Source organism: Streptomyces sp. NPDC088923, from assembly GCF_044749745.1.
GTDB lineage: Bacteria > Actinomycetota > Actinomycetes > Streptomycetales > Streptomycetaceae > Streptomyces.
This window is the reverse complement of the sequence record NZ_JBIVIO010000007.1, coordinates 229,578-284,601: the sequence shown is the minus strand read 5'-3', so window position 1 is coordinate 284,601 and position 55,024 is coordinate 229,578. Positions and strand designations below refer to the sequence as shown.

The following is a 55,024-nucleotide window of genomic DNA, read 5'->3' as shown; positions in this document are numbered from 1 at the left end:
GGGAACCACCCGCCCGCGCCCAAGGCCCCCACGCCGCCCCGGAGGTACGCCCCATGCGCCCCGCCCGTATCCGCCCCGCGCTCCTCGCCGCCGCGCTCTGCCTGCTGCCGCTCACCGCCTGCGGGAGCGACACCGGCCGGGAAGCGCCCGCGCGGCCGGGCCCCGCGCGCCAGTCCAGCGGCTCACCGGCCGCCCGTACCGTCGACGAGGCCGCCGAGTTCACCGCACTGGAGCGCAGGTACGGGGCCCACCTCGGTGTCCACGCGGTGGACACCGGCAGCGGGCGCGAGGTCGCCTGGCACGCGGACACCCGCTTCTCGTACAACTCGACCTTCAAGGCGCTCCTCGCCGGGGCCGTCCTCAAGAAGCACGGCCTCGCCGGGATGGACCACGTGCTGCGCTACGAGAAGAAGGACCTCGTCGCCAACTCGCCCGTCACCGAGAAGCACGCGGGCACCGGGCTGAGCCGCGACGCGCTGTGCGAGGCCGCGATCCGCTACAGCGACAACACCGCCGCCAACGTCCTCCTCGCCGATCTCGGCGGCCCGCGCGCGCTCGGCGCCCTCGTGCGGACGGCGACCGGCGACCGCGTCACCCGCATGGAGCGCGTCGAACCGCTCCTGAGCCGCTGGACACCCGGGGAGACCCACGACACGACGACGCCGCGCCGGCTCACCGCCGATCTGCGCGCCTACGTGCTCGGCGACGTCCTCGCCGCACCCGAACGCGAGCGCCTGGCCGGCTGGTTGCGTGCCAACACGACCGGGGACGCGACGATCCGCGCGGGCGTGCCGAAGGGCTGGACGGTGGAGGACAAGACCGGGACGGGGAGCTACCACGGCGCGCGCGGCGACATCGCGGTGATCCGCCCGCCGGGGCGCGCCCCGCTCGTCCTCACGCTGCTCAGCTACCGCGACGAGCGCGGAGCCGAGGCCGACGACCGGCTCCTCGCCGAGGCCACCCGGGTCGTCGTCAGCGCCCTCGGCTGACACGCCGTCCGGCGCGGCCCAGGCGCACCGGGCCCGGCCACCGCGAGAGCTAGCATGCCGGGCAGCCGACCGTCAGGAAGAGCGTATGAGCCTCGACTTCCCCCTCGACCGCACCGCCGCCCCGGTCCCCGGTGCCGAGCGTCGCGCGATCCTCGCCGACCCCGGCTTCGGCCGCTGGTTCACCGACCACATGGCCGTGGCCGCGTGGGACGCGGAGCGCGGCTGGCACGACAGCGGTGTCCGCCCGCTCGCCCCGTTCACGCTCCACCCGGGCGCCGCCGTCTTCCACTACGGGCAGGAGATCTTCGAGGGGCTCAAGGCGTACCGGCACGCGGACGGCGGCGTGCGGCTCTTCAGGCCGGGCGACAACGCCCGCCGCTTCGCCCGCTCCGCCCGCCGCCTCGCCCTCCCCGAGCTTCCCGAGTCCGCCTTCGTGCGGGCGGTGGAGGAACTGGTACGGGCCGACGCGGCATGGGTGCCGGAGGCGGACGGGGGCCCGGCCGACCACCGGGGCGACGGCGGCGGGTCCGCTCCTTCGGCCTCCAACTCCCCGGTCCTCGCCGACTCGGCCTCCGGCTCCGGCTCCGGCTCCGGCTCCGGCTCCGGCGAGCAGAGCCTCTACCTGCGCCCCTTCCTCATCGCCACCGAGTCCTTCCTCGGCGTCCGCCCCTCCGCCCAGGCGCTCTTCCGGGTCATCGCGAGCCCCGCCGGACCGTACTTCCCCTCCGGCGTCACCGGCGTCACCCTCTGGATCACCGAGACCTACTCGCGCGCGGCCGTGGGCGGCACGGGCGCCGCCAAGTGCGGCGGCAACTACGCGGGGAGCCTCGCCGCGCAGATCGAGGCGCGCGAGAACGGCTGCGAGCAGGTGCTCTACCTCGACAGCGCGGGCCACCGCACGATCGAGGAGTCCGGCACGATGAACCTGTGCCTCGTGACGCGCGACGGGGAACTCCTCACCCCGGCCCTCGGCACGATCCTCGAAGGCGTCACGCGCGACACCGTCCTCGCGCTGGCACCCGGACTCGGCCTCAGGCCCGTCGAACGGACCATCTCCCTCGCGGAGTTGCGCGCGGGCGCGGAGGACGGCACCGTGACCGAGGTCTTCGCCGCGGGGACGGCGGCCGTCCTCACCCCCGTCACCGGCTTCAAGGGCGCGGGCTACGCCTTCACGGTCGGCGACGGTGCCCCGGGCCCGACGACGCTCGCCCTGCGCCGCACGGTCCTCGACCTCCAGTACGGCAGGACCGAGGACCGGCACGGGTGGCTCCACCGCGTGTGCTGAAGTGCGTTGCTCTCAAGCGAGGTTGACGAGCCGGATGTACTTCGTCCAGTCCCACAGCGCGCCGGGATCGGTGTGGTCGGTGCCGGGCACCTCGACGTGCCCGAGGATGTGCTCCCTGTCCTTCGTGATGCCGTAGCGGTCGCACACGGAGGCGGTGAGCGCGGCCGACGCCTCGAACATGGCGTTGGTGAAGTACTCGGGCCTGTCGACCCAGCCCTCGTGCTCGATGCCGATGCTGCGCGTGTTGTAGTCCCAGTTCCCGGCGTGCCAGGCGACGTCCTTCTCGCGCACGCACTGCGCGATGTGGCCGTCCGCCGAGCGCACCACGTAGTGGGCGGTGACCTGCTTGGCCGGGTTCTGGAAGATGGCGAGGGTGTCCGCGAAGTACTCCTGCGTCACGTGGATCACCACGTACTCGACCGGGTACTGCGAAGGCCGTTTCGCGACCGTGTAGTTGGAGGTGCTCGCGGGCACCCACTCGGCGCCCGGGTAGTCGACCGCGGCCGGTTTCGCGGCGGCGGCCGGGGGACCGGTGAGCAGCGCGGCGGGCACGACGGCGAGCGCGGTGCCCTTGAGGAGGGTGCGGCGGCTGGGCACAGATCTGGCGCGTTCCACGGTGGTTCCGCCTCCTGGTGGGGGGTGGGCCCCGCCCGGTCGGACGGGGTTCGGCTACGGGCACGGTACGGCGTGGCGCCGCCGCGCGGAAGGAGGCCAACTCCCGTACGGGGCAAGCGGGGTGACGCGCGTCCAGCTCGGCGTTCGCCCGGCCGCCTCAGCCCGCGGTGAGCGCCACCGGGTCGTCGAGCACCGCCCGCACCACCGAGTGCGCCGCGCCGAGGAGCGGGCCCTCGCGGCCGAGTCGCGAGACCGTCACCGGACGGTTCGCCGTCGCCGTGCGCCGGGTCAGCTCGCGGCGCAGCGGCGGCAGCAGCCACTGGGCGAGCGGCGAGAGCGAGCCGCCGAGCACGACGCCCTCCGGGTCGAGGAGGTTCACCGCGCCCGAGAGCGCGATCCCGAGCGCGCTTCCCGCGCCGCGCAGGGCCTTGAGCACCGCCTTGTCGCCCTCGGCCGCGCGCTGCGCGAGCAGCCCGACCGACTCCTGTCCCGGAGCGAGGCCCGCCGCGCGCCACACGGCCTCCTGCCCCGCGTACTGCTCCAGGCAGCCGCGCCCCCCGCACGGGCACGCCGGCCCCTCGGGACGCACCGGCACATGCCCCAGCTCGCCCGCGAACCCCCTTGTCCCGCGCAGCAGTTCACCGCCGAGCACGACGGCGGCGCCGATCCCGATCGCGGCCGAGACGTGCACGAAGTTCTCGTGCTCGCCCTCGCCGGTCCACAGCTCGGCGAGCGCGCCGAAGTTTGCCTCGTTGTCGACCGTCACCGCCAGCCCTTGGGGCAGCAGCGGGCCGAGGTCGGTGTCGGTCCAGCCGAGGTTGGGCGCGCGCACCACGAAGGGGCGGTCGCGCTCGACGAGCCCGGGCACGGCGACCGCGAGCCCGGCGGGCCGCAGCCCGAGGCCCGCGGCGGCCCCCCGCACCTCTTCGACGAGCCCACCGAGTTCGGCGAGCACGGGCTTCGCGGCGCGGTCCCGGTTGTCCACGGGCCGCACGACCCGCGCCCGCACCGCCCCGCCGAGGTCCACCGCGCACACGGACAGGTGGTCGACCCCGATCTCCGCCCCGAGCCCCGCGGGTCCCCGCGCGCTCACCGCGAGCGCGGACCCGGGCCGCCCCACCCGCCCCGGCCGCTCGGGCCCCAGCTCATCGAGGAACCCGGCCCGGATCAGCTCGTCCACGAGTGTCGAGACCGCGGCCCTGGTCAGTCCGATCCGCGCCGCGACAGCCGCCCGCGACAAGGGTCCGTGCGCGGCCACGGTGTGCAGAACCCGCGCGAGATTCCGCCGGCGCATCCCTTGCTGCGTATCCGGCAACGCGGCGGTCATCGCGACTCCTCCCATGGTCCAGCCTCTTCGGGGGTACCTCCCGGCCGAAGGCTGGGGGTGTTCGAGGAGCGGGGGCCGGGGCGGAGCCCTGAAACGGCCCCGCGCCGGGACCTCACTTCTCGGCCGGCCCCCCGTCCAGGAGGTTCACCGCGTCGGAGAGTACCCCGGAGATCCGCGCCAGCGTCTCGCGGTCCTTCGCCACCGGCTCCAGGAGCGGTCCGCGTGCCGTGTCCCAGCGCCGGGCCACGGCCGCCGGGTCCTCGCCCGTCAGGAGCCCCGCCGCCTGCGCCGCGGCGCCGAGCGCGACGAGTTCCTTCGCCTCGGGCACCCGCACGGGACGCCCCGAGAGCCGCAGCACGGTCTCCTGCCAGGCCCGCCCGCGCGCCCCGCCGCCGATGAGCAGCAGCGGCTCGTTCTCGTCCCCCTCGCCGTCGAGTACGAGGCCGAGCGCGTCCAGGAGCGAGTAGACGGCGCCGTCGTACGCGGCCTGGAGGAGCTGGCCGCCGCTCGTGTCGTGGCGCAGCCCGGTGAGCAGCCCGGAGGCGCCCGGCAGGTTCGGGGTGCGCTCGCCGTCGAGGTACGGCAGGAAGCTCAGCGCCCCGCCGGGTTCGACGGCCTCGCGGTCGAGGCCGAGGAGGGCGGCGACCCGGTCCACGGCGAGCGTGCAGTTGAGCGTGCAGGCGAGCGGCAGCCAGTCGCCGTGCGCGGCGGCGAAGCCGGCGACCGTACCGCTCGGGTCGGCGGGTCGGCGCGGCGAGAGGGCGTACACCGTGCCCGAGGTGCCGAGGCTCAGCACCGGCGTCCCGGGGCGCAGCCCGAGCCCGAGCGCGGCGGCGGCGTTGTCCCCGGTCCCGGCGGCGACGAGGGTGCCGCGCGCGAAGGGCAGCGCGTCGCCCCGTACCGTCCCCGCGACCTCACCGGGTCCCACGACGCGCGGCAGCTTCGCCGCGTCGAGCCCCACGAGGCCGAGGATCTCCTCGTCGTACGCCTCGGGGCCCGCCGCCCACCAGCCGGTACCCGAGACGTCGCCCCGGTCCGTCGTGCCCTGGCCCGTCAGCCGCTCGGTGAGGTAGTCGTGCGGCAGCCGCACGGCCGCAGCGGCCTTCGCCGCCTCCGGCTCGTGCTCGGCGAGCCAGGCCCACTTCGTGACGGTGAACGAGGACCCTGGCACGCTCCCGGTCCGCTCCGCCCACCACCCGGGGCCGCCCTGCCGCTCGATGAGCGAGCGTGCCTGCGGAGCCGAGCGCACGTCGTTCCACAGCAGCGCGGGCCGCACCGGCTCCCCGGCCGCGTCGAGCGTCACGAGCCCGTGCTGCTGACCGCCCACCGAGACGGCCGCCGCCTGCCGCGCGTACGGCCCGCACTGCTCCAGGGCGCTCAGCAGCGCCTCCCACCACTGCCGGGGGTCCGACTCGCGGCCCGCCCCCGTCGTCACCGTGTGCGGCGCCTGCCCGCTTGCCACGATCCGCCCCGTCGCCACGTCCACGACCAGCGCCTTCGTGGACTGCGTCGAGGTGTCGATCCCCACCACGTACGGCCCTTCGGCCTGCTCCCCGGCTGTCATCCTCGTCCTCCCATCGCGCCGCCGCCCGCGTCCCGGAGCGGCGTCCTGCCCGGCTGATCACACCACCGTGTCGTACTCCGTCCGGCGGGGCGAGACACCCGCCCGGAGGGGCCGAATCGGCACCCGCTCTTCACAGCCGGGCTCCGGGAGTCTAATTTGTTAAGCGCCATGACGAAATAGGCCACGGCGCGCACGACACGATGGCGAGGGAGCCGCATGAACTACCAGCCCACCCCCGAGGACAAGTTCAGCTTCGGTCTGTGGACCGTCGGCTGGCAGGGCCGGGACCCCTTCGGAGATGCCACCCGCCCCGCGCTCGACCCGGTCGAGTCCGTGCGCCGACTGGCCGAGCTGGGCGCGTGGGGTGTCACCTTCCACGACGACGACCTCATCCCCTTCGGCTCCACGGACGCCGAGCGCGAGCGGATCGTCAAGCGCTTCCGCGAGGCGCTCGACACGCACGGCCTCGTCGTGCCGATGGCGACGACGAACCTCTTCACGCACCCCGTCTTCAAGGACGGCGGCTTCACCTCCAACGACCGCGACGTCCGCCGCTACGCGCTGCGCAAGGTCATCCGCAACATCGACCTCGCCGCCGAGCTGGGCGCCGAGACGTACGTCGCCTGGGGCGGCCGCGAGGGCGCCGAGTCCGGCGGCGCCAAGGACATCCGCCTCGCGCTCGACCGCATGAAGGAGGCGTTCGACCTCCTCGGCGAGTACGTCACCGAGCAGGGCTACGGCCTCCGCTTCGCCATCGAGCCCAAGCCCAACGAGCCGCGCGGCGACATCCTGCTCCCCACCGTCGGCCACGCCCTCGCCTTCATCGAGCGCCTGGAGCGCCCGGAGCTGTACGGCGTCAACCCGGAGGTCGGCCACGAGCAGATGGCCGGGCTGAACTTCGCCCACGGCATCGCCCAGGCCCTCTGGTCGGGCAAGCTCTTCCACCTCGACCTCAACGGCCAGAACGGCATCAAGTACGACCAAGACCTCCGCTTCGGCGCCGGCGACCTGCGCAACGCCTTCTGGCTCGTCGACCTCCTGGAGACCGCCGGGTACGCGGGCCCGCGCCACTTCGACTTCAAGCCGCCGCGGACCGAGGACTTCGACGGCGTGTGGGCCTCGGCCGCCGGCTGCATGCGCAACTACCTCATCCTCAAGGAGCGCGCCGCGGCCTTCCGCGCCGACCCGAAGGTCCAGGAGGCACTGAAGGCCGCGCGCCTCGACCAGCTCGCGCTGCCCACCGCCGAGGACGGCCTCGCCTCGCTGCTCGGCGACAAGAGCGCGTACGAGGACTTCGACGTGGAGGCCGCCGCCGAGCGCGGCATGGCCTTCGAGGCGCTCGACCAGCTCGCGACGGACCACCTGCTGGGCGTTCGCGGCTGAGCGGGTCCGCTCCGCCGCCGGGGCCGCGCGGGGGTATGAGCCCTCTCGGCCTCGCGGCAGGCCCGGACAGAGCCGTGGGCCCCGCCTGCCGGAAGGAAGGCGGGGCCCACGGCCTGCTCGGAACCGCTCAGCAGTGGTTGGGCACGTTGCCCTTGTCGTTGCCCTTCAGGTAGACGGCGCTCACGTAGCCGATTCCGCCGCTGTTGAGCTGGAGGCGAACCCAGTTGCGGTTGCTGATGCCGTGGTCGTTGACGAGGTCGCCCTCCAGCCAGCAAAGGCCCGTGTAGCTGTAGTTGGCGTTGACGTAGCTGACCACCCGCTCGCCCTTGGCGGGACCGGCGTGGACGTTGCCGTGGGTCCAGGCGACGACGGTGGTGGCGGCGAAGGCGGGGCTCGCGGCCATGACGCCGGCCCCGGCGAGGGCGAGGCTCGCCCCGCCCATCGCGAGGGCGCGCTTCATCTTCGTACCGAGCATGCGGGTTCTCCCGTTGGGTGACGACAGCCGGGGGCACGGGCGTGCCCTCCGGTCCCGGCACGGCGTACTGCCCCGTGCCGCGCCGGTTGCGACGCGTCCCACGCTCTCGGACGCGGGCCGCTCTGCCAATCGCTGAAGCGAATGAAAGGCCGAGGCCGTGTTCCCGGCGCTCGTTCGACCGCGGGCAGGGGCCGGGGGGTGTGCTCCGTGGCGACAGTGGCGAAAGGTTTACGGCCGCGAATCGCGGGAGCGCGGGGGAGCGGGGCGGGGACCCCAGGAGGCGCTTCGAGAGGTCTGGCGCGGGTGTGCCGCAGGCGACCCCGAGAAAGATCAGGGTTGCCCCGGTGGCCGATCGGGTCTCCACTGGAACCGTGGGAACGGCAGAGCCGTTCTTGACGACAGGTGACCGGGACGGGGCCGCGAGACCGTGGCCCGGCCGGACGAGCACCGGGGGAGACGAGAGACATGTCCACAAACGCGAAGGTGGCGGCCGGCGGCGCCGTCGTCGGCCTCATCCTGCTCATCTGGCTGCCTTGGTGGGCCGCCCTGCTGATCATCCTCGGCGTCCCCGCCGTCGCCTACCTCACCCTCGACCCGAGCCAGCGCCGCAGGCTGCGCAGGGCGAGCCGCAAGCAACTGGGCCGCTGAAGGGCCGGGCCTCCGGAGGGCGAGTGTCGGAGCCACCGCCTACGGTGCCCGCATGACGCAGGAGAGCGAGTACGTCCGCGGCGACGCCATCCAGTACGTACGCGGCGACGCCACGGCCCCGCGCGGCGAGGGGCCGCGGATCATCGCGCACGTCTGCAACGACCGCGGCGGCTGGGGCAAGGGCTTCGTCCTCGCCCTCACCCGCCGCTGGCCCGAGCCGGAGCGCGCCTACCGCGCGTGGCACCGCGAGCGCGCGTCCCGCGACTTCGCCCTCGGCGCCCTCCAGCTGGTCCGGGTCGAGCATGCCGTGTGGGTCGCCAACATGATCGGACAGCACGGAACCGGCCGTGGCGGCAAGGGCGTCCCGGTCCGGTACGAGGCGATCGGCGAGGCGCTCGACCGCCTCGCCCCCGAGGCCCTGCGCCTCGGCGCCTCGATCCACATGCCCCGCATCGGCTGCGGACTGGCCGGGGGCCGCTGGGACCGGGTGGAACCGCTGATACGGGCGCGGCTGACGGAACGGGGGGTGCCGGTGACGGTCTACGACATCGGGTGAGAGGCAGGCGGTGCGGCCGGGCCCCGGTCTCAGGAACGCGCTGCCAGCGCTTCGAGCCCGGCCAGGAGGGCCGGGAGCCGGGGGCCGCGCTCGACTGGGACGACCTCTCCCGGCACCGCGTCCAGCAGGACGAAGGCCATGTCGTCGGTACGGGCCACGAGCGACCAGCCCGGGCCGTCGACCCGCAGCAGACGTGCTTCGTCGCTCGCGAACGCGGAACGGATGCGCCCCAGCGGCGGAGGCGTGTCGAGATAGGCGCGGGCCTCGGCGAGTGCCGCGCGGACCGAAACGGCGGTGGGCTCGGAGCCCGGAGCCGTGAAGGAACCCTCGGGGCTCGCGGAACCGTCGGGGCTCGCGGAACCGTCGCCCGCCTCCGCCGCCTCGGCCTCCTCCGCCGTGAACTCCCCGCGCCACGTGGCCCACTGGCGGGAGATCTCGTCGGCGCCCAGCCGCCGTTGGGCCGGGCCCCAGCCCGACGAGGACGGCGGGCGCAGGGCCTCGGGGGCCTCCGGGTCCCCCGAGAGGTCCGGGTCGTGCGGCGCGGGCACGCCGGGGGCGGCGACCGCGAGCGCCAGGGGCCAGCCCGGCAGGGTCGCCACGATCGCGCGCGGAACCGGCGTCAGCTCGTACTCCATCCCGCAGTCCCACGAGGCGATCGCGACGGCGACCAGCGAGACGTCGTCGACCACGACCGTCCACCGCGCCCCCGCCCCGTCCTGCCCGAGGACGAGTCCGTAGCCCTGGACGAGGGGCGGCAGCCCCAGCCGGCCGCATGCCTCCGGGTAGTCGTCGCCGAGGGCCCCGGGGAACTGGGCCGGGGTGAGCAGCGCGGCGGTGAGGACGAGCAGCGCGTCCTCCTCACCACCCGCGAGCCCTTCGCCCTCGCCCGCCGCGGCCACGTCCGGCCGCCCCGGCTCCTCACCCGTCGCCCGCGCGGTCTCCGGCACCTCCCTCACCACGGTCCCGTTCCCCGTGTCCTCCGGCTCGCTCACGTCCGCCTCCCGATCGCCGCCCGAGCGTCCCGTCCCGTGCGGAGGCAGGACGACGGGGGCCCGCCTCGTGCGGGCTGGCGCACCTTAACCAGTCGGTAACCACGGCGTCGAGAGGCCGCACAAGCCCGTCCCGAAGCCTTCACCCGGCATGCGAGTCGCAGGCGAGCGGGGGAGCGAGCAGGGACGGTACGGGGCGGGGCGACGGTCGCCGGTCAGGGTGAGGCGCCCCGATCACCGGTCAGGGTGAGCGCGCCTCCCCGGTCAGAGTGAGGCGTCCCGTCACGGGTCAGGGCGAGGCGTACCGGCAGCCCGTCAGGTCACGGGCCGCTCCGGCTTCCGTACCGCCACCGCGAGAAAGCGCGTGTCCTCGTCCACGTACGACACGAGCCGCCAGCCCGTGGCGTCCAGCAGCGGGACGAGACGCGCCCTGGTCCGTACATCGTCCTCGCTCAGCTCCCTTCCGTGGCGCGCCGCGAGGGCCGCGCGCCCGAGCGGGTGGAAGAGGGCGAGCCGCCCGGCGGGCCGGGTCACCCGCGCGAGTTCCCGCAGGCCGGTCTCCGGGCCCGGCAGGTGCGAGACGAGCCCCGCCCCGAACACCGCGTCGCAGGCCCCCTCCCGCAGCGGCAGCCGCGCCACGTCCGCCAGGACGAGTGTGCCGTGCCGCGCCCGGCCCTTCGCGTCCGCCTCGCGCAGCATCTGAGGCGTCAGGTCCACGCCGAGCACGGCGCCCGCGATCCCGACGCGTTCCCGCAGCGGCGCGAGCGCCCTGCCCGTGCCGCAGCCCGCGTCGAGCACCACATCACCCGGGCGCAGTCCGAGGACCGCCGTGGCCGCGTCGTAGCGCGGTTGATCGCCGGGGAACCTGTCCTCCCAGCCCGCCGCGCGCGATCCGAAGAACTCCCGTACCTCCTGCTGGGTCTTCTCGTTCATGCCGTCCATCCTGCCCGCGGGGACGCGGAACGGGGGAGGGGCCCGGGAATCGGGTCCCTCCCCCGTGGCGTACGGGATGTGGCTCAGGCAGCGGCCGAGGCCACCGAGCCGGCCCTGACGCGCCTTTCGGCGGGCGCGAGCATCCGCTGCGCCAACTCACCGAAGAGCAGGCCGAAACCGGTCCACAACGTGAGCTGGATACCGATCGAGGCCACGCGGAACTGCCACAGCAGCGTGGCGGGGAAGTCGTGTCCGACCTCGTTGACGGACGGCAGGAACGCGTAGGCGAGGCCGATCACGACGGCGAAGCCGGCGAGCGCGACGACCGTCGCCCACCAGTTGCCGAGCGTCGGCGCGAGCCGCTTGCCGATGATCACGGTCGCGAGCGCGAGCAGCACGCTGAGCAGCATCATCAGCCCGTACAGCGCCGTGCGCTTGCCGATCGTGTCGGGGTTCCCGACGGCCGGGGGGTTCGCCGGGTACTTGAGGAAGGGGACGATATAGACGGCGAAGAGGCCGCCCGCCGCCATGAGCGCGGCGGTCGCGCGCGGGCTGAAACGGCCCACACGGCCGAGCGCGAAGCAGTAGGCGAGGGCCACGATGCCGCCGAAGGCGACCCCGTAGGCGAGGACACCGGTCGCGAGCCCGGCGGTGGACTGGAGGCCGCGGCTGACGACCTCGACCTCGTGCTCGTGGCCGCCTCCCCCGTGGGAGTGCGCCTCCTCCAGAGCGATCGCCGAGTCCACCCGGGGCTCCCCGAGCAGGTAGGCGACGACGAAGGCGAGGACCCCGGCGGCGAGACCGGCGAGCATCCCGCGCACGAGGAGTTTCCTGACGATGGCGGAGTTCATGAGAGTACGAATCCGCCCGTCAGTGGCAGGGGAAACCGAGCAGGTGCCGGCCGTCGTGCACCCACTCGTGGACGCCCGTGCCGGAGAACAGCGAGGTGGCGCCTTGCTCGGCGCCGACGAAGTAGAGCGCGATGAGCATGAGGAGACCGACGAAGACCGCCCACGGCAGCACCGTGCGGATCGGCAGCCGAAGCGGGGTCTCGGAAGCGGAGGAAGAGCCCGAAACGGGCGGGGCGGCGGACTGCGCCATGGCAAGCCTCCTGGGGAACTCGCGTCCCGGTCGATGGAGCTTCGAATACGCATGACGGGTCTGACTCGCCGGGTCCGCGTACGGGGCCAGGCATACAGTGGCGCGACCGTTCCGGGCTCTCACCGGATTCCGTCATGTCGCTTGTAAGGTCATCGGGACGATATCGCTCACCCGTCCGAACGCCAAGTGCGCCTGCTGGACGTGGGACATGACAAACGGTGAAAGCGGGCCGGTATGACGATCCGAGTGATCCTTGTCTCGGCGGCGGAGAGCGAGGCGAGCCGTTCCGCCGCCTTCGACGACGGCACACCGCTCACGGACCGGGGCCGCGCGGCCGCCGCCGAACTGCGGGCGAGCGGTGTGCCGATGCGGGCGGAGAACGTACGGGTACGGGCTCGCCGCGCGCCCTCGCCGCGCTGCCGAGAGACATCCGCCCTCCTCGGCCACCCCGGGGCCGTCCCCGAACCCGCCCTCGCCGGGCAGGAGCCGGGAAGCTGGCGCGGCCGTCCGCTCGACGCGGTGGCCGCGGCGGAGCCCACCGCCCTCGCCGCCTGGCTCTCCGACCCGGCGGCACGCCCCGGCGGTGACGGCGAACCGCTCACCGACCTGGTGCGGCGCGTCGGCGCGCACCTCGACCACCTCGCGGAAACGGTGACGGGGCCGCTGCCCCTGTTCGTCGAACCGGACACGGTCCGCGCCGCCCTCGTCCACGCCCTCGGCCTCCCCCTCCCCGCGTACTGGCGCGTCGACGTCCGCCCGCTGGCGGTGACGACGCTCAGCGGGCACGGCGGGCGGTGGAACCTGGTGCTGTCCTGACCGTCCATTCGGTTCGTTCCTGGTTCGCGTGATCGTGAATTCCGTCGCTGGCGAACCCGGTGCGGTGCGAAACGGTCCGGTCCGGGCACGAACATGCCCATCCGGTAAAGAATCCCGCACTTCGCCCCCTTTGCCCGGTGGCTTGTCATCCTGGGCGCTTCGGCACCGGGACGGCTGGTGCCTGGGGTGCGCTGGCGAGGGAAGTGGCGGATGAGCGACGGACGGTGGCACGCGGCGGGGGAACGCCTCATCCTCAAGATCGTCGTCTCGGGTGGGCCCGCCACCGGCAAGACCTCGTTCGTCGGTGCCGCGCGGGGGAGAGGGCCCGCGTGGGGGAGTGGGCCCGCGTGGGGGAGTGGGCGGCCGGAGGGCCACGCCTTGGAGGGCGAGGCTCCGGACGGTGGTGGGCCGGATGGCGGTGGCTCGGACGGTGGTGGGCCGGGCGGCCGTGGCCCGGACGGTGGTGGGCTGGGTGGGGAGGCAGCCGTACCGGTGTCGCCGCGCCCGTACGGCCCCGTCGTCGCGTACGAGCCGGCCGGTGGTGCGGGGGAGCGGGGGAGCGGCGTGGGGGCGGTCGCGCTCGACTTCGGGCGGATCGTGCTGCGTCCCGACCTGACGCTGTGTCTTTTCGGCGTCCCGGGGCTCGAACGGTCGGCGGCGCTCTGCGAGGACATGTGCGGCGGCGCTCTCGGTGCCGTCGTCCTCGTCGACACCGGACGGCTCGCCGAGAGCTTCGCGCTCGTGGACCGGCTTGAGGAGCGGGCGCTGCCCTTCGTCGTGGTGATGAACCGCTTCGCGGGGCCCACCGCGTACACCCCCGGCCAGGTCGCGTCGGCGCTCGGCCTGTCCCCGGGCGTCCCCGTGCTCGCCGGTGATGTGCGCGAGGCGGCGACGGTCCGTCATGTCCTCGCGGAACTCGTGGCGTACACGGGGAGGTTCCGGGCGGCGCGACTGCTTCAGGCGGTGGGGCGGTAAGTCGCGGCGGAGCGGGCCGGCGGCGTCGGCCGGGGTGGCGGCCGGCGCCGCCGACGGGGCGTCAGTCGGCGACGCCGCCGTAGGCGACGACCTTCTCGACCTTGACCCGGACGAGGAGTTCCCCCGGCACCCCGTTGCGGCGCCCGTAGACCTCGGCTTCCTGCGGGCCCACGTAGCGCTCGGCGATCGCCGTGGCCCAGCGCAGCAACTCCTCGGGGTCTTCGCTGATTTCGGTGGAGCCCTCGATCGTGACGAACGAGAACGGCGGGCGCTCGTCGTCCACGCACAGCGCGACACGCCCGTCGCGGGCCAGATTCCGCCCCTTGACGGTGTCCTTGCCGGTGTTGAGGACCAGGTCCGAACCATCCAGAACGAACCAGATCGGGGCGATGTGCGGACTTCCGTCCGCCCGCACGGTGGCCAGCTTCGCCGTCCGTGTGCCTTCCGAGACGAAGGTCCGCCATTCTTCATCGGTCATTTTGTGGGTCATATGCTCATCATCCTTGCTGTCCGCCGGGTGGTGGGGAAGGCTTGCCGAAGGGTTCCTCCGAACAGGGGGAGCGGCTGCGGACGGGGAGAGCGGAACGTGGAACGGAACGCAAGACTCGGGTGGCTTCTCGACGAACTCACCCAGCGCGTCGAGCACATCAGGCACGCTCTGGTGCTGTCCAACGACGGACTCGTCACGGGGCTCAGCGCCGACCTCGCGCGCGAGGACGCCGAGCACCTCGCGGCGGTCGCCTCGGGTCTGCACAGCCTCGCCAAGGGCTCGGGCACGCATTTCAAGGTGGGCAAGGTCCGCCAGACGGTCATCGAGTTCGACGAGGCGCTTCTCTTCGTCACGGCGGCGGGCGACGGCAGTTGCCTGTGCGTGCTGAGCGGCTCGGACGCCGACGTGGGTCAGGTGGCCTACGAGATGACGCTGCTCGTGAGCAAGGTGGGGGAGCACCTGGGGGTGGATTCCCGGCGGCCGGGAGCGGCTGGGTGAGGGTGCGGGGAAGTCGCGGGTGGTCGCGGTGAGGTCGCGGGAGGGTGCGCTCGGGGGTGTGCGCGGAAGATGCGTGGACGGGGTGATTTTCCGATCTTCGCCGCGTTGGTGATCGGATGATCTGATTGCCGCTGAGTTATCCACAGGCAGGGTGAAGGTGGTGTCTGTCCTGTCCCATACGGTCTGTCCCAAGGTTCGGCTCCGAGGGGGACGGTATGGCGGTACGTGGCATGACGACGGTGGCGGCGACGCCGGGCGCGAGGTCGGTCCAGGGGGACTTGCTCACCCCGGAACAGGCCGCCGCCCTGCTGGGGTTGGCGACCGATGAGGTGGAGCGGGCGGCCGTCCTCGACGTGCTGCCCTCCGTACCCGGACGCGGCACGCTCCCGCGCCGTTTCACCGCCGAAGAGATCGAGCGGCGGCGGGCGGCGCCCGGCTTCCCGGCTGCTCTCCGCGAGGCGGTACGGTGCGTCGGCACCGCCGACGCCGCCGAACTGCTCGGCATCGCCCCGCACCGCTTCACCCGCCTCGCCAAGCTGGGCCTGCTCGCGCCGGTCGACGTCCACCTCAACCGCTACCGGGCCGTCGTCTGGGCCTACCTCGCCGCGGAAGTCGAGGAGCTGGGACGGCGCAGACCCGAGCTGCTGGTCGGCAGGCTCCCGGCCGGACTGCGCTCCATGGCGGAGGGGGACCGGCGTGCGGCGCGGTGGCGGGAGCGGCGGCGAGAATCCCTGCACCGGCTCAGCTCCGACCCGTGGGAGCGGGCGGCCCTCCTCGCGGTCCAGCTCGGCCCCGAGGAGACGGCCCGCGCGGCGGACCCCGACGAGTGCGGGTACCTGCGGCGCCTCGTCCCCGCGCAGGGAGATCCGGCGCTGACGTCCCTGATGAGCGCCCTGGGGGCTGATGAACTCGCGGACGTCCAGGCGCGATTCGCTGGCGAGCTGACACGCGCCCGAGCCGACCGGCCGGCGCCTCGGACAGTACGGAAGGTCCGGGTGGGGCCGGGCACGGAGGGGGTCGTCCTCAAGGGTGTCTCGTCGTCTCCGCCGGGACGCGTTTCGACACCCTCCGCCGCAGACAACCGGTCCTCTCCCGTCCCGCGACCCGCACCGTCCCCGGAGCCGACGCCGCCTCCCCGGCCCGCCGCTCCGCCCGCGCCCTCGCTCCCGCGCGGCTCCGCGCCCCGGACCACCCCGGCCTCGCCCGCGCACCCCGCACCGCGCGTCGTGTCCCCGCACCCGGTCGCTCAGACCCTGCCATTCCCGGAACCGGTGGCGTCTCCCGCACAACCGAGCACCACGCCCGCCACCACCTCGACACGTCCGGGTCCCTCTGAGCCGTCAACTCCCCAACGGCAGACGGCTTCTTCCTCTCTCGGGATGCCGACGGCCCCGGCGCCCCGTGCGCCGTCTCCCGCCACGAAGGGCACGGCGTCGTTCCCGGCCCCGTCCGCGCCGACGCGCTGGGGACCGGGAGCCGCTGCCCCGTCACTGGTGGACGCGCTTTCGGCCGGGCCCTCGCTCCCGGTCCCGTCTCCGCTCACGTCCCGGGAGCACGGCTCGGCGCCCACCGCGCCGCTCGCGTCCGGGACGCATGCCACGTCCGCGCGGCCCGCGCCCGCTGAACAGCCGAGCGCCGTGGCGCCGACGGCCTCGCCCACGGGGCCGGAGCCGTCTGCCGTTCCCATGGCTCCGGAGCCCGGTGGCTCGCCGCCTGTCACGCCGCCGGTGTCCCCCTCCCCGGGCGGGCCCACGCTCCCCGGGACCGCCCCCGCCAATCCGCCGCGCACCTCGCCCACCGGTCCGCCGTGCCCCTCGCCGCGCGCGGCCTCGCCTTCGGGGCCCCCGTCGCCTCCAGTAGGCCAGCAGGCCGGTGCCCCGTCGGCCCAACCGATCCCGGCTGCGTACCCGGCCGCCGAAGTCGACGCCCGTCGCCCGTCGCGTCACTCCCGGCCCAGTCCCCGGCCCCTCTTCGGCACCGGTGCTGTCCGCACGCGTGCGCCTCGGGTCCCTCGTCCGTTCCGCCCTCCTGCTGCCCCTCGCTGCGCGCCGACGAGGGTGCCGACCCCGGCGCGCGGCGGGCGCGGCGACGGTTCGTGCCGTGGCCCCGGCGGGGCGGCGGCACGGCGTACCGCGAGTGCCGCCGGACCGGCGGCACCGGCCAGGGGCGGTGCCGGTGAACACGGCCACGGTCGCGCGCGTTCTGGTCCGGCGGCTATGCGCCCGGCTCGTGCGGCGCCTCGCCGGGCCGCGCCCGGATATCGTGCGGCGCCTCGGACCGCACCTGGATGCCGCCGCGCGGCCGGAACAGCCCCTCCTGCACGACCGAGACGAGCAGCCTGCCCGCCCGGTCGTAGATCCGGCCCCTGGCCAGCCCGAGTCCGCCCGTGGCGACGGGCGACTCCTGCTCGTACAGCAGCCACTCGTCCGCGCGGAAGGGCCGGTGGAACCACATCGCGTGGTCGAGCGAGGCGAGGTCGAGCAGCCGCTCGCCCCACAGCGGCTCCACCGGCAGCCGCACCGCGTCGAGGAGCGTCGTGTCGCTCACGTAGGCGAGCGCGCACGTGTGCACGAGCGGGTCGTCGCCCAGCGGAGTCACGGCCCGCATCCACACGGCGCTGCGCGGCTCAGCCCCCGCCATCTCCTCGGACGTCCACCGCAGGCGGTCGACGTAACGGATGTCGAAGGGCTGCCTGCGGGCCATCCGCTCCAACTCGTCCGGCACCCCGCCGAGATGGGCGCGGACCTCGTCCGCGAGCCGGGGCAACGACTCGGGGTCGACGAGCGGCCCGGGGCCCGCCGGCGGCAACTGGTGCGCGAAGGCGCCCTCCTCGGGCACGTGGAAGGAAGCGGTGAGCGTGAAGATCGTGCGGCCCTGCTGCACGGCGGTCACCCGCCGCGTCGTGAAGCTCCGCCCGTCCCGTACCCGCTCCACCTCGTAGACGATCGGCACCCCGGGACGGCCAGGACGCAGGAAGTAGGCGTGCAGCGAGTGCACGGGGCGGTCCGCGTCCACGGTCCGGCCTGCCGCGATGAGCGCCTGCCCGGCGACCTGCCCGCCGAAGACGCGTTGCAGCGACTCGTCGGGGCTGCGGCCGCGGAAGATGTTCACCTCGATCCGCTCCAGGTCGAGGAGGTCCACCAGGCGCTCGGGCACGGGTTCGCCCGCGTCGGTCATGGTCACGTACGCCCTTTCACACAGCACGCCCCGCACCACAGCGGCACGGGCTCGGGGACGGAGAAGGAACACCGGCGCGGCCCCGGGGACCGCGCCCGCCGGAGGCCCGGCTCAGAGCTGCCCCACCGAGGTGACCCGGACCACCGCCCGGCCCTCCGCGTCCGACGCGGTGAGGTCCACCTCGGCGCTGATGCCCCAGTCGTGGTCGTCCTCCGGGTCGTCGAAGATCTGCCGCACCCGCCACAGCGCCTCCTGCGGCCGTTCCTCGATGAGCAGCAGCTTCGGGCCGCGCGCGTCAGGCCCCGTGCCCAGCTCCTCGTGCGCGTCCCAGTAGGCGTCCATCGCCTCGCCCCAGGCGTCCGCGTCCCAGCCCGCCTCGGCGTCCATCGTGCCCAGCTCGTCCACCCGGTCGAGCGCCGCCAGCTCGACACGCCGGAACATCGCGTTGCGCACGAGCACCCGGAACGCGCGCGCGTTGGCCGTCACCGGCTTGACCTGGTCGGCCTTCTCCTGCGCCTCCTCCGCGCTCATCTCCTCCGGATTGGCGAGCTGCTCCCACTCGTCGAGCAGGCTGGAGTCCACCTGGCGCACCAGCTCGCCGAGCCACGCGATGAGGTCCTCCAGATCCTCCGACTTCAGGTCATCGGGGACGGTGTGCTCCAGGGCCTTGTACGCGGAGGCGAGGTACCGCAGCACGATGCCCTCGGTGCGGGCCAGCTCGTACAGCGAGACGTACTCCGTGAAGGTCAGTGCCCGCTCGTACATGTCGCGCACCACGGACTTGGGCGAGAGCGGGTGGTCACCGACCCACGGGTGGCTCCTGCGGTACGTGTCGTAGGCGTGGAAGAGCAGCTCCTCCAGGGGCTTCGGGTAGCCGATCTCCTGGAGCCGCTCCATGCGCTCCTCGTACTCGACGCCGTCCGCCTTCATCGCGGCGACGGCCTCGCCGCGCGCCTTGTTCTGCTGCGCGGCCAGGATCTGACGCGGGTCGTCGAGCGTCGACTCGACGACCGAGACGAGGTCGAGCGCGTACGAGGGCGACTCGGGGTCGAGCAGGTCGAAGGCCGCGAGCGCGAACGTGGAGAGCGGCTGGTTGAGCGCGAAGTCCTGCTGGAGATCCACGGTGAGCCGGACGATGCGGCCCTCCGCGTCCGGCTCGTCGAGGCGCTCCACGATGCCGCCGTCGAGGAGCGAGCGGTAGATCGCGATGGCCCGGCGGATGTGCCGCAGCTGCTGCCGGCGCGGCTCGTGGTTGTCCTCCAGGAGGTGGCGCATCGCGTCGAAAGCGTTGCCCGGGCGGGCGATCACGGCGAGCAGCATCGTGTGCGTCACCCGGAACCGCGAGGTCAGCGGCTCGGGGTCGGAGGCGATGAGCTTCTCGAAGGTCTTGTCGCTCCAGGCGACGAAGCCCTCCGGAGCCTTCTTGCGCACGACCTTGCGCCGCTTCTTCGGGTCGTCCCCGGCCTTCGCGAGCGCCTTCTCGTTCTCGATGACGTGCTCGGGGGCCTGCCCCACGACGAGCCCCGCGGTGTCGAAGCCCGCGCGCCCGGCACGGCCGGCGATCTGGTGGAACTCCCGAGCGCGCAGCGTGCGCACCCGGTTCCCGTCGTACTTCGTCAGCGCGGTGAACAGCACCGTACGGATCGGCACGTTGACGCCCACGCCGAGCGTGTCCGTCCCGCAGATGACCTTGAGCAGCCCGGCCTGCGCCAGCTTCTCGACGAGCCGCCGGTACTTCGGCAGCATCCCCGCGTGGTGCACCCCGATCCCGTGCCGTACATAGCGCGAGAGGTTCCGCCCGAACTTGGTGGTGAAGCGGAAGTTGCCGATCAGCTCCGCGATGCGGTCCTTCTCCTCGCGCGTGCACATGTTGATGCTCATGAGCGCCTGCGCCCGCTCGACGGCCTGCGCCTGCGTGAAGTGCACGATGTAGACGGGTGCCTGCCGCGTGTCGAGCAACTCGGTCAGCGTCTCGGTGAGCGGCGTCAGCTTGTACTCGTACGAGAGCGGCACCGGGCGGGTCGCGGAGCGCACGACGGAGGTCGGCCGGCCCGTGCGGCGGGTGAGGTCCTTCTCGAAGAGCGCGACGTCCCCGAGCGTCGCGGACATCAGCACGAACTGCGCCTGCGGCAGTTCGAGCAGCGGGATCTGCCAGGCCCAGCCGCGGTCGGGTTCGGCGTAGAAGTGGAACTCGTCCATCACGACCTGGCCGACGTCCGCGTCCTTGCCGTCGCGCAGCGCGATCGAGGCGAGGACCTCGGCGGTGCAGCAGATGACCGGGGCGTCGGCGTTGACCGAGGCGTCGCCGGTGAGCATCCCGACGTTCTCGGTGCCGAACATCTTGCACAGGTCGAAGAACTTCTCCGAGACGAGTGCCTTGATCGGGGCGGTGTAGAAGGTGACCTTGTCCTGCGCGAGCGCGGTGAAGTGCGCGCCCGCGGCGACCAGGCTCTTGCCGGAGCCCGTCGGCGTCGAGAGGATGACGTTGGCTCCCGAGACCACCTCGATCAGCGCCTCCTCCTGGGCCGGGTACAGAGTGATCCCCTGGCTCTCGGTCCACGAGGCGAAGGCTTCGTAGAGGGCGTCGGGATCGGGGGTCGCAGGGAGCTGATCGATAAGGGTCACGCCCCCATCTTGCCCTTTCGCCACCGGGGAGGGGGAATCGGCGGACGGCACGAAGATCACGACCGGTAGGGTGAGGGACCGCTCGTCCGGCCGGAAGGAAGCGGGACGGGCCGTCAACTGCACAGCGGTGCGTCGAAGGTGGGGGACACGCTCATGATGGGACCGGCACACTCGCTCTCCGGGGCCGCGGCCTGGCTCGGGGTCGGGGCGCTCGCGGCGGCCAACGGGCACGAGATGCCCTGGCCGGTACTGCTCGTCGGCGCGCTCATCACCGCCGGGGCCGCCCTCGCACCCGACCTCGACCACCACGCGGCGACGATATCCCGGGCCTTCGGGCCGGTCAGCAAGGCGCTGTGCAAGTTCGTGGACGCCCTCTCCTACGGGGTCTACAAAGCCACTCGCGGCAAGAAGGACCCCCGCAGGAGCGGCGGCCACCGCACCCTGACGCACACCCTCCTCTGGGCCGTCCTCATGGGCGCGGGCGCCTCCGCGCTCGCCGTGGCCATCGGTCGCTGGGCGGTCCTCGGCATCCTCTTCGTGCACATGGTGCTCGCTATCGAGGGACTGCTGTGGCGGCAGGCGCGTGTCTCCAGCGACGTGCTCGTGTGGCTGCTCGGGGCGACCAGCGCGTGGATGCTCGCCGATTTCCTCGACCGGCCGGGGAACGGGGCGCACTGGCTCTTCACCGGAGACGGCCAGGCGTACATGTGGCTCGGCCTGCCGATCGTGCTCGGCGCGCTCGTGCACGACATCGGCGACGCCATCACCGTCTCGGGCGCCCCCATCCTGTGGCCGCTCCCGATAGCCCGTAGGCTCTGGTACCCGCTCGGCCCCCCGAAGTTCATGCGTTTCCGGGCCGGCAGCTGGGTCGAACTGAAGATCCTCACCCCGATCTTCATGGCCCTCGGAGCGATCGGCGCCCTCTTCGCCCTCAACGTGGTCTGAGCCGGGGCCCCGTTCCGTCACCTCCCGCGGCCCCGCCCCGTCACCCCGCAGGCGCCGACCAATCGTGCTCGGGGTGGACCACGCCGAGCAGCGCGCGCACCAGCGACTCTGGCTCGTCGAGCCCCGCCGCCGCGCGGGTGCGCGTCCCGTTCGCCACGAGATGCGGCAGACAGCCGTGCAGAGCCAGGGTCAGCACGCGGGTACGGCCCTCGTCCACCGGCAGGCCCGCTGCCCCGGCAAGCGCCGAGAAGCCGAGGAAGTCGCCGAGGGAGATCCCGTCGAGCACCTCGGCGAGCCACGGCCGCCGGGCCGCCTCGGCGTGCAGTTCCAGATAGGCGAGTACGCGCGTCCGGCCGACGCCCACCGCGTCGGCGAGGAGCGCGGACAACAGCTGTACGAGGGCCTCCTGCCTCTCCCGCTCCGGCCCGTGCATCGCCGTGGGGACCTCCGCGGCGCGTTCTCCGTAAGCGAGCGCGCACTCCTCGGCGACCGCCCGCAGCAGATCCTCACGCGTCGGGAAGTAGTTCTTCGCCGTTCCCACGGGGACCCCCGCCGCCGCGTCCACGGACCGGTGCGTCAACCCTCTGCCGCCCTCTGCCGCCAGCACGGCCAGCGCCGCCCGGCGCAGAGTCCGTCTGCGTCGCACGTTCTCCTGAGGCATCGCGTCTCTCCCTTTCCCCCGTGGCTTGCCCGGCTCTCCCAGCGCCCTCCCTCAGGCACCACATCCGTGGTACTACGGGTGTGGTGAAAGTTCAGGCTACCGGGGGCATCATGAACGACTCACGCGCTCATTCCGTACTCGTCGTCGGCGCCGGAGTCGCCGGGCTCACCGCCGCGCTGGGCCTGCGCCGCGCGGGCTGGGCGGTGCGCCTCGTGGAGAGCCGGGAGGAGCAGCAGCGGTACGGCACGGCTTTCGGTATCCATCCCACGGCGCAATCGGCCCTCGACCGGCTCGGCGTCGGCGAGGCCCTGCGCGCCCAGGCGGTCCCGTACCGCGCGGGCGGCATCAGGGCCTCGGACGGCTCGCGCCTCGCTCGGCTCCCGCTCGACCGCATCGAGCGCGCGGCGGGCAGGCCCGAACTCCTCATCTCCCGGCCGCGCCTGCTCGACATCCTGCTCAGCGCGCTCGCCGCCCGCGACGTACACCCCGTCTACGGACACCGACTGCGTGACGCGCACGCCGAGGCGGCGGGCCACGACCTGGTCGTGGGTGCCGACGGGCTGCACAGCGCCGTGCGCACCGCGTACTTCGGCACGCGCAGCGCTCCGCGGACGCTCGACGCCTCGGCCTGGATCGGCATAGCGGACACGGAGGACGGCGCGGACGTCGCGGGGAACGAGGTGCGCAACCCCCCGCGCGGCGGCACTGAGGGCCCGGAGTACGGCGAGATCTGGGGCGAGGGGCGGATCTTCGGCGTCACACCGGTCGAGCCGGGCCGCACCAACTGGTACGCCGTCGTCCCCGCCGGCACCCCGGGCGAAGAGCTGCCCGCGCTCTTCGCCTCCTGGCCCGAACCCGTCGGCAGGCTCCTCGCCGCCACCACAGCGGAGAACCGGCTCTGCTACCCGATGCGCCACCTGCACCCCGCGCTGCCCCGCTTCGTCAGCACCCGGCCCGGAGCGGTACCGGCCGCCCTCGTCGGGGACGCCGCCCACGCGATGACGCCGCACCTCGGCCAAGGCGCCTGCACGGCGATACTCGACGCCGAGGCCCTCGCCGCCGCCCTCGCCGCCGCCCTCGCACGGGACCCGTGGCACCCGGAGCGGGCCGTGCGTGCCTACGACAGGGCCCGCCGCCGCTCCGCGCAGCGCGTCGCACTCGCCTCGCGCACCCTCCACCGGGTCACGCGGACCCGGCACGCGCGCGCGAGGAACGCCCTGCTCCGCGCCCTGCCGCTCTAGGTGTGCTCAGCCCCGGCCGCCGTGCGAGCGACACCTCGCCGCATGCTCGCTCAGCCGTGCCACGACTCCCAGAGCCGCGCGTACGCCCCCTGCGCCGCCACCAGCTCCTCGTGGCTGCCCAGTTCGCTGATCCGCCCGTCCTCCACGACCGCGATGACGTCCGCGTCGTGCGCCGTGTGCAGGCGGTGCGCGATGGCGACGACCGTGCGGTCCGCCAGGACCTTGCCGAGCGAGCGCTCCAGGTGGCGGGCCGCGCGCGGGTCGAGCAGGGACGTGGCCTCGTCCAGGACGAGGGTGTGGGGGTCGGCCAGGACGAGGCGGGCCAGCGCGATCTGCTGCGCCTGCGCGGGTGTCAGCGTCGCCGCGCCGGAGCCGACCTCCGTGTCGAGGCCCTGGTCGAGCGCTTGCGCCCACGGCGTCGCGTCGACCGCCGCGAGTGCCGCCCACAGCTCCTCGTCGCCCGCCTCGGCCCTGGCGAGGCGCAGGTTGTCGCGCAGGGAGCCCACGAAGACGTGGTGCTCCTGGTTGACGAGCGCGACGTGGCGGCGGACCGCCTCCGCCGTCATCTCCGAGAGCGGTGCGTCTCCCAGCGTCACCGCGCCCGTGCGGGGGGCGTAGATCCCGGCGAGCAGCCGCCCGAGGGTCGACTTGCCCGCGCCGGAGGGGCCCACGAGGGCGAGCCTGGTGCCGGGCTCGACCGCGAGCGTCACCTCGCGCAGGACGTCGACCCCCTCCCGGTAGCCGAAGTGGACGTCGTCGGCGTCGAGCGTGCGGCCCCGCGGCGCGACGCTCTCGTCCCCGGCGGCAGGCTCGATGTCCCGTACCCCCACCAGACGCGCCAGCGACACCTGCGCGACCTGCAACTCGTCGTACCAGCGCAGGATCAGCCCCACCGGTTCGACGAGCATCTGCGCGAGCAGCGCGGCGGTCGTCAGCTGGCCGACGCCGATCCACCCCTGGAGCACGAAGGCCCCACCGACCATCAGCACCGAGGCGAGCACGGTCGTGTGCGTGACGTTGATGACCGGGAAGAGGACGGAGCGGAGCGAGAGCGTGTAGTTCTCCCATCGGGTCCACTGGGAGACCCGCTGGTCGGTGAGGGCGATGCGGCGCGAGCCGAGGCGGTGGGCCTCGACCGTGCGGCCCGCGTCGACGGTCTCGGCGAGCGCGGCGGCGACGGCGGCGTACCCGGCCGCCTCGGAGCGGTAAGCGGAGGGGGCGCGCTTGAAGTACCAGCGGCAGCCCACGACGGCGAGCGGCACGGCGATCAGCACGGCGGGCGCGAGGGGCGGCGCCGTCACGACGAGCCCGCCGAGCAGCAGCACCGCCCACACGAGCCCGATCGAGAGCTGCGGCACCGCCTCCCGCATCGCGTTGGCGAGCCGGTCGATGTCCGTCGTGATCCGCGAGAGCAGGTCGCCTGTTCCGGCGCGCTCCAGGACGCCGGGCGGCAGCTTCACGGAGCGTACGAGGAAGTCCTCGCGCAGGTCGGCGAGCATCTCCTCACCGAGCATCGCGCCGCGCAGCCGCACCATGCGGATGAACACCGTCTGCACGAGCAGCGCGAGCGCGAAGAGGGCGAGCGTGCGCGGCAGATGGATCTCGTCCGCGTGGTCAGAGACCCGGTCGACGAGGTCGCCGAGCAGGTACGGGCCGATCATCGAGGCGATCACGGCGACCGCGTTCACCGCGATGAGCGCGACGAAGGCGGTGCGGTGCCGGCGGAACAGAGCGCCTGTGTAGGCGCGTACGGTCGCCGGGCTGCCCACCGGCAGCGTCTCGGCCATCGTCGGCGCGGCCGGATCGTACGCGGGGGGCTTGGGCCCGGTCATGCGGTTTCCTCGATCCTCACGGTGTCCTTGCCGGGCCGCTCGTCGCCGGGAGTCGCGACGACGGCGCTTCCGGCGGGGCCGTCCGCGGCGGCTGCGGCCTCGCTGACCACCTGCACCTCGCGGAGCGCGCCGAGGTCCGCCTCCTCGTCCGTCTCGCGTGTCACGACCGCCCGGTAGCGCGGTTCCGTGGCGAGCAGTGCGCGGTGCGCGCCCTCGGCCACGACCGTGTCGCCCAGGACGAGCACGACCCGGTCGGCCGCGTCCAGCAGCAGCGGTGACGAGGTGAGGACGACGGTGGTGCGGCCCGCGCGCAGCGCGGCGAGACCGGCCGCGATGCGGGACTCGGTGTGCGCGTCGACGGCCGAGGTCGGCTCGTCGAGTACGAGGACGTCCGGGTCGGCGACGAGCGAGCGCGCGAGCGCGAGCCGCTGCCGCTGCCCGCCCGAGAGCGACCTGCCGCGCTCGGTGATCCGGGTCCGCAGCGGATCGCCGCCGCCGGTCCCCGGATCGGGATCGGCCTGCGCGAGCGCCGCGAGCACGTCCGCGCACTGCGCCGCCGCGAGCGCCGCGTCGGGCGCGACGGCCCCCGAGGACGGGACGTCGAGCAATTCCCGCAGCGTCCCCGAGAGCAGTACGGGGTCCTTGTCCTGTACGAACACCACGCGCCGCGCCTCGGCGAGCGGCAGCCCGTCGAGCGCCACGGTGCCGAGGAGTACGGAGGGGTCACCGGCGCGCTCGGGGGAGTGGCCGCCGAGCCGGTCGGCCAAGCGCCCTGCGGCGTCGGGGTCCCCGCACACGACGGCGGTGAGCCGCCCCTCGGGCACCCGCAGCCCGGTGAGCGGGTCGTACAGCTCGGCGGGACCCGCGTACGCACCGGCTCCGGCAGACTCGGTACCACCGGCCCCCGCGCCACCGCCCCGGGATTCCGCATCGCCGTCTGCCGACTCCGCGACCCGCCGCAGCGACAGCACGCGCGCCGCGCGCCGCGCCGAGGGGCGCGAGAAGGAGTAGGCCATCGCGATCTCCTCGAAGTGGCGCAGCGGCCACGCGAGCAGCGTCACCGTGCTGTACACGGTGACGAGTTCCCCGACCGACACGGTGCCCGTGCGGGCCAGACGCACCCCGTACCAGACCACCGCGATGAGCAGCAGCCCCGGGATGAGCACCTGCACCGCGGCGATGAGCGACCACAGCCGCGCGCTGCGCACCGCGGCCCCGCGCACCTCCTGCGAGGCCGCCCGGTAGCGGCCGAGGAACAGCTCCTCGCCGCCGATGCCGCGCAGCACCCGCAGCCCGGCCACGGTGTCCGAGGCCAGTTCCGTCGCGCGTCCCGCCTTCTCGCGCTGGACGTCGGCGCGGCGCACCGAGGGCGGCAGGAGCGGCAGGACCGTGAGCGCCACCACAGGCGCGCCGATCGCCACGACGAGCGCGAGGTGCGGCTCGTAGAAGAACAGCCCCACGCAGATGAGGACGACGGTGAGCGCCGCCGCCATGAAGCGCGAGAGCGCCTCGACGAACCAGCCGATTTTTTCGACGTCGCCCGTTGAAACCGCGACCACTTCTCCCGCCGCGACCCTGCGGGTGAGCGTCGAGCCCAACTCCGCGCTCTTGCGGATCAGGAGCTGCTGGATGCGCGCCGCCGCGGTGATCCAGTTGGTGACGGCCCTGCGGTGCAGCATGACGTCACCGAGCGCGACGCCCGCGCCGAGCAGCAGGAGCAGCAGCCCCGCGAGCACGAGCCGCCGCCCGGCCCCGTCACCACCGTCCGAGACGGCCTCGACGGCGATGCCCACCGGGTACGGCAGCGCCGCGAGCGAGCCGAAGTTGAGCAGCCCCCAGGCGAGCGCGCGCGCCTGCCCACCGAGCTGCTGTTTCCCCAGCCAGTACAGGAAACGGGGACCTGACCGGACGTCGGGGATGCCGGGGTCCGGAAAGGGAAGATCTCTGATGCGCATGTAAATCCAGGTCCGAGGAGCAAGCTCAGTGAGGTAAGGCTTACTTCTCGGACGCGGAAGGGCAAACGCTTTTCGGCTCAGAGGCGCCCGGCGGCGACCAACAGCGGGGCCACGGTGGAGAACGCGACCACCACGATCGTCACGACCGAACGCCGTACGCGGACGCCGCGCCGCTCAGTCACGGTCGGCGTGCTGCGCACTGAGGTGGCGACGCAGCCGCACATTCAGGTCACTCACGAGGCTCGCGTTCCCGTTGGCCACGGCGTACGACCGCTCGTGCGCGATGTTGTCGCACAGGTAACACCCCGGAACAGGCTTCGGGACTTCGTTCGACCACAGGGGAAGGGAAACCGGGTTCTCCTGCGTGGGGCGGTTCATCGGCGCTTCGTCCGTTCGTCGTCGGGTTGCTTGCGTTCAGAGAACGGCCCCGCGACCACGGTGGGTAGTGCCATCCTTGACACAACGTCAGAGTGGCAGGAACGGGGCAAAGCGATGGCCATGACTTACGGGCAGTGGCTGCGGGGCGCGCGCGAGGCGAAGGGATGGAGCCAGGACGAGCTGGCGGCCCGGGCCTTCATGTCGCGTTCGATGATCACGGCGATCGAGACCAACCGCCGCTTCCCGAGCGAGACGGACGCGATGGCTCTGGACGCGGCGCTTGGTACGGGGGATGTGCTGACGACGTTTCGCCCGAAAAAGCCGAACGAGAGTTTCGCGGCATGGTTCGAGGACGCGCGTCAATTCGAAAAACTGGCCACGATCATCAGGGAATACGCGCCGACCTGGGTACCCGGCATCCTCCAGACGGAGGCGTACGCGACAGCCGTGCTCGATGCCGGGTATCCCCGACAGAGTGCGGAAGTACGACACAAGTGGATTGTGTCAAGGACGGAGCGCACCCGACTGCTCGATGACCCGGTTACCCCCGAAGTGTGGGCAATGCTGGACGAGAGCGTGATCATGAGGCCTGTCGGCGGCTACGACGTGATGGCCGAGCAGTTGGATCATCTTGCCGATCTCGCTGAATCAGGGCGGATCAGGGTTCACATCGTGCCGTTCGGCCCAGTCCCGTACCCGGCGTTGGACGGCCTGATGAGCTTGATGTGGTTCAAGGACCAGCCGCCCGTTGCTTACACGGAAGGTCTTCGCGTGGGACTGCTCCACGATGATCCGGCGATGGTCGCCGACATTCAGGGGACTTATGATCTTTCTTTGGGTGAGGCCTTGGCCCTGGCGCCGTCCATCGCTCTCATGAGGAAGCAAGCAAGGGAATTCAGGAAGCGTGACTGAGCACTCCATCCCCAACACCATGGTCCTGAGCAGCTGGCGGAAGTCCTCCTACAGCGGCACGAACGGGGCGAGTTGCCTGGAAGTCCTCGACGGTCACCCAGCCGGTGTCCCCCTCCGCGACAGCAAGACCCCCCACGGCCCCGCCCTCCTCCTCTCCGCCCCCAGCTGGTCCGTCTTCGTCGCGGCCGTCAAGCGCGCGTAGCGCTCGCGCCCCGGCCTGCCTCTTCGCCGGGCAAACGGTTGGCCGCCACCCGGCAAAGTCCGGGCCCCCGCCGTCCCTCCGGCGCGGCACCTCTCCGCCCGGGTGGCAGGATGAATGCCATGCACAAGACGGGCGGCACGGTAAAGGTCCTGATCGGTACGGCGGCGGTGCTCGCGCTGCTCACCTCCTGCTCCGGGCAGGGCTCCGGCCAGGACGGCGGGGACGGTGCGAAGAAGGACGCCGCGTCCTCGCCCGCCGCCCACCGCGCCCCCGAGGCCGACCCGACCCGCATCCCCGGCGTCGGCGACCGCCTCCAGTCGCAGATCCCCGCCGCGAGCACCCAGGTCGTCACCGTCTACGGCAAGGCCATCGACTCCGCCGACTCGACCGTCGTGCTCTACACGAAGACCGGGAAGACCTGGAAGAAGGCCGCTTCCTGGCAGGGGCACAACGGCAAGAAGGGCTGGACCACGGCCCACCACGAGAACGACAAGCGCAGCCCCGTCGGCGTCTACACGCTGAGCGACGCGGGTGGCGTCCTCGCCGACCCGGGCGCCGCGCTCCCGTACACGCAGACCGCCTCGATCCAGGCGCCGCACTACTGGTCGAAGTCGCACTGGCACGACTTCGACTACGTCATCGCCATCGACTACAACCGCGTCAAGGGCACCGCGCCCAACGACCCCACGCGCCCCGAGGGCCAGACCAAGGGCGGCAGCATCTGGCTGCACATGGACCACGGCAGCGGCACCTCGGCGTGCGTGAGCATCCCGAAGGCGGGCATGCGGTCCCTGCTCACGACCCTCGACCCGGCGCGACACCCGGTCGTGGTCATGGGGGACAAGAAGAACCTGGCGGCCTGAGCGGGGTCCCGGGACGGTACGGGAAGTACGGGGCGGAGGCGGCGCGCAACCGGCCACCCCCCGCCGCCTCCGCCCCGCCTTCTCACCCCCGCGGCGGCCGCGTCGCCCGCTCCAGCTGCATGAGCACCGAGGCGTAGCCCTTGCCGCCCGTCGCGTGGTCCATCCCGACCTCGCACATGCGGTTCGCCGAGAGGTACGCGTCGAAGTCCCTGGACGTCACCTCGGCCGCCTCCGCCGCCGTCGCCGACTCGGTCAGCTCCCGGTGCAGCATCCCCCGGTCGCCCGCGAAGGCGCAGCAGCCGACGTCGTCCGGCAGCACGACCTCCTCGGCGCACGCCCCGGCCAGCTCCACGAGCTGGTCGACGTCCCCGAGGTGCTGCATCGAGCACGTCGGGTGGACGACGGCGGACTCCACCTTGCGGTGGACGGTCAGCTCCGGAAGCAGTTCCTCTGCCGCCCACACGAGCGAGTCCACGATCGTGAGCGCCTCGTGCAGCTCCTTGTTCTCCGGTGTCAGGTACGGGACCACCTCGTGGGCGATCCCGAGCGTGCACGAGGAGGCGTCGACGACGAGCGGCAGCCGTCCGCCGCCCGTCCAGCCCCACGCCGCCTCGACGATGCGGTTGGCCATGACGGTGTTGGCGTCCTCGTAGCCCTTCGAGTGCCAGATCGTCGAGCAGCACGTGCCCGAGACGTCCTCGGGAATCCACACCGGCTTGCCCGCGCGCCGCGCGAGCAGCACGACGGCCTGCGGCAGCGAGGGCTCGTAGTCGCCCTCGGGACCGCCGAAGATGCGGTTGACGCACGCCGGGTAGTAGACGGCCGTCGCCGCCGACTTCTCCGTACGGGGCAGCCGCCGGGCCGCAGCTCCCGGGAGCTCGGGCAGCCACTCCGGTACGAGATCGGGGCGCACCGCCTTGCGCGCGGTGCGCGTCACCGCGGTGAGCAGCCGGTCGCTGATCTTCTCGGCCGAGGCCACCGCGAGCCGCGCCCCGCTCTCCACGAGCTTGAAGTCCTTCGCCGTGTACGTGGCGATCTTCTCCTCGCGGTCGCTGTGCCGCTGGTGGCGGAACTCCTTCATCATGGCGCCCGTGTCGATGCCGACGGGGCACGCGAGCTTGCACGTCGAGTCGCCCGCGCACGTGTCCACGGCGTCGTAGCCGTACGCGTCGAGCAACCCGCTCTCGACGGCCGAACCGGCGGGCTGGCGCATCATCTCGCGGCGCAGCACGATGCGCTGGCGCGGCGTCGTGGTGAGGTCGTGGCTCGGGCAGGTCGGCTCGCAGAAGCCGCACTCGATGCACGGGTCGGCGACCGCCTCGACGCGCGGGATCGTCTTGAGCCCGCGCAGGTGGGCCTCCGGGTCGCGGTCGAGCACGATGCGCGGGGCGAGGACGCCCTCCGGGTCCATGACCTGCTTGATCCGCCACATCAGCTCGGTCGCGCGCGGGCCCCACTCCAGCTCCAGGAACGGCGCGATGTTGCGGCCCGTCGCGTGCTCGGCCTTCAGCGAGCCGTCGAAGCGCTCGACGGTGCTCGCGCAGAACGCGTCCATGAAGTCCGCGTAGCGCCGCACGTCCTCGGGCTTCGCCGCGTCGAAGGCGAGGAGGAAGTGGAGGTTGCCGTGCGCGGCGTGACCGGCGACGGCGGCGTCGAAACCGTGCGCGGTCTGGAGTTCGAGCAGCGCCTCGCACGCCTCGGCGAGCCGCGAGGGCGGCACGGCGAAGTCCTCCGTGATGAGCGTCGTGCCCGAGGGTCGCGTACCGCCCACGGCGGTCACGAACGCCTTGCGCGCCTTCCAGTACCCGCCGATGACCTTCGCCTCCCGCGTGAAGGCATTGGTCACCGAGGCCACCGGCGCCACCAGTTCGAGGCTCTCCATCACTGCGGCGGCTGCCCGCTCGTTCGCCTCCCGCCCCGCCTCGTCGGAGGCGCGGAACTCCACGAGCAGCGCCGCCGTGTCCTTCGGCAGCTCCGCCCAGTCCGCGGGCACCCCGGCGACGCTCGTCGAGGCGCGCAGCGTGTTCCCGTCCATCAGCTCGACGGCGATCGCGCCCGCCTCGTTGAACTTCGGCACGGCGGCGGCAGCCGCGGGAAGCGAGGGGAAGAAGAGCAGCGCCGTGGAGTTCAGGCGCTCCAGAGGCAGCGTGTCGAAGACGACCTCGGAGATGAAGCCGAAGGTGCCCTCGGAACCGACCATCAGCCCGCGCAGGATCGACACCGGGTCGTCCCCGTCGAGGAAGGCGTCGAGCCGGTAGCCGTTGGTGTTCTTGATCTCGTACTTCGCGCGGATACGGGCCACGAGCGCGGCGTCCGCCTCGATCTCCGCCTTCAGCGCCATGAGCCCCGTGCACAGCTCGGGCTCCGCCGCCGCGAGCCGTTCGGCCGCGTCGGGCGCGCCCGTGTCCACGACCGTGCCCGAGGGCAGGACGACGGTGAGCGAGCTGACCAGGCGGTACGAGTTCCGGGTCGTCCCCGCCGTCATGCCCGAGGCATTGTTCGCGACGACCCCGCCGACCGTGCACGCGATGGCGCTCGCCGGGTCGGGGCCGAGCACGCGCCCGTGCCGCGCGAGCGTCGTATTGGCCCGCACGATCGTCGTCCCCGGACCGAGCCGCACGCGCGCGCCCTCGTCGAGCACCTCGACGCCCGCCCAGTGCCGCCGCACGTCCACGAGGATGTCCTCGCCCTGAGCCTGCCCGTTGAGCGAGGTCCCGGCGGCGCGGAAAACCACCTTGCGCCCCTTTTGTCGCGCGTACCGCATGACCGCCGCGACGTCCTCGGCCGACTCCGGGACCACCACGACCTGGGGCAGGAAGCGGTAGGGGCTCGCGTCGGACGCGTACCGCACGAGGTCCGAGACGCCGGAGAGGATCTTCTTCGGCCCGAGCAGCGCGCTCAGCTCGCCGCGCAGCGGTTCGGGGGTGCCGCCGGCGAGCCCCGCGGGGACCAGGTCCGGTGCGGTCTCCTCGCGCCCGGAGGGGCGCAGGGCGTTCGGGCTCGGTTCCAGCAGCGGCATGGGGCGGCACTCCTTCGTCCACGGTTCGCCACCGGGAACGCGGGGCGCCCGGCGGCGGAGGTCCTGCCTATTCTCGCCCTTGGCCCTCCCGCCCAGGCGTCCGGGGCGGGTGCGCACAGTGCCCGTGCGCGTCCCCGGACCCCCCGCCGACCAGCAGCTCCAGCAGGCCACCGAGCTGGGCGCGCTGCCCCGGGTCCAGCGGCGAGAGCACCTCCTGGGCCGCCTCGCGCCGTGCCCGGCGCAGCGCCTCCAGCGTCTCGCGCCCCTCGTCGGTCAGCTCGATGCGCGTCACCCTGCGGTTGGCCGGATCGGGGACCCTGCGCACCCGGTCGCTCGCCTCCAGGGCGTCGACGAGCGTCGTGATCGCGCGCGGGACGACGTCGAGCCGCGTGGCGAGGTCCGCCATGCGGGGCGGCTCGGGGAAGACCGTCACGGCACGCAGGAGGCGGCTCTGGGCGGGGGTGATGCCGAGCGGCCCGAACTGGTGCTTCTGGAGGCGGTGCAGGCGGCGGTTGAGGCGGAGCAACTGCTCGGCGAGGGCGGCGTCGCTGTCGGGGGCGGCGTCCGGGGCGGCGTCGGGGGCGGGGGAGCGCATGCCGGAATATTATCAGGACACCATTCATTGTGTACATAGGTAACAATGACTTATGCTCTTCGAAGGTCACCCGAGCCACCCGCCACCTCGTTGAAGGAGCCCATGCGCCCGCCCGAGATCAACTGGACCCCGCCCGCCACCACCGCTCGCGAGGACCAGGAACCGCGCCAGATCCGCCGCATCCTGCGGCTCTTCCGTCCCTACCGGGGCCGCCTCGCCGTCGTCGGCCTGCTCGTCGCCGCCTCGTCGCTCGTCTCCGTCGTCACCCCGTTCCTCCTCCGCGAGATCCTCGACACCGCGATCCCCGACGGACGGACGGGCCTGCTGAGCCTCCTCGCGCTGGGCATGATCCTCAGCGCCGTCCTGTCGAGCGTCTTCAACGTCCTCCAGACACTCCTGTCGACCACGGTCGGCCAGCGCGTCATGCACGACCTGCGCACCGGTGTCTACGCGCGCCTCCAGCGCATGTCCCTCGCCTTCTTCACGCGCACGCGCACGGGCGAGGTCCAGTCCCGCATCGCCAACGACATCGGCGGCATGCAGGCCACGGTCACCTCGACGGCCACCAGCCTCGTGTCGAACGCCACCTCCGTCATCGCGACGGTCGTGGCGATGCTCGCGCTCGACTGGCGCCTCACCGTCGTCTCGCTCGTCCTGCTCCCCGTCTTCGTCCTCGTCAGCCGCCGTGTGGGACGCGAGCGCAAGCGCATCACGAGCGAGCGCCAGCGCCAGATGGCCACCATGGCCGCGACCGTCACCGAGTCCCTCTCGGTGAGCGGCATCCTGCTCGGCCGCACCATGGGCCGCGCCGACTCCCTCACCCGCTCCTTCGCGCGCGAGTCCGAGGAACTCGTCGACCTCGAAGTGCGCTCCAACATGGCCGGCCGCTGGCGCATGTCCGTCATCAGCGTGGTCATGGCCGCGATGCCCGCCTTCCTCTACTGGGCGGCCGGACTCGCCCAGGCCAACGGCGCCGCCATCTCGCTCGGCACCCTCGTCGCCTTCGTCTCGCTCCAGCAGGGCCTGTTCCGCCCGACGGTGAGCCTCCTCGCGACCGGCGTGCAGGTGCAGACCTCGCTCGCGCTCTTCCAGCGCATCTTCGAGTACCTCGACCTCCCGGTCGACATCACCGAACGCGAGGAGCCGGTCCATATCGACCGGGTCAAGGGCGAGGTCCGCTTCGAGGAGGTCGCCTTCCGGTACGGGGACGACAGCCCCGTACTCGACGGCATCGACCTGACCCTCCCGGCCGGCGGCTCCCTCGCCGTCGTCGGCCCCACCGGGTCCGGCAAGAGCACCCTGAGCCAGCTCGTGCCCCGCCTGTACGACGTCACCGGCGGGCGCGTCACGCTCGACGGCGTCGACGTGCGCGACCTCGATTTCGACACCCTCGCCCGCGCCGTCGGCGTCGTCTCGCAGGAGACGTACCTCTTCCACGCCTCCGTCGCCGACAACCTCCGCTTCGCCAAACCGGACGCGAGCGACGAGGAGCTGCGGGCGGCGGCCCGCGCGGCCCAGATCCACGACCACATCGCGGGGCTTCCCCAGGGCTACGACACGGTCGTCGGCGAACGCGGACACCGCTTCTCGGGTGGGGAGAAGCAGCGTCTCGCCCTTGCCCGCACCATCCTGCGCGACCCACCCGTGCTCGTGCTCGACGAGGCCACGAGCGCCCTCGACACCCGCACCGAACGCGCGGTCCAGGAAGCGCTCGACACCCTCGCCGCCGGACGCACCACGCTCACCATCGCCCACCGCCTCTCCACCATCAGGAACGCCGACCAGATCGTCGTACTCGACGGCGGCCGCATCGCGGAGCGCGGCACCCACGAGGAACTCCTCGCCCTCGACGGCGCCTACGCGGCCCTCGTGCACAGCGATTCCCGCCAGGGCGAGGCGCACGGGGACGAAGCTCCCGAGCCGGTGATCCTGCCTTCCACGCCGCCGTCCATCGTCAAGGCGTAGAAAACGGGCGATAAGTGATTAACGTGCCCTTATGACCGACCCCTCGCGCCCCCCGCGCTCCCGCTCCACCCCCGCTCCCGGCCGCCCGGGCCCGCCGGGCGGCCGCCGGACCCGTATCACCCGCAGGGGCAGGCTCGTCCTCCTCATCACGGCCCTCGCCGCCGTCGCCGCCGCGATCGCCGTGCCGTTCGTCCTGGGCGGCGACGAGGACGAAGGCCCGACGCACGCCGCCACGCTCACCGTCCCCGAGGGCTGGCGTGCGAGTCAGGTGTACGCCGCCGTCGACACCGCCCTGCACCTGAAGAAGGGGACGACCGGCAAGAAGGCCGCCGCCGCAGGGCTCTCACTCCCCGGCGACGCGGGCGGCAACCCGGAGGGCTACCTCTACCCGGCCACGTACCCGATCACCGACAAGACCACCCCGGAGCGGCTGCTGAGCACGATGGTCGACACGGCCAACCGCACCTACGCGGGCGGCACCGTCGCCGCCGGCGCCGAGCAGAACGCCGTCTCGCGCTACCAACTCGTCACCGTCGCGAGCATCGTCCAGGCCGAGGCGGCCACCGACAAGGACATGGCCCGCGTCGCCCGCGTCGTCTACAACCGGCTCGACGAGGGCATGCCGCTCCAGATGGACTCGACCCTGAACTACGGACTCGGCCGCAGCACCCTGCACACCAAGACCTCCGAGACCCGCAGCAAGACCCCCTACAACACGTACGTCCACAAGGGCCTGCCGCCCACGCCCATCGCGAACCCGGGCACCCAGGCACTGCGCGCCGCGACCCGCCCCGCAGAGGGCGACTGGCTGTACTTCGTCACGGTCAAGCGCGGCGACACCCGCTTCACCAGCGACTACGCGGAGCACCGGAAGAACGTGGCCGAGTTCAACAAGCTCCACAGCTCGCCGGGTCCGAGCGCTTCCTCCTGAGCGGGGGAGGGGGGAGTGGGAGTGGGGGAGCAGGGGGGGGAGGGGCGGCGGTGGCTCAGACGGTTGCCGGTACGAGGCCGGGTTCCGGTTCCGGTACGGCGGCGGGCGAGGACGCTTCGCCGAGCAGGTTGCGGATCTCCCGCACGGCCGCCCGACCCGCCCGGTTGGCGCCGATCGTGCTCGCCGAGGGCCCGTACCCGACGAGGTGCACCCGGGGATCGCGCACGACCTTCGTGTCCTCCATGCGGACGCCCCCGCCCGGCTCCCGCAGGCCGAGCGGCCGCAGGTGCTCCAAGGCGGGCCTGAAGCCGGTCGCCCACAGGATGACGTCGGCCTCGAAGCGGCTCCCGTCCGCCCACTCGACGCCCTCGGGCGTGATCCGCGCGAACATCGGGTGCCGGTCGAGGGTGCCGTCGGCGAGGCCCGCGCGGATCGCGTCGTTGAGGGGCAGCCCCGTCACGGAGACGACACTGCGCGGCGGCAGCCCGTCCCGTACCCGCTCGTCCACGAGCGCCACGGCGGCGCGTCCCGCCTCCTCGTTGAACGGCCCCTCGCGGAACTCCGGTTCACGCCGCGTCACCCAACGGGTCGCCGCCGCGTACGGCGCGAGTTCGAGCAGGTGCTGCGTCGCCGATATCCCGCCCCCGACCACGACGACTCGCTTCCCCGCGAAGTACTCGGGACCCGGGTATCCCACGGTGTGCGGCTGCTCACCCAGAAAGCTGTCCTGACCCGGGTAGCGCGGCCGGAAGGGGCGGTCCCAGGTGCCGGTCGCGCTGATGAGCGCGCGCGCCGACCACGTACCGTCCGAGGTCTCCACACGCAGCCGCCCGCCCTCGCCCTCGCGCACCGCGCGCACGTCGACGGGCCGCCGCACCGCCAGCGCGAACCGTTCCTCGTAGGCGCGGAAGTACCCCGCGACGACCTCGGACGAGGGCCGCGCGGGATCGGCCCCGGTCAGCTCCATGCCCGGCAGCGAGTGCATCCCGTTGACCTTGCCGTACGTGAGCGAGGGCCACCGGAACTGCCAGGCACCCCCGGGCGCGGGCGCGTGGTCGAACACCACGTACTCCATCCCCGTCCGCCGCAGGTGATACGCGGCCGAGAGCCCCGCCTGCCCGGCACCGACCACGACGACGTCCACCGCTCTGTCCTCACTCACACCCGCACCAACGACGCCGCGCCGCCGGATCTTCCCGCACCCGCTGCGCGAGGATGTCCCCCATGACCTTCCACACCGAAACCCTCGGCATCCGCACCGGCGGCCACGAGACCGTCCACGACCTGACCGCCGACTGCGAACGCTTCCTCGCCACCCACGCCGCCGGCCGCGACGGCCTCCTCAACCTCTTCGTCCCCCACGCGACAGCGGGCCTCGCGATCCTCGAAACCGGCGCGGGCAGCGACGAGGACCTCCTCGCCATCCTCCAGACCCTCCTCCCGCCCACCCACCCCTGGCACCACCGCCACGGCACCCCCGGCCACGGCCGCGACCACGTCCTCCCCGCCCTCATCCCCCCACACGCCACCCTCCCGGTAACCTCCGGCCACCTGGCCCTGGGCACGTGGCAGTCGGTATGCCTGGTGGACACGAACGTGGACAACCCGGACCGGCAGGTGCGGCTGAGCTTCCTGGGCTGAGCGAGATCGCTCATTTCCCTTTCAGAGCGATCCCTGCGCTACGTGAGTGTCCAGGAGAGTGTGACGGCGCCTCAGCCCTTCGCCTCGGGTGGGGCCAGGCTCGTCCCGGGTGATGAACGGGGCACCGTCCTGCTCGGACGAACCGTGGTCGTCGGCCCCGCAGGACGGCGTCGGAGACGACGTGGCAGACGAGCTGGGCAGGCTGTCGCGGAGATCGACAGCGGCCGGTGGCCGGACAGCCTGGTTGTAGCCTCGTCGGTGCCTGCCGCGCCCGCTTCCCTTGCCGCACGGGCCGCCTCGCACCGGGCAGTGGTGGGCGGCCGGATGGGATGCGCGTCGTGAGAGGGCGGGGCCGCGTATCAGGAGTCCCACGCGACCATGGGTGCCGGCATCGGGCCCGGGTTCCCCTCGCGGGCGAACGCGGCCCAGGCGGACCGCACGCGACGGCCGAACGCGTCCACTTCCTGCCAGGAGAGATCCCCCAGCATCGGGGCGTCCCGCCAGGCGTCCGCCGAGCCCAGGAGCAGGGGGATCTCGACGCAGTGGGTCGCTCCGTACGGGGAGCCGGGCGGACGCCAGTCCAGCCGGTATCCGTACACCTCGGCCCCGGCACTCTCCAGTTCCCGGCGCAGGGCCGTGAGCGGGATCTCGTAGGCGCGACGGGTGCGCTCGGCAACGCTCCCGGTGTCCTGCGGGCCCTCGGGGAAGGCGGACATGTCGTCGGCGTTCCATCCGTAGAGAACATCCGGGGCACCCTCCGCGAAGGCGGGCAGGCCGGTGGTGCTGGACAGCGGTCCCCTTGCGCACACCGGTCCGAAGGGCGGAGCCAGGAAACTCCCCGTACGACGCCGCTGCTCGGCGGCGGTCAGCGCCTGCGCTGCCAGCAGCCGCTCCGGTGCGGCGGTGCGCGGGTCGGTGCCGAGGTGGGCGGCGAAGACACGCCCGAGCTCGTGCGCCTCGTCCGCGGTCTGGGTGGCGATGGACAGCGGCGCGCTCTGCAGGATCGCGCGGCGGAAGAGGACGCGCGCCTCGGGCACGTCCATGAGCAGCCGGATCGACAACGCGCCGGCGGACTGGCCGAAGAGCGTCACATTGCCCGGGTCCCCGCCGAAACGGGCGATGTGGTCACGCACCCAGCGCAGCGCCTCCACCTGGTCCCACAGCCCGAGATTGCCCTCGCTGACCCCGTCGAGGAGGAGGTAGCCGAGCGCGCCCAGCCGGTAGCCGGCGCTGACGACGACCACGTCCTGCTCCGCTGCGAGGGAAGTGCCGTCGTACCAGTCGCGGATGCCCGCGCCGCTGCTGAAACCGCCGCCGTGGAACCAGACCAGCACCGGGCGGCCCGGCGAGCCGGGTGCCGGTCGGCCCTCCGGAGCGGTGACCGCCAGGTGGAGGCAGTCCTCGCTCTGCGGTCGCGGGTCGAGGGGTGGGCCCATCACCGCGTCCAGACGGGACGGTGGCTGCGGGCAGACGGCGCCGACCGGCCCGGCAGGGGCTTCGGACGCCGCGGGACGGGGCCGGGCGAAGCGCTCGGCGGTCGCGTACCGCAAGGGGCCGCTGCGGACGACGGGACGGTCGGTCATGCCTCACTCACCAGTTCCGGGGATGACGGTGCCCGCTCGGCCGGCGCCTCGGGAGCGATGCGGAAGAGAGCCACAGCGCCGCCCAGGCTCAGGGCGCAGACACCCACCAAATACCACGTCACCCCGGCCGAGGAGCCGACCGAATCGAGGAGTGCGCTGGAGATCACGGGCGCCAGGCCACCACCGAGCACGGCACCGGCCTGGAGGATGAGAGAGGTGCCGGAGTACCGCACCCGCACCGGGAAGGTGTCGGCGATGATGGCGCCCTGCACGCAGTGGGTGGGCGCGATGATCAGGCCCATCCCGGCGAGCGCCAGCAGCGCCATGGCGGTGTCCCCGGTGTTCAGCAGCGGGAAGAACACCGCGCACCAGACGAGGACGGCCACGGAGCCGCCGATGGGACCCGGAGCGGGCCGTGTGCGCATCCCTCGCCACGGCCCGCGCGCTCGGGCTCGACCCCGACGCCCTGCGGCGCCGCCCGCACGCGCTCTCGGGCGGACAGCTCCAGCGCGCCGCGCTCGTGCGCGCGCTCGGCGCCCGCCCCGCCCTCCTTGTCGCCGACGAGTCGACCGCCGGGCTCGACCCGGTGACCGCGCGCCGGGTCCTCGACGTCCTCGCTGAAGCGGCGGAGCGGTACGGCACGGCGGTCCTGCTCGTCAGCCACACCCTGGGCCGGGACCGGGCACGGCGACCGGGACGCTCACCATGGCCGGTGGGCGCCTCACTCCGGACGCGCGCTCTCCCCTCCCGCCTCCGCGAGCGGAGGCCCGGCCCCGGCCAGCGGCTCCGCCGCGTACCGGAGCCGAATGACCCCGTCCGCGTGCCGCTCGGCACTCGCCCGCACGCCGAAGACCTCCCGCGGAAGGTCCGGCGTGAGCACGTCGAGGACGGATCCGGCGGCCGCGAGGCGGCCGCGGTGGAGGACGGCGAGCCGGTCGCGGCGGGAACGCCGCCCACGCGGGCGGCGACGTCTCGGCCACCTACGTGCGCACCTCGGCCCCCGGCGAGGTGACCACGCTCTTCGGGAGCCGACACGTCGTACCGGACGTGTGGGACCCGATGGCGGGCGATGTCGTGATCGTGCCGGGCGGGGAGGAGTGGCTGACAGGCGACGCCGCTACGCATCGCGCACTCGTGCGCGCCCAGGAGGCGGGAGTGACCGTCGCGGGTGTTTGCACGGGCGTCATGGTCCTCGCCGCGGCCGGGCTCACGCGGCGGCGCCCCTGCACGACGCACCATCTGGTCAAGGCCGAGCTGGCCGCGCACGGCGGCACGGTGGTGGACGCCCGCGTCGTGGACGACGGGAACCTCGTGACGGCCGGAGGGGTCACGAGCGGGATCGACCTCGCCCTGTGGCTCGTCGAGCGGGAGTGCGGGGCCGAACTCGCGCTCTCCGTCGAACGGATCATGGAGTACGAGCGGCGCGGCACCGCCTGGCGCGCCGACCGGGAAACCGGCTGAGGAAAGCGGGGCCCGCCGGTCGCGGCCCGTACCGGGGAGGCGGGCGTGGCGACCGCCCGAGACCGGCGGGCGAGGGCCGGGCCACGCTCGGGAAGGCGCATTCCCCGTGGCCCGGCCTGCCGATCCTGGCACGTACTCGCTGGTAACGGGGTGCCTTGCCGCCCGGGTTCGCTCGTGAGGCGCGTCGCACTCCTCCTCGGGAACCGGTGGTGCCCGCGCGCCGACTTCCTGCCTTTGATCCCTCCCGGCGCAACCGGTGCACACCGCATCTCGGCCACCTTCGGTCCCAGGGCTGTCCTGCCGTCCGCGTACCTCCTACGCTCCTGCGCGATCCGCGTCACATCGTCTGCGCGGGAACTCCCGCACGCCTCGCACCGACTCCTGTACGTCACCGCCCCGCCGGTCCACGCACGAGGAAGAGCCGATGACCGAGACCACTTCCGCCGTTCCGCCACCGCCCGCGCAAGGCCGGTCCGCGGCGGCCGTTCCCCCCGAACCCCTCTCCCCGGACGAGGGCTTCGCGACGCCCACCCCCAGAAGCGGCGGCGCCTGGAGCGGACTACGCCCCCTCCTGCTCCGCCTGCACTTCTACGCGGGCATCCTCATCGGCCCCTTCCTTCTCGTCGCCGCCGTCACCGGGCTCCTCTACACCGCGACCCCGCAGATCGAGTCGGTCGTCTATCGCCACGAGCTCAAGGTCACCCCGCACGGCGAGGCCCGACCGCTCGACGCCCAGGTCGACGCCGCGCGCGCGGCGATACCGGGGGGCGAACTCGTCTCGATCACCAAGGGCGAGGGTCGCGAGGACACGACGCGTGTCACGTTCAACGTCAAGGGACTGCCCGAGGGCTACACGCAGACCGCCTTCGTCAACCCTTACGACGCGCAGGTGCGTGGACAGCTCCGCACCTTCGGTGAGTGGCTGCCCGTGCGCTCCTGGTTCGACAGCCTGCACCGCACACTCCACCTCGGCGACTTCGGTCGCAACTACAGCGAGATCGCGGCAAGTTGGCTGTGGGTCGAGGTGCTCGGCGGACTCGCGCTGTGGGTGGGCTCGCCGCGCGGCCGGGCACGACTGCGCAAGCTCTTCGTGCCGCGCCGGGAGCCGAAGGGCCGCAAGCGGACCCTGTCCTGGCACGGAGCGGTCGGCCTGTGGGTCTCGATCGGCTTCCTCGCCCTGTCGGCGACCGGACTCACGTGGTCCGCGCACGCCGGGATGAACATCGGTAAGATCCAGGATTCACTGGGTGGCGCGACTCCCGCTGTCTCGACGGCTGTCGGACGAGGCGACGGCTCGAATGGCTCGGACGGTGCTTCGGATGCTTCCGCCGCGCGGATCGATCTCGACGAGGCCGTTCGCATCGCCCGTGCCGACGGTCTGCGGGGCAAACTGGTCATCACCCCGCCCGCCGACGCGAAGAGTACGTACGTCGTCGGCGAGAACACCCGGCACTGGCCCGAACAGCAGGACTCGGTCGCCATCGACCCCACCACCGGAAAGATCACCGACAAGCAGCTCTTCGACGACTTCCCCCTCCTCGCCAAGCTCACCCGGTGGGGCATCGACGCCCACATGGGGCTCCTCTTCGGCCTCGCCAACCAGATCGTCCTGGCCCTGATCGCCGTCGCCCTCATCGGGATGCTCTTCATGGGCTACCGCATGTGGTGGTTGCGCAGGCCCACCCGTGCGAGCGGGCGCAGGTTCGGCAGGCCACCCGCGCGCGGCGCCTGGCGACGCGTGCCCGGCAAGGTCATGGCTCCGCTCGTCGTCGTCGGCGCCGTACTCGCGTACTTCCTGCCGCTGTTCGGTCTGCCGCTCGTCTGCTTCCTGCTCATGGACCTGGCGCTCGCCGGGACCCGCCGCGCGCGCAGCGCCCCGCGTCCCGCACCGGCCACCGCCCGCGAGGAGACCCCTCGCGACGACAACCCCCGTGACGAGAACCCCAAGGAGCTGGCCCGATGATCGCCGCCACCGGGCTGCGCTGGATACTTACGCTGCTCTTCGTCGCCCTCGCCGCGTACGGCCTCTGGCGCGCCGTCACCGCGCGCTCGCACCCGTGGACCGCGCGCCTCGCGCACGTCCTGCACGCCGTCATGGCCCTCGCGATGTTCGCCATGGCCTGGGAGTGGGGCATGGACCTGCCCGCGACCCCCCAGGTGGTCTTCTTCTCCGCCGCCGCCGCGTGGTTCCTCCTGATCGCGCTCGCCCTGCCGAACGCGGTCGAATCGCGCGGCCGGGCGCTCGCCGCGGCCCTGCCCCATGCCGTCATGACCGCCGCCATGGCCTGGATGGTCGCCGCGATGTCCTCGGGCATGTCCATGGACGGCATGGGCGGCGGCCATGCCCACGACATGCCGGGGATGGACATGTCGGCGCCCGGCGCGCTCGCCGCGATGACACTCAGCGGTACCGGCGATCGCTGGAGCGCGGGCCTCTTCGCGCTCGCTCTCCTCGCCCTCGCCCTGTGGTGGCTCGCGCGGGGCTTCGATGCCGGGCGCTTTGTCCCTCGTACGGCGAATCCCGGCCGCGCGGACGGCGGCATCGGCGGCGGTACGGCGGCGGGCGGCGCGGTCCACGCGGCCTGGGACCTCGGCTGCCACGGTCTCATGGCGCTCGGGATGGCGGTGATGTTCGTCGTCATGGTGTGAGCCGGTACGGCGAGTGGACGGACTCCTGCCGCACGGCCCCGGGAGCGCGGTGGTTCCTGGGCCGGTGTGACAGGAGTCCATTGTGTGACGCGGGTCACGCGCGGGCCGGGGAACTCACCGTGCCGGGCGTCCGACTCCTGGACCGTACACACGCCCCACGCGCCCCACGCGCTCTCACGCCGGAGCCCCGCTCATGGACCACTCGGTGACGCCGCCCGCAGGACGGCGTGCCACCCCCGTGCCGTACGCGCTGCTCGGGGGCTTTCTGCTGCTGCTCGCCGGCCTCTTCACCGTCTCGTACGGTGTCGGGCACCTCGCCGGGCCCGTCGCCCCCGACCTGCGCGGAGTCTCGCACCACGACGAGGACCCCGACCCGCACCACGGCGGCATGGACGGCATGGACGGGATGGGGCACTGATGGGCACCGCCTCCGCGCCCCGTACGGCGCCCGCATCCGGCCTCGACACGACCGATCTCCTGGTCGGCGGCATGACGTGTGCGGCGTGCGTGCGCCGCGTCGAGAAGAAGCTCGCCGCGCTCGACGGCGTCAGCGCCACCGTCAACCTCGCCACCGGCACGGCCCGCGTGAGCCACCCGGAAGGGCTCGCCCCGCACAAGCTGGTCGCCGCCGTCGAGAAGGCGGGCTACACGGCTCGGCTGCCCGCACCGGCCACCGCGGGGGAGGAGGAACCGGTGTCGCCGCTCCTGCCGCGCCTCCTGATCACCGCCCTCCTCGCCGTCCCCGTCCTCGTGCTCTCGATGGTGCCCGCCCTCCAGTTCCGCAACTGGCAGTGGCTGTGCTTCATGCTCGCCGCGCCCGTCGCCGTCTGGAGCGCGCGGCCCTTCCACGAACGGGCCTGGCGCGGGCTGCGGCACGGCACGGCGACGATGGACACCCTCGTCTCGCTCGGCGTCCTCGCCTCCTTCGGCTGGTCCGCCTACGCGCTCTTCCTCGGCGGCGCGGGCGACCCGGACATGCGCATGGCGTTCACACTGCTGCCGACCGCCTCGGACGGCATGGCCCACGTCTACCTCGAAGCCACGGTCGGCGTCCCGCTCTTCGTCCTCGTCGGCCGCCACCTGGAGGCCCGCGCCCGGCACGGCACCTCCGCGGCCCTGCGCGCACTGGCCGCACTCGGCGTGAAGGAGGTGACGGTACGGGACGGGGGCGTCGAACGGGTCGTCGCGGCCGACCGGCTCCGGGTCGGCGAGGTCTTCCTCGTCCGCCCCGGCGAGCGCGTCGCGACGGATGGCGAGGTCGTCGAGGGCGGTTCCGCGCTCGACCTGTCCCTCGTCACGGGGGAGACCCGACCGGTCGAGGCCGGGCCGGGCTCCGCGGTGACCGGGGGCGCCGTCAACGCGGGCGGCATCCTCCTCGTCCGCGCGAGCGCGATCGGCGCGGACACCCAACTCGCCCGGATCACCGCGCTGGTCACCGAGGCGCAGGCGGGCAAGGCCCGCGCGCAGCGCCTCGCCGACAGCGTCGCGGGCGTTTTCGTCCCCGTCGTCCTCGCTCTCGCCGTGACCGTTCTCGGCTTCTGGCTCGGCGCCGGCGCCGATCCGCAACCCGCCTTCACCGCCTGCGTCGCCGTCCTCGTCGTCGCCTGCCCCTGCGCCCTCGGACTCGCCACCCCGACCGCGCTCATGGCGGCGACCGGGCGCGGAGCCCAGCTCGGCGTCCTCGTCAAGGGGCCCCAGGCACTCGAAGCCCTCCGCCGCATCGACACCGTCGTCCTCGACAAGACCGGCACCCTCACCACCGGCCACCTCACCGTCACCGCCCTCACCGCCCGCCCCGACGGCGTGGGCACCGCTGAGGCCCTGCGGCTCGCCGCGACCGTGGAGACCGGCTCGGAACACCCGCTCGGCCGTGCGCTCGTCCCGCACGCCGAACGCACGCTGCCCGAGGGCGCCGTCAGAGCTTCCGCGCTCAGCGACTTCGCCGCACGCCCGGGCACCGGCGTACGCGGGCACGTGGAGGGGCGTCTGGTCGAGGCGGGCACGGCAGACGGCCTTCTGCCCCCCGAGTTGGACGCCGCCCGCACCGCCGCGCTCGACGCGGCCCAGACCCCGGTGCTCGTCCGCGTCGACGGCCGGCCCGAGGCGCTCCTGGCACTCGGCGACGTCGTCCGTCCCGGCAGCTACCACGCCGTGGACCGGCTGCGCCGCCTCGGCGTACGCCCCGTCCTCGCGACCGGCGACGAGGAGGAACCCGCGCGAGCCGTCGCCGCCGCGCTCGGCATCACCGAGACCTACGCCCGCTGCACCCCCGAGCGCAAAGCCGGACTCGTCCGCGCGCTCCGCGACGAGGGCCGGCGCGTCGCCGTCGTCGGCGACGGCGTCAACGACGCGGCGGCACTCGCGGGCGCCGACCTCGGCATCGCGATGGGCACCGGCACGGACGTCGCGATCGGCGCCGCCGATGTCACCCTCGTACGGGACGACATCGAAGCGCTCGCCGACGCCGTCCGCCTCTCGCGCCGCACGCTCGCCACCATTCGCGGAAACCTGCTGTGGGCCTTCGGATACAACGTCGTCACGATCCCGCTCGCGATGGTCGGCCTGCTCGACCCGATGCTCGCCGCCGCCGCGATGTCGCTCAGTTCCGTCCTCGTCGTGCTCGGGAGTCTCCGGCTGCGCCGCTGGCAACCCGCGCCCGCCGCCGCCCGGCGGCGCCCGTCCCCGAGGGCGGCCTTCTGATGCCCGGCACCTTCGCTCGCCTGCGCGCCCCGCTCGCCGCTGTCGGCGTCCCCGTCCTCGCCTCGGGCCTGGCGCTCGCCGGTCTCGGCGCCTGGACGGCGAGCGGACGCGCCGGCAGCCCCGCGCATGTCACCGTCACGAAGGCGTACGTCTACCAGCCGCTCGGGACGACCCCGGAGACCGCCGCCTTCTTCGCCCTCGGCAACGACGGCGGCTCCGCCGACCTGCTCACCGGCCTGACCTCGCCCGACACCACCACGTCCCCCCTGCTCAGCCGCCACCGCATGACGACCTCCGGCGCCGCGTACCGGCAGCCCGTGGGCTCCGTACGCGTACCGGCCGGGGACGGGCTCACCATGGCTCCGCACGGCATCGACGTGACCGTACGGCCCAAGAGCGCGTGGCGACCCGGAGACGAGGTTTCCTTCACTCTGCGCTTCGCCCATGGCGCGCCCCGCACGGTCCACGCCGTCGTGGTCCGCCCCGGCGCGGACACGGACGGGCTGCCCCGCCCGTAGCCCGTCCGTGACTCCTGAGAAGGCCGAACGTCCCGGCCGCACGCGCGCCGAATATCACCCTCGCATATGCCACAACTCCCCGCCTTACATGACCTTTCCGGCAAAGGTGGCGAGCCGGACGCCCCGCCGTGTTCTCCGGCGCCGTGCGATGGGAGGATGAGGCGCCATGGAGGCCGGGCCGGTGGGACGCGTGCTGAGAGCGGCGATGTTCGCCGCCGTCTCCGTGACGCTCGCCGCGACCGGACACGTCCTCATGTCGGCCACCCCGCTGCCCCTCTGGGTACTCGCCGTCGCCTTCGTCTCCCTCGCGCTCCCCGGCTGGTGGTTCGCCGCCCGCGAGCGCGGCCCCTGGCTCGTGACCGCCCTCGCCGTCGCCACCCAGGGCGTCCTGCACAGCGCCTTCACCGCCGCGCAGTCCGCCCTCGGTCCGGCAGGAGGTCCGCCAGGCGGTACGACGACGGCCGCGCTCACCGCGTCCCCGTACGAAAACCTGTGCTCCATCGACGCGGGCGGCCCCGTGAGCGCCGGTGGCGGAGCCGGGGGAGCCGACCTCATGGCGGGCATGGACCACTCCGGCATGGCCGGGATGGACCACTCCGCCATGGGCCACATGGCGGGCATGGACCACTCGGGATCGCTCGCGCCCATGGCCCACATGGGCCACGACATGGGCGGAATGTCCTCGACCGGCATGCTCGCGGCGCACGTCCTGGCCGCCCTCGTCTGCGGCATCTGGCTCGCCCACGGCGAGCGCGCGGTCTTCCAGGTCCTGCGCGCCGTCACCGGCTGGCTGCGCGCCCCGCTCCACCTCCTCCGCACAGCCCCGCTGCCCGCGCCCCGCCGTCGCCTGCGCCCTCGCAAGGGCCTCAGCGACCGGCTGCCCCAAGGGCTGCGCTGTGCCCGCGCCCTGGAGCGGCGCGGGCCACCGGGGGTGCTCGCCGCGTCCTGACGACGCGGCAGGCATTCCGGAGGACGCATCCAGCCGCACGCGACCGGTCCCCGACCGGCCGCCCGGTGGCGTACCCGCACGGAGCGGCGGCCGGCCGCACCGGCGTCGGCACGCCTCATCCGTACGAGGAGTCCTCCGGCACACCCGGCCCCCGAGGGCCAGGGTGCCCCCTTTCACCGGAGACCCGGAACCGCAGGCAGGCTTCGGCCCGCCCTGCCGCGTGTCCGCACGCCGCCCGTGTGTTCCGCCGTCCCCGGACCGATCCGTGAAGGACTCACCTGGCGATGAACACCACGCTGCCCGCCCCGCGCGGGCCACAGCGCGCCACCGTCCCCCGGGACAGAACGGCGGAGGACTCCGCCGCGACCGCCTGGGCACTCGCCGCCCGCGCCGGCGACCGCGAGGCCGCCGACGCCTTCGTACGGGCCCTGCACCGCGATGTCGTGCGGTACGTGGCCCACCTCTCGGCCGATCCGCAGGCGGCCGAGGACCTCGCGCAGGACACCTTCCTGCGCGCGCTGCGGACACTGCACCGCTTCGAGGGCCGCTCCTCGGCCCGTACCTGGCTGCTCGCCATCGCGCGCCGCGCAGTCGTCGACGACTTCCGCAGGGCCGCCGCGCGCCCCCTGCTCGCCGACACCGACGACTGGTGCCTGACCGTCGAGCGGAACCAGCCGACCGGACTGCCCGGCTTCGAGGACGGGGTGGTGCTCCAGGACCTCCTGGCGGCGCTCCCGTACGACCGCCGCCAGGCATTCGTGCTCACCCAGCTCCTCGGGCTCTCCTACGCGGAGGCCGCCCGAGAGGCCGGCTGCCCCATCGGCACCGTCCGCTCCCGGGTCGCACGGGCGCGCAGCGCCCTGACCACGCGACTGGAACAGGGAGAGGAGGAGACCGAAAGCCGGGCCCTCGCGGCATAGCCCGGCCGCATTCCGGAAGCGTGCGGACGGGACGGGAAGCCGCACCCCGTCCGCACGCACAAGGATTGGGCTGGACGCGCGCCCGCTCCGTCCTCGTCCCGGCGGGCGCACGTCCCCCTCGGTAGTCGGTGCGGTACCGAGGGGAGTTCCCCGGTTACGCGGAGGGACGACAAGAGTGAACTCCCGGCCATACGCGGGTACATCCGCCTCGTCCAAGGCCGCCACCAAGAGCGCGGCCCCGGCGGAAGGTGCCCCCATGACCCACGAGCCCAGCGTCCTCGACCTGACCTCCCTCGAACCGGTTGCCACGTTCTGCGGCAACTGCAATTGCGGCTGCCCCCAGCTCTTCGTGGACCCCGCCGCCACCGAGGATCGCCGGATCGTCCTCACCGACGACTTCGGCCAGCGCGTCCAGATGAGCCCCACCCAGTTCGCCGACCTCGTGAACGAGGCGAAGGCGGGCAGCCTGGACGCGGTGTTCGGCGCCTGACGGTGCTTCGGCGCGAAGCCCCGGCCTCCAGGCGGAGGGACCCGCCCGACCGTGGGGCACGACGCCGACCGGCGAATGACCGGACGACTTCGCGGATGGCCGGGTCCAGCGGGTAAGAGGGAGCCGGCCCTCGACTGCCGGGAGGTGACGCGGACCGCCTCGATCGCGGGGCGCTCCGTGCGGAAGGCGCGGCCGGTCAGGTCCGGGACCGGCCCCGCCTTCGCGTCCAGCCCGCCTCTGCCCAGCTCCCGGGCGACGGCTGCGACCGTCTTGCCCGGTGAGCCGACAGGCGCGAACGCGTATCCGCTCGGATTCCTCCGGCGGCGTCGCGGCGGTGGCTGTTCCGCGGGAGACGCCGAGTTGCCGGATCGGCGGCCGTCGGTCGCCGGCCGACGGTCGCCGGCCGGCGGGTGTCGTCGGCCGCACGGGGCCGGATCGACGAGGGGTGTATCGGTAATGAAAACCATTGTCGTATGCTGTCTCCCGACCCGCTGCGGAGCAGTCCGCGCGGGAGCCCCGCGAGGCGTGGGAAAGCACGTCCGCGCACGTACGAAGGACAGAGATGAAGACCGGTATCCACCCCCCGTACGGCCCCGTCGTCTTCCGCGACCGCGCGGCCGGATTCGCCTTTCTGACGCGGTCGACCATGACGAGCGAACGGACCGTCGAGTGGGAGGACGGCCGCACCTATCCGGTCGTCGATGTCGAGGTGTCGTCCGCGAGCCACCCCTTCTACACCGGCACCGCGCGCGTCATGGACACCGCGGGGCGGGTCGAGCGCTTCGAACGGCGTTACGGGCGCGGGACCGGCCGATGAGGCCGCGGGACAGCTCGCCCCTGCCGGTCGTGCTCGTGGCCGGGCTGCACGCCGAGGCGCGGGCGAGGACCGTCGACCACCTGCTGAGCGTCGTACCCGGCAGCGTCGCACTCCACCACGACCTGCGCGACGCCCTCTCCGGAGCGGTCGTGCGCGAGGTGCGCGATGCCTCCGGCACCCGCGCCACCGGTGAGACGCCCCTCGTCAACGACTGCGCCTGCTGCGCCTTGCGCGAGGACCTGGTCCCCGAGCTGCGGCGGCTCGCGGACGACGGCACGACGCGCCTCGCCCTCGTGGAGTTGTGGGACTCCGTCGAACCGCGCGCGATGGCCGAGGTCGTCGTCGCGCACGCGGGGGAGTCGCTGCGCCTCGGCACCGTGCTCACCGCCGTGGACCCCGCCCTCGTCCTCGCCTGCCTCGGCAACGGAGACGACCTCGCCGAAGCCGGTCTCGCCGCCGCGTCGACCGACGAACGCACCGTGGGCGACACCTTCGCCCGGCAACTGGAGTACCCGCGCGTCCTCGTACTCGCCGGACAGCAGGAGGAGTACGACCCCGACGATCTTGCCCTGCTCGCCCAACTGCACCCCACCGCAACGCGCCTGCCGCTGGGCTCCCCCGAACTGCGCGGCCTGCTCCGGGAGGGCTTCGACACCGAGGCGGCGGCAGCGGCCCAGCACCCGGCGATGGCACTCCTCCCGCAGGAAGCCCACGAGGCAGGGATCGGCACCCTCGTATGGCGCCACCGTCGGCCCTTCCACCCCGGGCGCCTCTTCGAGGCGCTGGAGGAGTTGTGCTGCGCGGCGGTACGCAGCCGGGGCCGTTTCTGGCTCGCCGACCGGCCCGACACGCTGCTGCACTGGGACGCGGCCGGCGGCGCGCTGTGCGTGGAGGCCGCCGGACCCTGGCTGCGCGGACTCCCCGACGCCGCCTGGGATCTCGTACCGCCGCTGCGCCGGGCCGCCGCCGCGCTCGACTGGCACCCCGAACACGGCGACCGCGAGCAGCACCTCGTCTTCACCTCACCCGACCTGGACCGCGAAGGCATCGCCGCCGTCCTCGCCTCCTGCTTGCTGACCGACGCCGAAATGGCCGGCGGCACGCAGGCGTGGAAGGACTTCCCGGCCTCCTTCGACCAGTTCCTCGACCCCGTCCACTGACCGGTTCCCTCCACTGACCTGTACCCCAGGAGCCCTCCCGTGCCCCGTCCCACCCACCGCCGCCGTGACGCCCGCGCCTCGCGCCCCAACCCGCTGGACGCCGCCGGGATCACGTACATCGACTACAAGGACACCGACCTGCTGCGGAAGTTCATCTCCGACCGCGGCAAGATCCGCAGCCGCCGCGTCACCCGGGTGAGCGCTCAGCAGCAGCGGCAGCTCGCGGCCGCGATCAAGAACGCCCGTGAGATGGCGCTCCTGCCCTACAGCAGCCGCTGACCACCCGCCGCCCACGCGGCACGGCCACCGCGGCCCCGACTACGCCGCACACCGCCCGTACGCCCCCGCCCCCACCGGCCTCCGATCCGCAACCCCGGTAACCCCGGTAACCCCAGTAACCCCAGAGAAAGGAAGGCCCCATGGCCGTCCCCAAGCGCAAAACCTCCCGCGCCAACACCCGTCATCGCAGGGCGCAGTGGAGGGCGAGCGCCCCCAAGCTCGTCACCGTCACCGTGGACGGAGTCGCCCACCGCGTGCCCCAGCACCTCGTGGCGGCCTACCGGCGCGGCCTGCTGCGCCCCGAGGAGTGAGCGCGATGGCCGGGCGTGAACTCCCCGTGACCGTGCTCTCCGGCTTTCTCGGCGCGGGCAAGACGACCCTGCTCCAGCACGTCCTCGACAACAGGGAGGGTTTGCGGGTCGCCGTCATCGTCAACGACATGAGCGAGGTGAACATCGACGCCGCCCTCGTACGCGGCGGCCCGGCGGCGCTCTCCCGCACCGAGGAACGCCTTGTCGAGCTGACCAACGGCTGCATCTGCTGCACGCTGCGGGACGACCTGCTCACCGAGGTGGACCGCCTCGCGCGGGAGGAACGCTTCGACTACCTCCTCATCGAGTCCAGCGGCATCTCCGAACCGCTGCCGGTCGCCGCGACCTTCGCCTTCGCCCGCGACGACGGCGCGAGCCTCGGCGAGGTGGCACGTCTCGACACGATGGTCACCGTCGTGGACGCGAGGAACTTCCTCGCCGAGCTGGACGCGGGCGACGACCTCGCCGAACGGGGGCTCGCCGCGTACGAGGACGACGAGCGCACCGTGAGCGATCTCCTCGTCGACCAGGTCGAGTTCGCCGATGTCCTCGTACTCAACAAACTGGACCTGGTCGGGGAGCGGGACGCGGAGCGGCTGCGCGCGGTCCTCGCGCGGCTCAACCCGCGCGCGCGTCCGCTGTCGGCGGTACGTGGCCGGGTGCCGCTGCGCGAACTCCTGGACACCGGGCGCTTCGACCTCGCCCGCGCCCAGGAAGCACCCGGCTGGGTGCGTGAACTCAACGGCGAACACACCCCGGAGACCGAGGAGTACGGCATCTCCTCCCTCGTCTTCCGCTCGCCGACGCCCTTCCACCCAGGCAGGCTCTGGGAGTTCGTCACCGAGCGCATCGACAGCGGCAGGTACGGGCGAATCCTGCGCTCCAAGGGCTTCTTCACCCTCGCCGGGCGCGAGGACGTGACGGGACTGTGGTCGCAGGCGGGTGCCGTCGCGCGCTTCGAGCCTTCGGCCGTGCGGGACCGCGAGGTGCCCGACGCTCAGGAAGTCGTTTTCATCGGAACGGAGTTGCGCGTCGAAGCGCTCCGCGCCGCCCTGACCGACTGTCTGCTGCGCCCGGGCGAGACGGTCCCCGCCGATGATCCCTTCCCGGCCTGGAACACCGGCGAGGAGTGCGCGCTGCCCCATGACCACGCGCACGCGTCCCTCGCGGCGCCGGCCCGATGAGCACCTCCCGCGAGGCCCGGCCGCCACAGGTCACGGTGCGCGCCGGGGTGTGCGTGGGCGCGGGGCAGTGCGTCCTCGCCGCCCCCCGGGTCTTCGACCAGGGCGAGGAGGACGGCCTCGTACGCCTTCTCGCCCCGCGCCCCGCGCCCGCGCTCCTCGCGGACGCTCGCGAGGCGGCCCGGCGCTGCCCCTCCGGCGCGATCACCGTGCACGAGGGGACAGGACACTGAGCGGCCCCGTACCGCACCCGTACCACCACGCCCCCCACGCCACCCGATCCCTTCTCCTGGATGGAGTCCGTCCATGTCCCCCTCCTCCCTTCCGCCGCACCCGGGCAGACGCCGCTTCCTCACCGCGGGCGCGGGTGCGGCGCTCGCACTCGGAGCGGGTGGCGGCCTCCTCACCGCGTGCTCCTCCGACGAGGAGAAACCGGCCCGGGGCGAGGACGCCGGCAAGGGGCGCTCCGGCGGCACCTTGCGGGCCGCGTTCGTCGGCGGCGGCGCCTCCGAGACCCTCGATTTCTTCCGCGGACCCACCGCGCTCGACATGGTGCGCGCCCGTGCCTGGCACGGCACGCTCGGCAACCTCGACCCGAAGGCCGAGGACGGGGTCCGCTACGGGGTCCTCAAGGACATTGGCATCTCCGCGGACCTCGGCACGTACACCCTGCGGCTGCGCGAGGACGTGCGCTTCACCGACGGTTCACGGCTCACCGCCGATGACGTCCTGCACTCCCTGCGGCTCGCGGGCGCCAGCACCCTGCCCGCCTTCAAGCTCATCGCGCTCAACTTCGACCTGAAGGGCGCGCGGGCACACGGCGCCCACGAGGTGGACCTGCCGACCCTGCGGCCCATCGCGGACGGGCGCCTGATCCTGTGCCAGGGCAACTTCCTCGTCGTCAAGGACGGCACCCGTGAGATCACCGCGCGCACCCCGAGCTGCGGCCCCTTCAAGCTCACCGAGTTCACCCCGGGCCAGGGCACCGCCTTCCGCCGCCACGACGACTACTACGGCGAGGGGCCACTGCTCGACGGCCTCGAACTGCGCTCGATCGCCGACGCCCAGGCCCGCGCGGGCGCGCTCACCAGCGGGCAGGTCGACTTCGCGCACGATCTCTCGCCGGTCGCCGCCCGCACGCTCGGCAAGGACGGCCGGGTCCGGCTCGCCCCGTCGAAGAGCCCGTACCTCGTCGCGCTGTCCTTCCGGATGAACATGCGAACCAAGCCCTTCGACGACGCCCGGGTCCGCGAGGCGTTCAAACTCGCCGTCGACCGCGAGGCACTCGTCCGCACCGTCTTCCACGGCGAGGCGACCGTCGGCAACGACCTGCCCTCGCTCGGCTTCCCCGACTACGCGAGCGACCTCCCGCGGCGCGCCCACGACCCGGAGCGGGCACGGCGACTGCTCGAACGAGCGGGCGCCGACGGCATGGAGATACGGCTCACGACCGGCCCGGAGACCCCGGGAATGGTCGAGGCGGCGACGTTGTACGTGGAGGACCTGCGCGCGGTGGGGGTACGGGCGAGTCTGCGCGAACTGCCCGCCGGGCAGCTCTTCGCCGACTTCGCCGCGTACAGCAAGCTGCCCTTCGTCGCGGCCTACCAAGTCCCCGTCCCGGCACTGCCCACCTACCAGATGAACACCGCCGGCGGCTCGCCCTCGGCACTCGGCTGGAACCGGCCCGACGTGGACGCGCTCGTGGCCAAGGCGCGGGCCGCCACCGGAGCGAAGGCGAGCGAGACCGGTGGCAAGGCGCAGCGCAAGCTGTGGGAGGAGGGCAATACGGTGCTGCCGGTCTTCAAGCCCTACCTCAACGCGCAGGCGACCGGGGTCGGCGGCGTCGCTGACGACCTCTTCGAGCAGTTCCCCGGCTTCTCGCACGCGTCGCTGCGATGAGCCTCCCGGTCTTCTTGGCCCGCCGGGCGGGCTGGGCCGCCGTCCTGCTCGTCCTCGTCACCGGCCTCGTCTTCGCCGCCACCGCCGCGCTGCCCGGTGACGCGGTGAGCGCGGTCGCGGGCACGGACGCCTCGCCCACCGAGCGCGCGGCGGTACGCCACTCGCTGGGACTCGACCGACCGGTTGCCGAGCGGTACGCGCGGTGGGCGGGGAAGGCGGTACGAGGGGACCTCGGCACCGGGTTCGTGGGCCACCGGCCGGTGACGCGGGTGCTCGCCGAGCGCCTGCCCGCGAGCCTGCTCCTCGCGGGGCTCACCCTGCTCCTCGTCGTGCCGTGCGCCCTGGTGCTCGGGCTGTGGGCCGGGCTGCGCCGGGGGAGGGCACCGGACAGGCTCGTCTCCCTCGTGGCCCTGACGGCGGCAAGCGTCCCCGAGTTCGTGACGGCTGCGCTCCTGATCGCGGTCTTCTCGGTGGGACTCGGGCTGCTGCCTCGCGTCGTCCTGGTGCCGCTCGGCGGCTCG

The 55,024-nt window shown here is 73.3% G+C and carries 53 protein-coding genes, 1 pseudogene and 1 riboswitch (1 of these 55 running past the window's edge); of the genes and pseudogenes, 35 read left to right on the top strand and 19 right to left on the bottom strand.

What is annotated here, in order from left to right:
• Window positions 1–53: 53 nt before the first annotated feature.
• Window positions 54–989, top strand: a complete 936-nt coding sequence (gene bla / locus ACIP4O_RS24965) for a class A beta-lactamase (protein ID WP_361326985.1) — start codon at window positions 54–56, stop codon at window positions 987–989.
• A gap of 85 nt (window positions 990–1,074) precedes the next feature.
• Window positions 1,075–2,274, top strand: a complete 1,200-nt coding sequence (ilvE, locus tag ACIP4O_RS24960; RefSeq protein ID WP_401577674.1) for a branched-chain-amino-acid transaminase — start codon at window positions 1,075–1,077, stop codon at window positions 2,272–2,274.
• Between the two features lie 12 nt (window positions 2,275–2,286).
• Here the strand turns inward: ilvE and ACIP4O_RS24955 are convergent, their stop codons facing one another.
• From ACIP4O_RS24955 to xylB, 3 genes are all read right to left on the bottom strand, one after another.
• Window positions 2,287–2,889 (bottom strand): N-acetylmuramoyl-L-alanine amidase, encoded by a 603-nt coding sequence (locus tag ACIP4O_RS24955; protein WP_401577672.1) that lies wholly within the window; start codon window positions 2,887–2,889, stop codon window positions 2,287–2,289.
• Window positions 2,890–3,046: 157 nt separating this feature from the next.
• On the bottom strand, window positions 3,047–4,216 hold the full coding sequence (locus ACIP4O_RS24950; protein ID WP_401577670.1) for an ROK family protein: 1,170 nt from the start codon (window positions 4,214–4,216) through the stop codon (window positions 3,047–3,049).
• A gap of 112 nt (window positions 4,217–4,328) precedes the next feature.
• Window positions 4,329–5,780, bottom strand: a complete 1,452-nt coding sequence (gene xylB / locus ACIP4O_RS24945) for a xylulokinase (RefSeq protein ID WP_401577669.1) — start codon at window positions 5,778–5,780, stop codon at window positions 4,329–4,331.
• A 216-nt stretch (window positions 5,781–5,996) separates the two neighbouring features.
• Here xylB and xylA point away from each other — a divergent pair, with 216 nt between their 5' ends.
• Complete coding sequence (gene xylA / locus ACIP4O_RS24940) at window positions 5,997–7,163, top strand: xylose isomerase (protein WP_401577667.1); 1,167 nt, start codon at window positions 5,997–5,999, stop codon at window positions 7,161–7,163.
• 127 nt (window positions 7,164–7,290) lie between these two features.
• Here xylA and ACIP4O_RS24935 read toward each other — a convergent pair whose 3' ends face one another.
• Window positions 7,291–7,638 carry an SH3 domain-containing protein gene (locus ACIP4O_RS24935; protein ID WP_093854064.1) on the bottom strand — a complete coding sequence of 116 codons (348 nt, stop codon included), beginning with the start codon at window positions 7,636–7,638 and terminating at the stop codon, window positions 7,291–7,293.
• Window positions 7,639–8,103: 465 nt separating this feature from the next.
• On the opposite strand from ACIP4O_RS24935, the gene ACIP4O_RS24930 reads away from it, so the two are divergent.
• Both ACIP4O_RS24930 and ACIP4O_RS24925 read left to right on the top strand, forming a co-directional pair.
• Window positions 8,104–8,286 (top strand): hypothetical protein, encoded by a 183-nt coding sequence (locus tag ACIP4O_RS24930; protein WP_401577665.1) that lies wholly within the window; start codon window positions 8,104–8,106, stop codon window positions 8,284–8,286.
• Window positions 8,287–8,338: 52 nt separating this feature from the next.
• Complete coding sequence (locus ACIP4O_RS24925) at window positions 8,339–8,842, top strand: macro domain-containing protein (protein WP_401577663.1); 504 nt, start codon at window positions 8,339–8,341, stop codon at window positions 8,840–8,842.
• A 29-nt stretch (window positions 8,843–8,871) separates the two neighbouring features.
• Here ACIP4O_RS24925 and ACIP4O_RS24920 read toward each other — a convergent pair whose 3' ends face one another.
• From ACIP4O_RS24920 to ACIP4O_RS24905, 4 genes are all read right to left on the bottom strand, one after another.
• Window positions 8,872–9,834: a hypothetical protein gene (locus tag ACIP4O_RS24920; protein WP_401577661.1), complete on the bottom strand. Its 963-nt coding sequence runs from the start codon at window positions 9,832–9,834 to the stop codon at window positions 8,872–8,874.
• Window positions 9,835–10,146: 312 nt separating this feature from the next.
• Complete coding sequence (locus tag ACIP4O_RS24915) at window positions 10,147–10,764, bottom strand: class I SAM-dependent methyltransferase (RefSeq protein WP_401577659.1); 618 nt, start codon at window positions 10,762–10,764, stop codon at window positions 10,147–10,149.
• An 83-nt stretch (window positions 10,765–10,847) separates the two neighbouring features.
• On the bottom strand, window positions 10,848–11,615 hold the full coding sequence (locus ACIP4O_RS24910; protein ID WP_401577658.1) for a CbtA family protein: 768 nt from the start codon (window positions 11,613–11,615) through the stop codon (window positions 10,848–10,850).
• 19 nt (window positions 11,616–11,634) lie between these two features.
• Window positions 11,635–11,865: a CbtB-domain containing protein gene (locus ACIP4O_RS24905; protein WP_401577656.1), complete on the bottom strand. Its 231-nt coding sequence runs from the start codon at window positions 11,863–11,865 to the stop codon at window positions 11,635–11,637.
• A gap of 35 nt (window positions 11,866–11,900) precedes the next feature.
• A riboswitch (cobalamin riboswitch) is annotated at window positions 11,901–12,034 on the bottom strand.
• A 65-nt stretch (window positions 12,035–12,099) separates the two neighbouring features.
• Here ACIP4O_RS24905 and ACIP4O_RS24900 point away from each other — a divergent pair.
• A complete protein-coding gene (locus ACIP4O_RS24900) occupies window positions 12,100–12,681 on the top strand; it encodes a histidine phosphatase family protein (RefSeq protein ID WP_401577654.1) in 582 nt (193 codons plus the stop codon).
• 210 nt (window positions 12,682–12,891) lie between these two features.
• Complete coding sequence (locus tag ACIP4O_RS24895; RefSeq protein ID WP_401577652.1) at window positions 12,892–13,656, top strand: GTP-binding protein; 765 nt, start codon at window positions 12,892–12,894, stop codon at window positions 13,654–13,656.
• A 61-nt stretch (window positions 13,657–13,717) separates the two neighbouring features.
• Here ACIP4O_RS24895 and ACIP4O_RS24890 read toward each other — a convergent pair whose 3' ends face one another.
• Window positions 13,718–14,146, bottom strand: coding sequence for a PPOX class F420-dependent oxidoreductase (locus ACIP4O_RS24890; protein ID WP_361327028.1), 429 nt, complete (start codon window positions 14,144–14,146; stop codon window positions 13,718–13,720).
• A 96-nt stretch (window positions 14,147–14,242) separates the two neighbouring features.
• On the opposite strand from ACIP4O_RS24890, the gene ACIP4O_RS24885 reads away from it, so the two are divergent.
• Window positions 14,243–14,644 carry a roadblock/LC7 domain-containing protein gene (locus ACIP4O_RS24885; protein ID WP_361327031.1) on the top strand — a complete coding sequence of 134 codons (402 nt, stop codon included), beginning with the start codon at window positions 14,243–14,245 and terminating at the stop codon, window positions 14,642–14,644.
• 215 nt (window positions 14,645–14,859) lie between these two features.
• Window positions 14,860–15,561 (top strand): annotated as a pseudogene (locus tag ACIP4O_RS24880) (DUF6397 family protein); the annotation flags it as partial.
• Between the two features lie 1,297 nt (window positions 15,562–16,858).
• Here the strand turns inward: ACIP4O_RS24880 and ACIP4O_RS24875 are convergent.
• Window positions 16,859–17,821, bottom strand: a complete 963-nt coding sequence (locus ACIP4O_RS24875; protein WP_401577788.1) for an acyl-CoA thioesterase — start codon at window positions 17,819–17,821, stop codon at window positions 16,859–16,861.
• A 111-nt stretch (window positions 17,822–17,932) separates the two neighbouring features.
• Window positions 17,933–20,497, bottom strand: a complete 2,565-nt coding sequence (locus ACIP4O_RS24870; RefSeq protein WP_401577786.1) for a DEAD/DEAH box helicase — start codon at window positions 20,495–20,497, stop codon at window positions 17,933–17,935.
• 102 nt (window positions 20,498–20,599) lie between these two features.
• Here ACIP4O_RS24870 and ACIP4O_RS24865 point away from each other — a divergent pair, with 102 nt between their 5' ends.
• Window positions 20,600–21,391, top strand: coding sequence for a metal-dependent hydrolase (locus ACIP4O_RS24865; protein WP_361327034.1), 792 nt, complete (start codon window positions 20,600–20,602; stop codon window positions 21,389–21,391).
• A gap of 40 nt (window positions 21,392–21,431) precedes the next feature.
• On the opposite strand, the gene ACIP4O_RS24860 is transcribed toward ACIP4O_RS24865, so the two are convergent.
• Window positions 21,432–22,052, bottom strand: a complete 621-nt coding sequence (locus ACIP4O_RS24860) for a TetR/AcrR family transcriptional regulator (protein WP_401577649.1) — start codon at window positions 22,050–22,052, stop codon at window positions 21,432–21,434.
• Between the two features lie 110 nt (window positions 22,053–22,162).
• On the opposite strand from ACIP4O_RS24860, the gene ACIP4O_RS24855 reads away from it, so the two are divergent.
• Complete coding sequence (locus ACIP4O_RS24855; protein WP_401577648.1) at window positions 22,163–23,293, top strand: FAD-dependent oxidoreductase; 1,131 nt, start codon at window positions 22,163–22,165, stop codon at window positions 23,291–23,293.
• 50 nt (window positions 23,294–23,343) lie between these two features.
• On the opposite strand, the gene ACIP4O_RS24850 is transcribed toward ACIP4O_RS24855, so the two are convergent.
• A complete protein-coding gene (locus ACIP4O_RS24850; protein WP_401577646.1) occupies window positions 23,344–25,125 on the bottom strand; it encodes an ABC transporter ATP-binding protein in 1,782 nt (593 codons plus the stop codon).
• Window positions 25,122–27,080 (bottom strand): ABC transporter transmembrane domain-containing protein, encoded by a 1,959-nt coding sequence (locus ACIP4O_RS24845; protein ID WP_401577644.1) that lies wholly within the window; start codon window positions 27,078–27,080, stop codon window positions 25,122–25,124. The genes ACIP4O_RS24850 and ACIP4O_RS24845 overlap by 4 nt, the downstream gene beginning before the upstream one ends.
• Window positions 27,081–27,572: 492 nt before the next feature.
• Between ACIP4O_RS24845 and ACIP4O_RS24840 the strand changes: the two genes are divergently transcribed.
• The 3 genes from ACIP4O_RS24840 to ACIP4O_RS24830 all read left to right on the top strand — a co-directional run bounded on the left by ACIP4O_RS24840 (window position 27,573) and on the right by ACIP4O_RS24830 (window position 29,435).
• A complete protein-coding gene (locus ACIP4O_RS24840; protein WP_401577642.1) occupies window positions 27,573–28,370 on the top strand; it encodes a Scr1 family TA system antitoxin-like transcriptional regulator in 798 nt (265 codons plus the stop codon).
• Window positions 28,363–28,572 carry a DUF397 domain-containing protein gene (locus tag ACIP4O_RS24835; protein ID WP_401577640.1) on the top strand — a complete coding sequence of 70 codons (210 nt, stop codon included), beginning with the start codon at window positions 28,363–28,365 and terminating at the stop codon, window positions 28,570–28,572. The genes ACIP4O_RS24840 and ACIP4O_RS24835 overlap by 8 nt, the downstream gene beginning before the upstream one ends.
• Before the next feature lie 119 nt (window positions 28,573–28,691).
• A complete protein-coding gene (locus ACIP4O_RS24830; RefSeq protein ID WP_401577638.1) occupies window positions 28,692–29,435 on the top strand; it encodes a hypothetical protein in 744 nt (247 codons plus the stop codon).
• Window positions 29,436–29,517: 82 nt separating this feature from the next.
• On the opposite strand, the gene ACIP4O_RS24825 is transcribed toward ACIP4O_RS24830, so the two are convergent.
• Window positions 29,518–32,454 (bottom strand): FAD-binding and (Fe-S)-binding domain-containing protein, encoded by a 2,937-nt coding sequence (locus ACIP4O_RS24825; protein WP_401577636.1) that lies wholly within the window; start codon window positions 32,452–32,454, stop codon window positions 29,518–29,520.
• A 67-nt stretch (window positions 32,455–32,521) separates the two neighbouring features.
• Window positions 32,522–33,049: a MarR family winged helix-turn-helix transcriptional regulator gene (locus ACIP4O_RS24820; RefSeq protein ID WP_401577634.1), complete on the bottom strand. Its 528-nt coding sequence runs from the start codon at window positions 33,047–33,049 to the stop codon at window positions 32,522–32,524.
• 102 nt (window positions 33,050–33,151) lie between these two features.
• Here ACIP4O_RS24820 and ACIP4O_RS24815 point away from each other — a divergent pair, with 102 nt between their 5' ends.
• Together ACIP4O_RS24815 and mltG are read left to right on the top strand one after the other, a co-directional pair.
• The gene (locus ACIP4O_RS24815) at window positions 33,152–35,014 is read left to right on the top strand and encodes an ABC transporter ATP-binding protein (RefSeq protein ID WP_401577632.1); all 1,863 of its coding nucleotides are present in this window, start codon (window positions 33,152–33,154) and stop codon (window positions 35,012–35,014) included.
• Window positions 35,015–35,045: 31 nt separating this feature from the next.
• Complete coding sequence (gene mltG, locus ACIP4O_RS24810) at window positions 35,046–35,945, top strand: endolytic transglycosylase MltG (RefSeq protein ID WP_401577630.1); 900 nt, start codon at window positions 35,046–35,048, stop codon at window positions 35,943–35,945.
• A gap of 55 nt (window positions 35,946–36,000) precedes the next feature.
• Here mltG and ACIP4O_RS24805 read toward each other — a convergent pair whose 3' ends face one another.
• Entirely contained in the window at window positions 36,001–37,107 is a 1,107-nt protein-coding gene (locus ACIP4O_RS24805; protein ID WP_401577628.1) for an FAD-dependent oxidoreductase, read from the bottom strand.
• 53 nt (window positions 37,108–37,160) lie between these two features.
• Here ACIP4O_RS24805 and ACIP4O_RS24800 point away from each other — a divergent pair, with 53 nt between their 5' ends.
• Window positions 37,161–37,586 carry a YjbQ family protein gene (locus tag ACIP4O_RS24800; RefSeq protein WP_401577626.1) on the top strand — a complete coding sequence of 142 codons (426 nt, stop codon included), beginning with the start codon at window positions 37,161–37,163 and terminating at the stop codon, window positions 37,584–37,586.
• Between the two features lie 359 nt (window positions 37,587–37,945).
• On the opposite strand, the gene ACIP4O_RS24795 is transcribed toward ACIP4O_RS24800, so the two are convergent.
• Complete coding sequence (locus ACIP4O_RS24795) at window positions 37,946–39,169, bottom strand: carboxylesterase family protein (RefSeq protein ID WP_401577624.1); 1,224 nt, start codon at window positions 39,167–39,169, stop codon at window positions 37,946–37,948.
• On the bottom strand, window positions 39,166–39,594 hold the full coding sequence (locus tag ACIP4O_RS24790; RefSeq protein WP_401577622.1) for a hypothetical protein: 429 nt from the start codon (window positions 39,592–39,594) through the stop codon (window positions 39,166–39,168). The genes ACIP4O_RS24795 and ACIP4O_RS24790 overlap by 4 nt, the downstream gene beginning before the upstream one ends.
• Between ACIP4O_RS24790 and ACIP4O_RS24785 the strand changes: the two genes are divergently transcribed.
• The 18 genes from ACIP4O_RS24785 to ACIP4O_RS24700 form a co-directional block, all read left to right on the top strand.
• Window positions 39,585–40,181 (top strand): ATP-binding cassette domain-containing protein, encoded by a 597-nt coding sequence (locus tag ACIP4O_RS24785; RefSeq protein ID WP_401577620.1) that lies wholly within the window; start codon window positions 39,585–39,587, stop codon window positions 40,179–40,181. The genes ACIP4O_RS24790 and ACIP4O_RS24785 overlap by 10 nt on opposite strands.
• Window positions 40,154–40,630: a DJ-1/PfpI family protein gene (locus ACIP4O_RS24780; RefSeq protein ID WP_401577618.1), complete on the top strand. Its 477-nt coding sequence runs from the start codon at window positions 40,154–40,156 to the stop codon at window positions 40,628–40,630. Before ACIP4O_RS24785 ends, ACIP4O_RS24780 begins: the two co-directional genes overlap by 28 nt.
• A 424-nt stretch (window positions 40,631–41,054) precedes the next feature.
• Window positions 41,055–42,593: a PepSY-associated TM helix domain-containing protein gene (locus tag ACIP4O_RS24775; RefSeq protein ID WP_401577616.1), complete on the top strand. Its 1,539-nt coding sequence runs from the start codon at window positions 41,055–41,057 to the stop codon at window positions 42,591–42,593.
• A complete protein-coding gene (locus ACIP4O_RS24770) occupies window positions 42,590–43,279 on the top strand; it encodes a DUF5134 domain-containing protein (protein ID WP_401577614.1) in 690 nt (229 codons plus the stop codon). The genes ACIP4O_RS24775 and ACIP4O_RS24770 overlap by 4 nt, the downstream gene beginning before the upstream one ends.
• A 193-nt stretch (window positions 43,280–43,472) precedes the next feature.
• Window positions 43,473–43,697, top strand: coding sequence for a hypothetical protein (locus ACIP4O_RS24765; protein WP_401577612.1), 225 nt, complete (start codon window positions 43,473–43,475; stop codon window positions 43,695–43,697).
• The gene (locus tag ACIP4O_RS24760) at window positions 43,697–45,979 is read left to right on the top strand and encodes a heavy metal translocating P-type ATPase (protein ID WP_401577610.1); all 2,283 of its coding nucleotides are present in this window, start codon (window positions 43,697–43,699) and stop codon (window positions 45,977–45,979) included. The genes ACIP4O_RS24765 and ACIP4O_RS24760 overlap by 1 nt, the downstream gene beginning before the upstream one ends.
• The gene (locus ACIP4O_RS24755) at window positions 45,979–46,497 is read left to right on the top strand and encodes a copper chaperone PCu(A)C (protein WP_401577608.1); all 519 of its coding nucleotides are present in this window, start codon (window positions 45,979–45,981) and stop codon (window positions 46,495–46,497) included. The genes ACIP4O_RS24760 and ACIP4O_RS24755 overlap by 1 nt, the downstream gene beginning before the upstream one ends.
• A 166-nt stretch (window positions 46,498–46,663) precedes the next feature.
• Window positions 46,664–47,446, top strand: a complete 783-nt coding sequence (locus ACIP4O_RS24750) for a hypothetical protein (RefSeq protein ID WP_401577606.1) — start codon at window positions 46,664–46,666, stop codon at window positions 47,444–47,446.
• A gap of 284 nt (window positions 47,447–47,730) precedes the next feature.
• Complete coding sequence (locus tag ACIP4O_RS24745) at window positions 47,731–48,366, top strand: sigma-70 family RNA polymerase sigma factor (protein ID WP_401577604.1); 636 nt, start codon at window positions 47,731–47,733, stop codon at window positions 48,364–48,366.
• Between the two features lie 256 nt (window positions 48,367–48,622).
• Entirely contained in the window at window positions 48,623–48,856 is a 234-nt protein-coding gene (locus ACIP4O_RS24740) for a hypothetical protein (RefSeq protein ID WP_401577602.1), read from the top strand.
• Between the two features lie 562 nt (window positions 48,857–49,418).
• Window positions 49,419–49,673 carry a type B 50S ribosomal protein L31 gene (locus tag ACIP4O_RS24735; RefSeq protein ID WP_401577601.1) on the top strand — a complete coding sequence of 85 codons (255 nt, stop codon included), beginning with the start codon at window positions 49,419–49,421 and terminating at the stop codon, window positions 49,671–49,673.
• A complete protein-coding gene (locus tag ACIP4O_RS24730) occupies window positions 49,670–50,833 on the top strand; it encodes a CobW family GTP-binding protein (protein WP_401577599.1) in 1,164 nt (387 codons plus the stop codon). The genes ACIP4O_RS24735 and ACIP4O_RS24730 overlap by 4 nt, the downstream gene beginning before the upstream one ends.
• 39 nt (window positions 50,834–50,872) lie before the next feature.
• Window positions 50,873–51,112 carry a 30S ribosomal protein S18 gene (gene rpsR / locus ACIP4O_RS24725; protein WP_401577597.1) on the top strand — a complete coding sequence of 80 codons (240 nt, stop codon included), beginning with the start codon at window positions 50,873–50,875 and terminating at the stop codon, window positions 51,110–51,112.
• A gap of 140 nt (window positions 51,113–51,252) precedes the next feature.
• Window positions 51,253–51,423, top strand: coding sequence for a 50S ribosomal protein L32 (gene rpmF / locus ACIP4O_RS24720; protein WP_401577595.1), 171 nt, complete (start codon window positions 51,253–51,255; stop codon window positions 51,421–51,423).
• A 5-nt stretch (window positions 51,424–51,428) separates the two neighbouring features.
• A complete protein-coding gene (locus ACIP4O_RS24715) occupies window positions 51,429–52,607 on the top strand; it encodes a GTP-binding protein (RefSeq protein ID WP_401577594.1) in 1,179 nt (392 codons plus the stop codon).
• Complete coding sequence (locus tag ACIP4O_RS24710; RefSeq protein WP_401577592.1) at window positions 52,604–52,837, top strand: ferredoxin; 234 nt, start codon at window positions 52,604–52,606, stop codon at window positions 52,835–52,837. Before ACIP4O_RS24715 ends, ACIP4O_RS24710 begins: the two co-directional genes overlap by 4 nt.
• A 73-nt stretch (window positions 52,838–52,910) precedes the next feature.
• The gene (locus ACIP4O_RS24705; RefSeq protein WP_401577590.1) at window positions 52,911–54,503 is read left to right on the top strand and encodes an ABC transporter substrate-binding protein; all 1,593 of its coding nucleotides are present in this window, start codon (window positions 52,911–52,913) and stop codon (window positions 54,501–54,503) included.
• A protein-coding gene (locus tag ACIP4O_RS24700; protein ID WP_401577588.1) for an ABC transporter permease crosses the window boundary here: on the top strand, window positions 54,500–55,024 show its 5' portion. It continues 429 nt past the right edge of the window; 525 of the gene's 954 nt are visible here — the first part of the coding sequence; its start codon is at window positions 54,500–54,502; its stop codon lies beyond the right edge, outside the window. Before ACIP4O_RS24705 ends, ACIP4O_RS24700 begins: the two co-directional genes overlap by 4 nt.

Excerpts from the sequence above, each read along its gene's own strand:
- ACIP4O_RS24900 (WP_401577654.1), top strand. The coding sequence starts at position 12,100 with ATGACGATCCGAGTGATCCTTGTCTCGGCGGCGGAGAGCGAGGCGAGC.
- ACIP4O_RS24740 (WP_401577602.1), top strand. The coding sequence starts at position 48,623 with ATGACCCACGAGCCCAGCGTCCTCGACCTGACCTCCCTCGAACCGGTT.
- ACIP4O_RS24750 (WP_401577606.1), top strand. The coding sequence starts at position 46,664 with ATGGAGGCCGGGCCGGTGGGACGCGTGCTGAGAGCGGCGATGTTCGCC.
- rpmF (WP_401577595.1), top strand. The coding sequence starts at position 51,253 with ATGGCCGTCCCCAAGCGCAAAACCTCCCGCGCCAACACCCGTCATCGC.
- ACIP4O_RS24760 (WP_401577610.1), top strand. The coding sequence starts at position 43,697 with ATGGGCACCGCCTCCGCGCCCCGTACGGCGCCCGCATCCGGCCTCGAC.
- ACIP4O_RS24850 (WP_401577646.1), bottom strand. The coding sequence starts at position 25,125 with ATGACCGGGCCCAAGCCCCCCGCGTACGATCCGGCCGCGCCGACGATG.
- mltG (WP_401577630.1), top strand. The coding sequence starts at position 35,046 with ATGACCGACCCCTCGCGCCCCCCGCGCTCCCGCTCCACCCCCGCTCCC.
- ACIP4O_RS24795 (WP_401577624.1), bottom strand. The coding sequence starts at position 39,169 with ATGACCGACCGTCCCGTCGTCCGCAGCGGCCCCTTGCGGTACGCGACC.
- ilvE (WP_401577674.1), top strand. The coding sequence starts at position 1,075 with ATGAGCCTCGACTTCCCCCTCGACCGCACCGCCGCCCCGGTCCCCGGT.
- ACIP4O_RS24710 (WP_401577592.1), top strand. The coding sequence starts at position 52,604 with ATGAGCACCTCCCGCGAGGCCCGGCCGCCACAGGTCACGGTGCGCGCC.
- ACIP4O_RS24790 (WP_401577622.1), bottom strand. The coding sequence starts at position 39,594 with ATGCGCACACGGCCCGCTCCGGGTCCCATCGGCGGCTCCGTGGCCGTC.
- ACIP4O_RS24855 (WP_401577648.1), top strand. The coding sequence starts at position 22,163 with ATGAACGACTCACGCGCTCATTCCGTACTCGTCGTCGGCGCCGGAGTC.
- ACIP4O_RS24755 (WP_401577608.1), top strand. The coding sequence starts at position 45,979 with ATGCCCGGCACCTTCGCTCGCCTGCGCGCCCCGCTCGCCGCTGTCGGC.
- ACIP4O_RS24825 (WP_401577636.1), bottom strand. The coding sequence starts at position 32,454 with ATGCCGCTGCTGGAACCGAGCCCGAACGCCCTGCGCCCCTCCGGGCGC.
- ACIP4O_RS24770 (WP_401577614.1), top strand. The coding sequence starts at position 42,590 with ATGATCGCCGCCACCGGGCTGCGCTGGATACTTACGCTGCTCTTCGTC.
- ACIP4O_RS24950 (WP_401577670.1), bottom strand. The coding sequence starts at position 4,216 with ATGACCGCCGCGTTGCCGGATACGCAGCAAGGGATGCGCCGGCGGAAT.
- ACIP4O_RS24910 (WP_401577658.1), bottom strand. The coding sequence starts at position 11,615 with ATGAACTCCGCCATCGTCAGGAAACTCCTCGTGCGCGGGATGCTCGCC.
- ACIP4O_RS24775 (WP_401577616.1), top strand. The coding sequence starts at position 41,055 with ATGACCGAGACCACTTCCGCCGTTCCGCCACCGCCCGCGCAAGGCCGG.
- ACIP4O_RS24830 (WP_401577638.1), top strand. The coding sequence starts at position 28,692 with ATGCACAAGACGGGCGGCACGGTAAAGGTCCTGATCGGTACGGCGGCG.
- xylA (WP_401577667.1), top strand. The coding sequence starts at position 5,997 with ATGAACTACCAGCCCACCCCCGAGGACAAGTTCAGCTTCGGTCTGTGG.
- ACIP4O_RS24730 (WP_401577599.1), top strand. The coding sequence starts at position 49,670 with ATGAGGCCGCGGGACAGCTCGCCCCTGCCGGTCGTGCTCGTGGCCGGG.
- ACIP4O_RS24915 (WP_401577659.1), bottom strand. The coding sequence starts at position 10,764 with ATGAACGAGAAGACCCAGCAGGAGGTACGGGAGTTCTTCGGATCGCGC.
- ACIP4O_RS24715 (WP_401577594.1), top strand. The coding sequence starts at position 51,429 with ATGGCCGGGCGTGAACTCCCCGTGACCGTGCTCTCCGGCTTTCTCGGC.
- ACIP4O_RS24875 (WP_401577788.1), bottom strand. The coding sequence starts at position 17,821 with ATGACCGACGCGGGCGAACCCGTGCCCGAGCGCCTGGTGGACCTCCTC.
- ACIP4O_RS24735 (WP_401577601.1), top strand. The coding sequence starts at position 49,419 with ATGAAGACCGGTATCCACCCCCCGTACGGCCCCGTCGTCTTCCGCGAC.
- ACIP4O_RS24860 (WP_401577649.1), bottom strand. The coding sequence starts at position 22,052 with ATGCCTCAGGAGAACGTGCGACGCAGACGGACTCTGCGCCGGGCGGCG.
- bla (WP_361326985.1), top strand. The coding sequence starts at position 54 with ATGCGCCCCGCCCGTATCCGCCCCGCGCTCCTCGCCGCCGCGCTCTGC.
- ACIP4O_RS24895 (WP_401577652.1), top strand. The coding sequence starts at position 12,892 with ATGAGCGACGGACGGTGGCACGCGGCGGGGGAACGCCTCATCCTCAAG.
- ACIP4O_RS24800 (WP_401577626.1), top strand. The coding sequence starts at position 37,161 with ATGTCCCCCATGACCTTCCACACCGAAACCCTCGGCATCCGCACCGGC.
- ACIP4O_RS24840 (WP_401577642.1), top strand. The coding sequence starts at position 27,573 with ATGGCCATGACTTACGGGCAGTGGCTGCGGGGCGCGCGCGAGGCGAAG.
- ACIP4O_RS24905 (WP_401577656.1), bottom strand. The coding sequence starts at position 11,865 with ATGGCGCAGTCCGCCGCCCCGCCCGTTTCGGGCTCTTCCTCCGCTTCC.
- ACIP4O_RS24765 (WP_401577612.1), top strand. The coding sequence starts at position 43,473 with ATGGACCACTCGGTGACGCCGCCCGCAGGACGGCGTGCCACCCCCGTG.
- ACIP4O_RS24745 (WP_401577604.1), top strand. The coding sequence starts at position 47,731 with ATGAACACCACGCTGCCCGCCCCGCGCGGGCCACAGCGCGCCACCGTC.
- ACIP4O_RS24890 (WP_361327028.1), bottom strand. The coding sequence starts at position 14,146 with ATGACCCACAAAATGACCGATGAAGAATGGCGGACCTTCGTCTCGGAA.
- ACIP4O_RS24925 (WP_401577663.1), top strand. The coding sequence starts at position 8,339 with ATGACGCAGGAGAGCGAGTACGTCCGCGGCGACGCCATCCAGTACGTA.
- ACIP4O_RS24930 (WP_401577665.1), top strand. The coding sequence starts at position 8,104 with ATGTCCACAAACGCGAAGGTGGCGGCCGGCGGCGCCGTCGTCGGCCTC.
- ACIP4O_RS24865 (WP_361327034.1), top strand. The coding sequence starts at position 20,600 with ATGATGGGACCGGCACACTCGCTCTCCGGGGCCGCGGCCTGGCTCGGG.
- xylB (WP_401577669.1), bottom strand. The coding sequence starts at position 5,780 with ATGACAGCCGGGGAGCAGGCCGAAGGGCCGTACGTGGTGGGGATCGAC.
- ACIP4O_RS24705 (WP_401577590.1), top strand. The coding sequence starts at position 52,911 with ATGTCCCCCTCCTCCCTTCCGCCGCACCCGGGCAGACGCCGCTTCCTC.
- ACIP4O_RS24815 (WP_401577632.1), top strand. The coding sequence starts at position 33,152 with ATGCGCCCGCCCGAGATCAACTGGACCCCGCCCGCCACCACCGCTCGC.
- ACIP4O_RS24820 (WP_401577634.1), bottom strand. The coding sequence starts at position 33,049 with ATGCGCTCCCCCGCCCCCGACGCCGCCCCGGACGCCGCCCCCGACAGC.
- ACIP4O_RS24935 (WP_093854064.1), bottom strand. The coding sequence starts at position 7,638 with ATGCTCGGTACGAAGATGAAGCGCGCCCTCGCGATGGGCGGGGCGAGC.
- ACIP4O_RS24845 (WP_401577644.1), bottom strand. The coding sequence starts at position 27,080 with ATGCGCATCAGAGATCTTCCCTTTCCGGACCCCGGCATCCCCGACGTC.